This is a genomic window from Pseudonocardia sp. DSM 110487 (genome assembly GCF_019468565.1).
In the GTDB taxonomy this organism is placed as follows: domain Bacteria; phylum Actinomycetota; class Actinomycetes; order Mycobacteriales; family Pseudonocardiaceae; genus Pseudonocardia.
In genome coordinates, this window is sequence record NZ_CP080521.1 from 1,242,738 (window position 1) to 1,300,408 (window position 57,671).

Genomic DNA, 57,671 nt, shown 5'->3' on the forward strand with positions numbered 1-57,671 from the left:
CAGGGATGACCCGTGAGCCTCTGCGACCCCTCCGGGCAAACCACGCGGGCAGGCCCAAGGGCCTGCCCGGATTGCGCGCGGCGCCACCGGAGGCGGTCCGACGGGCATGATCAAGGCGTTGGCGCGAAACCGGCCACATACGGCCGGCCACGCACCCAACCGATGATCATGGGCGCCAGCCTGCCCGCCGCGAACACGAAGATCACCAGATGGGTGCCCCCACGGCCATATGTGGCCGGCCAGGCACCGATCCGATGATCACGCCGACGATGCGGCCGCCGGGCCCTCAAGATCGGCGGTCCGGTGCACCCACAGCTGCCTGACCCGCAGCCAGCGCACCGAACCGGCGATCTTGCGCCGGGCGAGGCCGACAACGGCGGCGACGGCAGGCCTGATCGCCACGAAAACGCCGGTGCACCCCGACCCGGCCCACGCCACCCATCGACCGGTCGCGTCGGCGGAGAAGGGGTGCGTGAGTGGTGGGTCGTGGCTGTCGTGTCGGGGCGGCGTGGTTGCATCGGCCCGTGCTCCGTTCCGACGCCCGCCCCGACAGCTCCGCGCTGGCGCCAGGGCTCGTGCGCAGGCAGCGCGCGGCGCCGAGCGAGCCGGAATGGGACGTCGCGGCCCGGCGGGTGCTGGAGCACCGGAGCGGGCCGCTGCGGGTGGTCGGGGGGCCGGGCACGGGCAAGACCACGGTCCTGCTGGCCGCCGTGGCCGGGCGCATCAGGGCGGGGGACGACCCGGAGCGCACCCTCGTGCTGGTCGGCAGCAGGCGGGCGGCTGCGGAGCTGCGCGAGCGGATCGTCGACCTGGCTCACGACCCGAACGGCGAGCGCACCACCCGCGAGCCGCTGGTGCGCACCGTGCACTCCTACGCGTTCGGGGTGCTGCGGCTGCACGCCGCGCGCAACGGCGACCCGCCGCCGCGGCTGCTCGCCAGCGCGGAGCAGGACGCCGTGGTCCGCGACCTGCTCGGCGGTGAGCTGGCCGGGCCGGAGGGCGGCGGCGTGCCCGACTCGGGCTGGGGCGAGCGGCTGCGTCCCGCGCTCGGGCTGCCCGGGTTCGCCGCCGAGCTGCGCGAGCTGCTGCTGCGCGCGGCGGAGCGCGGGCTCGGGCCCGGCGAACTGGCCGAGCTGGGTCGACGCCACGACGTGCCGGAGTGGGTGGCGTCGGGGCGGTTCTTCCGCACGTACGAGCACGTCATCCTGTTGCGCGGTGCCGCGGGCCGGGGGGCGCCGCAGGCCACCGCACCGGCGCTGGACGCCGCCGAGCTCGTGGCCGCGGCTCTCGACGCGCTCGCCGCCGACCGGGACCTGCTCGCGGCCGAGCGCGAGCGGGTGCGGCACCTCGTCGTCGACGACGCGCAGGACCTCGACCCGCAGCAGATGGAGCTCGTCGGGGTGCTCGGCGCCACGGCGCAGACCGTTCTGCTCGCGGGCGACCCCGACCAGGCGGTCCTGAACTTCAGGGGGGCCGACCCCGAGGGGCTGCGGGCCGTGGAGGCGCCCACGGTCGTGCTGCCCGTCGACCACAGGGGCGCGCCCGCGGTCCGCGAGGCCGTCGGCCGCCTCGCCGCCCGGCTGCCCGGCACCGGCCCCGGCCGGGAGCGCGTTGCGCCGCCCGGTGAGCCGGAGATCGCCGGCGACGTGCAGGTGAAGGTGTTCGGCTCCGCGGCGCAGGAGGCCGGTTGGATCGCCGACCAGCTGCGGCGCGCCCACCTCGAGCGGGGCGTGCCGTGGTCGCGGATGGCGGTGCTGGCCCGCTCCACCCGCCGCACGCTGCCCACGCTCCGGCGGGCCCTGCTGGCCGCGGGCGTGCCCATCGCGGCCCCGCCCGACGAGCTGCCGCTCGCCCGGCAGCCCGCTGTCGTCCCGCTGCTGCTCGTGCTGCGCTGCGCCACAAGGCCCGACGAGATCGATGCCGACGCCGCGAACGCGCTGCTGACGTCGCCACTGGGATCGGCCGATCCGATGCGCATGCGGCGGCTGCGCCGCGGGCTGCTGCGGCTGCACGCAGGCACCCGCGCGGCCGGTCAGCCGGAGGACGCCGAGCGGGCGGGCAGCGACCCGCTGCTGGTCGAGGTGCTGCGGGCGGCAGCGCTCGGCCGTCCCGACCCACTCGTCGCGCTGCCCCCGAACGAGACGGCGCCGCTGCGGCGGGTGAGCACGCTGCTCGCCATCGCCGGCGACGCCGCCCGCGACGGTGAGAGCGCGGAGGAGGTGCTCTGGCGGGTGTGGCAGGCCAGCGGGCTCGGGCCACGGCTGCGCGACGGGAGCGGGCGCGGTGGCCCGGTCGGCGCCGCTGCCGACCGGGACCTCGACGCCGTGCTCGCGCTGTTCGACGCGGCTGCCCGCTACGCCGACCGGCTGCCCGGCGCTGCCGTCGCGAGCTTCATCGAGTACCTCGCCGACCAGCAGCTGCCCGGCGACTCGCTCGCGCCGCGCGCCCCGCGGGGCGATGCCGTCTCGCTGCTCACGGCGCACGCGGCGCGGGGGCGCGAGTGGGACGTCGTGGCGGTGCCCGCCGTGCAGGAGGGCAGCTGGCCGGACCTGCGACTGCGCGGAAGCCTGCTGGGCAACGAGCGGCTCGTCGACCTCGTCGCGGGGGTGTCGGAGCCCACGGTGTCGCGGGTGGCGCCGCTGCTCGCGGAGGAGCGGCGCCTGTTCTACGTGGCGTGCTCCCGGGCACGGCACACCCTGCTGGTGAGCGCCGTGCAGGGCGAGGACGAGCAACCGTCCCGGTTCCTCGACGAGCTCGACCCCGTGCCCGCCACCAGCGCCGACCGCCCGGTCCACCGGCCGGGCCGCTCGCTCGTGCTCGCCGAGCTGGTCGGGGAGCTGCGGCGGGCGGTGTGCGGTCCCGCTGACGACCCGGCGGCCGAGGAGAGCAGACGGCGAGCCGCGGCGCAGCTGGCGCGGCTGGCCGAGGCCGGCGTGCCGGGCGCCCACCCCGACGACTGGTACGGGCTCGCTCCCGTCTCCACCGACACGCCGCTGCGGGAGCCGGGCGAGGTCGTGCCGGTCTCGCCGTCGGACGTGGAGAAGATCGTCCGCTGCCCGCTGCGCTGGGTGCTGGAGCGTCACGGCGGCGTCGAGGTGGGCGCGCTGGCGGCCGTCACCGGCTCGCTGGTGCACGCCCTGGTGCAGGCCAGCGCCGCGGGTGCCGACCAGTCGGAGCTGGAGGGGGCGCTGCGCTCCGCGTGGTCACGGCTCGACGCAGGCGCGCCGTGGTATGGCCGCCGCGAGCTGGAACGGGTGCGGGGCATGCTGGCCGCGTTCGAGGGCTGGGTGCGCAGCAGCCGGGCCGACGGGCTGCGGCTGGTGGCGGTCGAGCAGCCCGTGCAACTGGACCTGGCGGGTGACGAACCGGGCGACCTGGCGGAGCGCGCAGGCCGCTCCGGCGGCCCCTGGCTCCGTGTGCGTGGGCGCGTCGACCGGCTGGAGGTCGACGCCGAGGGCCGACCCGTCGTGATCGACGTCAAGACCGGGAAGACCGCGATCAGCGCCCGTGCGGCGGCCGAGCACCCGCAGCTGGCCGTCTACCAGCTCGCGGCGGCACTCGGAGCGTTCGGCACGCTCCTGGAACCCGGCGCGAAGCCCGGTGGCGCCCGGCTGGTGTACGTGGCCGACCAGAAGTCGGGCGGCCAGGCGAAGGAGCCGGCACAGCCCCCGCTCGACGACGCCGAGCTGGCTGCGTGGGAGAAGGTCGTGCGGCAGTGCGCGGAGGACACCTCCGACGCCCAGTTCATCGCAAGGGTCGGACCAGACTGCGACCGGTGCCCGGTGCGCACCAGCTGCCCGTTGAGCGCGTCGGGGCGGCCGGTCACGGATGCGTGACGCTGTGCGCGGCCGTTCGCCGGATCGGGTGAGCCCGTCCCCGAGAGGACGTTCTGCCCGACTCTGAGTACGCGGTACCGTGATCCCCGTACACCGGCGCTCCCCAAGCAGCTCCCCACCGGTGTGCAGGTCGAGGAGGCGGAGATGTCCCGGAGTCCGGGGCGGCTGCGATCGCTGCTGGTCTGCGCCGCGCTGTTGCTGTCCGCGGGCTGCGCGGGGGCGGCCGGTTCGACGGCCGAGCCGGACCTCTTGCAGGCGTTGCCCGCGCCGTCAGCCCCACCTACTGCGGTGCCCAACCCGCTGTCCGGCGTGAGCAACACCGGCCGCGACGCCTCGGGTGTCAGCTGGAGGCCGGTCTCGAGCTTCGACTTCGACGGGTCGCTCGACCCCAACGTCTGGAACCGCTACAACAGCGTCGGCGGCTTCGGCAACGGGTTCCGCAGGCCCTCCGCGATCACCGTCGAGAACGGCATGCTGCGGATCACCGCTCGCGGCAACGTGTCCGGCGGTATGGGGCACGAGGTCGACCAGCTGTACGGCCGTTGGGAGTTCCGGGCCCGCACCGAGAAGGGGCGCGGCCGCGGCGCGGCCGTCCTGCTCTGGCCCAAGACCGAGAACAAGGACGACGGCGAGCTGGACATGATGGAGGTGCCGAGGGAGGACCGCAACGAGGCCCACTTCGTGATCCACTTCTCGCCCCAGAACAAGCAGGCGGGCAGCAAGGTCAGCGGCGATTTCAGCCAGTGGCACACGTTCGCCATGGACTGGCTGCCCAACCGGATCACCTGGTACGTCGACGGCGTCAAGCAGTTCGAGACCGTCGACAAGAACGTGATCCCCAAGGTGCCGATGCACATGACGATCCAGCTCGACATGGGCCCCTTCGAGGAGTGGATCCCGGCCCCGGACGCCACCACGCCCGCCGAGGTCAGCCTGTGGGTCGACTGGGTGAAGATCTTCGCCGCGCCACGGGAGGCGCGGCGCTGATCCGCACGCGGATCGGGTAGGAACGTCGACGTGGAGCTCACCCCCGCGGCGCTGGCCACCGCTCTCGGCCTGCCGCGGCCCACCGACGAGCAGGCCGAGGTGATCGCCGCGCCGCCGGGGCCCGCGCTCGTCGTGGCAGGGGCGGGGGCGGGCAAGACCGAGACGATGGCCGCGCGCGTCGTGTGGCTCGTCGCCACCGGACAGGTGCTTCCCGAGCAGGTGCTCGGCCTGACGTTCACGCGCAAGGCCGCCCAGCAGCTCGGGGCCCGCGTCCGGGCGCGGCTGCGCCGCCTGGCCGGCACGCGCCTGCTCGACGATCTGGACCCGAGCGGCCGCCGCCGCGTCGAGGTGCTCGCCGGCGAGCCCACGATCGCGACCTACCACGCCTACGCCGGGCGCCTCGTCGGCGAGCACGCGCTGCGGCTGCCGGCCGAGCCGGCGGCGCGGCTCCTCGGCCAGACGGCGTCGTGGCAGCTCGCGCACCGCGTCGTCACCACATGGGCCCACGACCTGGACGTCGACCTCGTGCCGGCCACGGTCACGGAGCGGCTGCTCGGGCTGGCAGGCGAGCTGGGTGAGCACCTCGTCGAACCCGAAGCGGTGCGCCGCCACGCTGACGCGCTGGTCGCCGCGCTCGCCGCGGCCCCTCCGGGCAAGCGGCAGCGCGCGGAACCGTCGCAGACCTACAAGCGGTGGATGGACGCCCAGCGTCAGCGGCAGGCGCTGCTGCCGCTCGTCGAGGCGTTCGCGGCACGCAAGCGGGCGGAGCGGGCCGTCGACTTCGGTGACCAGCTGGCGATCGCCGCCCGGGTGGCCGCCGAGCACCCCGAGGTCGGTGCCACCGAACGCGCCACGTACCGGGCGGTGCTGCTCGACGAGTACCAGGACACGGGGCACGCGCAGCGGGTACTGCTGCGGTCGCTCTTCGGCACGCCGCCAGGGGAACCGGTGCGGCCCGACGACCCCACCGTCACCGCGGTGGGCGACCCGAACCAGTCGATCTACGGCTGGCGCGGCGCGAGCGCCGGAAACCTTGCCCGCTTCCGCACCGACTTCCCCTCACCCGACGGCGGCCCTGCGCCGGAGTACGGGCTGCTCACGAGCTTCCGCAACCCCTCTGAGGTCCTGGCGCTCGCCAACGCGGCGTCGGCCCCGTTGCGCAGCGTGCCCGGGGCGGTCGGTGTCGGCGAGCTGAAGGCAGGACCGGGCACCCGCGCCGGGGACGTGCGCGTCGCGCTGCTGCCGGACGTCGCCACCGAGATCGCGTGGATGGCGGACGCGATCGCGGAGCGGTGGAACGCGGCCGACGAGCCGCCGACGTCGGCCGTGCTGGTGCGCCGCCGCGCCGACATGGATCCGATCGCCACCGCGCTGCGGGCACGGGGCCTGCCGGTCGAGGTCGTCGGGCTCGGCGGCCTGCTCGACACCCCGGAGGTGCGCGACCTCGTCAGCGCGCTGCGTCTGGTGGCCGACCCCCTCGCGGGCCCGGCCGCCGTCCGGCTGCTCACCGGAGCGCGCTGGCGGCTCGGTGTCGCCGACCTCGCCGCGCTGTGGCAGCGCGCCCGCGAGATCGTGCCCGGCCTGCCGCCGCGCTCGGGGCCGCTGTCCCCCGCGGAGCTGGCCCACGGCGCGCTACCCGGTGAGCAGGCCGAGCAGGCAGGCCTCGTCGACGCCCTCGACGACCCCGGCGAGCCTGCGCGCTACTCGTCGCAGGGGTACGCGCGCATCACGCGGCTGGCTAGGGAGCTGGGGTGGCTGCGCTCGCGCGCCTCGGCGCCGCTCACCGATCTGGTGGCCGACGCGGAGCGCGTGCTGCTGCTGGACGCCGAGACCGCGGCCCGTCCCGGTCCGGTCGGACGGGCTCACCTGGACGCGTTCGCCGACGTGGTGGCCGACTTCGCCATGGGCGCAGAGGTGGCGACTCTCCCGGCGCTGCTGGACTTCCTCGAGACGGCCGAGCGGGCCGAGGACGGGCTCACGCCCGGCGAGGTCGAGGTGGCGCCCGACCGGGTGCAGGTGCTCACCGTGCACGCCGCGAAGGGCCTCGAATGGGAGGTCGTGGCCGTCCCGCACCTGGTGGCGCAGGTCTTCCCCGGCCGCAAGCTCAGCGGCACATGGCTCACCAACGCCGCCGAGCTGCCCGTCGCGCTGCGCGGTGACGCCGACGACCTGCCCGCCCTCGTCCTGCCGTCGGACTCACCCGACCGCAAACAGCTCGAAGACGCGGTCAAGGCCCACTCCGAGGCCCTCGACGAGCGGCGGCTCGCCGAGGAACGCAGGCTGTTCTACGTGGCGCTCACCCGCGCCGAGCACGTCCTGCTCGCGTCCGGGCACCGCTGGGGACCCGCGGGGGAGCGGCCCAAGCTGCCCTCGGACTTCCTCGTCGAGATCGCGGCCGTGCACGGCGCCGAGCAGTGGGCGGAGGAACCGGGCCCCGACGACGTGAACCCGGCGCTGCTGGACCAGCCGACCACGCTGTGGCCGGTCGATCCGCTCGGCGAGCGATCCGAGCACGTGCGTGCCGGTGCCGAGCTCGTCAGGGCGGCGCTGCGCGACCTCTCCGAGCGGCGTGCGGTGCAGGCGGAGGCCGCCGCGGCGCCGGGTGGCCAGATGGAGCTGCTGGCGCCCGAACCCCCCGAGGATCCGGAGGTCGACGACCCGGAGGGGTGGGTCGCCGATGTCGACGTCCTGCTCGCCGAGCGGGCCGCAGCCAGGGCGCGGCCCGCGGTGGCGCTGCCGGCGCAGCTGTCGGTGAGCCAGCTCGTGGAGCTCGCGGCCGACCCCGCGGCGCTCGCCACCCGGCTGCGCCGCCCGCTCCCGCTGCCGCCCAACCCGCACGCCCGCCGCGGCACGGCGTTCCACGCATGGCTCGAGCAGCGATTCGGCGCCGCTCAGCTGCTCGACCTCGACGAGCTGCCGGGCGCCGCCGACGAGGGCGCCGCGTCCGACGACGCCCTCGAGGAGCTGCAGGCGGCGTTCCTCGCGAGCGAGTGGGCCGACCGGCGCCCCGTCGAGGTCGAGGTGCCGTTCGAGACGGTGATCGCCGGGGTGGGCGTGCGCGGGCGGATGGACGCCGTGTTCGCCGATCCGGACGGCGGGTGGACCGTGGTCGACTGGAAGACCGGAGCCCTTCCCGAGGACGAGCGGATCCCGGCGCTCACGGTGCAGCTCGCGGCCTACCGGCTGGCATGGGCGGCGCTGGCCGGCTGCGAGCCGGGGCGCGTGCGGGCCGCGTTCCACTTCGTGCGCCAGGACGTCACCCTGCGCCCCGCCGACCTGCTCGACGCCGCGGGCCTGCGCGCCCTGCTGGCCTCGGTGCCGCTCGCCGATTGATCCGGAGGTCCTGCTCTCCGGGGCACGATCAGATCAGCTCGCCGAGCTTCGTGATCGTGTTCCAGTTCCGCGCCGTGACGTCGATGCGCAGGTGCTGCTTGATGTACGGGCCGATGTCCGGCGCGGCCATCAGGCCGTCCGGGCACCACTGGTAGACCGCCCGGTCGCCCACGCGGGCGCGCTCCGGGTCCTGCGGCACCGGCGGATGTCCGGCCACCAGCGCGGGGTCGACCGGCCGCACGTAGACGTACGCCATCATCCGCGAGCCGTTGTCGGCGACGGCGGCGAACGGGTGGCCCTCGACCACCGCCCGCAGCTCGTCAGCGGTGAGGACGGCGCAGCGGACCTGGATGCCCAGCCGCTCGCGGATGGCGTTCTCGATCCGCTCGGCATGCTCGGCGGGGTCGGCGTCCTCGCCGGTCAGCACCACGTTGCCGCTGTTCAGGTGCGTGCGCACCGTCGAGTAGCCCGCGTCCTCCAGCAGCGCGCGCAGGTCGGCCATGGCGACGCGCTTCGCGCGACCGACGTTGATCCCGCGCAGCAGCACGGCATACCGAGGCACGCGGCGGAGCGTACGCGCGCCCGAGCGCGCAACGCGCCGCGCTGAAACGCGAGACTCGCCCCGCCGGAGTGCGAGCCTCGCCCGGCGGAACGCGGGACTCGCGTCCCGCGGGTGAGTCCCACGTTCGCGTGGGGTGAGTCCCGCGTTCGGACACCGTGTGTCCCGCGTTCGGCGCCTCATGCCTCGCGGACCCAGCCCCGTCTCGTGCGGGTGAGCTCGCGGAAGCCCATCGCCGTCAGGAACGGCAGCTCGCCGTCGTCCTCGTCGGGCACGGCGTAGGCGAGCAGGCGGTCCGCGCGGGCCAGCCGCAGCCGGTCCGCGGCGTGCCCGACCAGCCAGGTGCCGATGCCGCGGCGCCGGTGGGCCGCATCGACGTGCAGCTCCCAGACGTCCGCCCAGCCGGCGAGCCGGGAGCGCGTGCCGCCGGCGGTGAGGTCGGCCTGCACCTCGTGGATGCCCACCACGGCCCCGTCGAGCACCGCGCTGAACCGGGTACCTCGGCCTCCGAGTGAGATGCGCAGCTCCAGGCCCGGTGTGGGCGGGTCGCCGGGGTGCGGGAGATCGGCGACGTCCGCGACGAGGACCGCCTCGACCCGCTCGCCCGGCGCGAACCCGGCGCGTTCGAGCGCCCGGGCGACGTGCGGCCACACGTCCGGGACGCCGTAGGTGGCGGGCGCCGGGAGCGAGCCGTCCCCGTGGATCCGCCCGGCACCCGCCCGCTCCAGCGCGGCGACCCCGGCGGCCGCGAGCGCGTCGGCGGCATCCGCGCTGTCCGGCCAGGAGAGCAGCCAGAGGAACTCGCCCGCGCCGCGGTGGTCGGGCGCGACCCGCTCCTCGTCGGCGAACGTCCGAAGGTGCGCGGCCGCGACGAGCCGATCGCGCTGGATCGCAACGAGCGTGTGCCGCGTGACCACCCAGGGGTCCACGACGATCTCGTCGGGCTCGCGTTCCAGCTGGCTCAGCACGGCGTTGGGGGAGACGGACACCCCGGGCAGCACAGCCTCGATGTGGGCGTTGACCAGGTCGGTGAGCTGGTCGCGGTCGCTGCGGCGAAAGGGGCGGATCTCGATCGGAGGCACGGCGCATCCCGGGGGGTGGAGAGGAAAGGGACGCCGCCACCGGTGCGGTACGCGGGCCACGCTACCCGATCACGGCATAGGGTCGCCGCCATGGGCGCACGGATCGTGCTGTTCGGGGCCACGGGATACACCGGCGCCCGCACCGCGGAGGCCATGGTGGGCAGGGGACTGCGGCCGGTGCTCGCGGGGCGCGACCCGGAGCGGCTGGCCGCGCTCGCGCAGCGCATGGGCGGCCTGGACACCGCGGTGGCACAGGTCACGGACAAGGCGTCGGTGGCAGCGCTCGTCGGTCGCGGCGACGTGCTGGTCAGCACGGTCGGGCCGTTCACCGCGCTCGGGGCGCCGGCGGTCCAGGCAGCGGCCGAGGTGGGCGCGGTCTACCTGGACTCCACCGGCGAGCCCCCGTTCATTCGTGAGGTGTACGAGCGCTGGGGCCCCGTGGCCGAGCGGTCCGGCGCGGCGCTGCTCCCGGCGTTCGGCAACGACTACGTGCCCGGCACCTTGGCCGGGGCGCTCGCCCTGCGCGCCGCGGGGGAGGGTGCCGACCGCGTGGACGTCGGCTACTTCATCACTGGGCTCGGCAAGGGTCAGCCGTTCTCCCGGGGCACCCTGCGCTCGCTGGCCGGGACCGCCACCCAGCAGCTCTACGCCTGGCGCGACGGCGCCCTGCGCACCGAGCCTGCCGGGGCGCGGATGCGCACGTTCGACGTGGCGGGGCGGCCGCGCCCCGGCGTCACGATCGGAGCGTGCGAGCAGTTCGCGCTGCCGCGGATCGCGCCGGGCCTGCGCACCGTGGACGTGTACCTCGGCTGGTTCGGCCGGGCCAGCGCGGCCGTCCACGCGGGCGCGCGGGTCGCCCCGCTGCTGTCCCGCGTGCCGTCGCGGGGGATGGCGACCGTGGCCGACGTGCTCACCCGCCGCGTCCCGACCGACCCGGCCGGTGCCGCGCTCGCGGGGGCGCGGTCACACTTCGTCGCCGAAGTGTTCGACGTCACCGGCACCCTGCTCGCCCGCACCAGGCTCACGTCCCCCGAGCCGTACGCGATCACGGCCGACCTGCTCGCGTGGGGTGCGTGGCGTGCCGCGGAGCACGGCGTCCGTGGCGGCGGGGCGCTCGACGCGGTGGCGGCGTTCGGCCTCGACGAACTGGTGGCCGGCGCGGCCGAGGCGCGGATCGTCGAAGAAGAGCGATGATCTTCGGCCAGGTCGGCGCGCGGGTCGCGGGCTCGACGGATACTCTCCGCGCGTGGTGACGGATCTGCGTCGGACGAATCATCGCCGGCCGTTCGCCGACCCGTCGCTGGTCGGTCTCATCCGCATGCCCGAGACGGGCGGGAGCCCGGCGGTGGCACTGCTGCGCCGTGTGATCGTCGCGCTGTCCGCGCTGGTCGCCGCCGCGCTCGTCGTCTACTTCGGCGGCGACGGGTACGTCGACAACAACAGCGACACGCCGATCTCGCTTGGCGACGCGTTCTACTACGCCACGGTGTCGCTCTCCACCACCGGCTACGGCGACATCGTGCCCGTCACCCCCGAGGCGCGGTTGCTGACGACGGTCATCATCACGCCGCTTCGGCTGCTGTTCCTCATCGTGCTGGTCGGCACCACGGTGGAGCTGCTCACGGAGCGCTCCCGGCAGGCTGTTCGCATCGAGCGCTGGAGGTCCCGCGTGCGCAACCACACCGTCGTCGTCGGCTACGGCACGAAGGGTCGTGCCGCCGTCGAGACGCTTCTCGGCGACGGTGCCGAACCCTCCGACATCGTCGTGGTCGACACCGACCGCGCCCAGCTGGACGCCGCCTCCGCGCTCGGCCTCGTGACGGTCACGGGCAACGCCACCCGCTCCAGCGTGTTGCGGATCGCCGGGCTGCAGCAGGCCTCCGCGATCATCGTGGCCACCAACCGCGACGACACCGCCGTGCTCGTCACGCTGACCGCCCGCGAGCTCGCCCCGGAGGTCCGGATCGTGGCGTCGGTGCGCGAGTCGGAGAACGTGCACCTGCTGCGCCAGTCGGGGGCCAACTCGGTGATCGTCTCCGCGGAGACGGCCGGCCGCCTGCTCGGCATGGCCACCACCACGCCGAACATCGTCGAGGTGGTGGAGGACCTGCTCACGCCCGAGGCTGGTTTCGCGATCAGCGAGCGGCCGGTCGAGGAGTCCGAGGTGGGTGGCTCGCCGCGGCATCTCGCCGACATCGTGCTCGGCGTCGTGCGCGGCGACGACCTGTACCGCGTGGACGCCTCCGCCGTCGACGCTCTCGAGCTCGGCGACCGGCTGCTCTACATCCGCAAGGTCACGCTGCCCGACGAAGACTGAGCTCGACGGCTGCGCCGCGCCCCGATGGCGGGTCGACGCAGCGCAGGTCACCGCCGTGGGCGCGCGCGATGCCCCGCGCGATCGCAAGGCCGAGCCCTGCCCCGCCGTCCTCGCCGCGGGCCTCGTCCAGCCGGACGAGCCGGTCGAAGATCCGCTCCCGGTCGACGGGTGGGACGCCCGGTCCGTCGTCGGTGACGAGGACGGTCGCCGGGTACCCGCCGGAGACCGTCACGGTCACCGCGCCGGGGCCCGCGTGACGGCGGGCGTTGTCGAGCAGATTGGCCAGCACCTGGGCGAGCCGGGAGGCGTCGCCGGTCACGGTCACGGGCTCGCCGTGAACCTCGACCTGCTGGTCGGGCGCGACGAGCTGCGCCCGCTCGGCCTCGGTGCGGGCGAGCTCCAGCAGGTCGACCGGCTCGTGGCGCAGCTCGAGGCCCGCGTCGAGGCGGGCGAGCACCAGCATGTCGTCGACGAGCCTGCCGGCGCGGCGGCTCTCGCGCAGCAGCAGCAGGTGCAGCCGCTCGCGTTCCTCGGGATCCATGCCCGGCGCGAGCGTCACCTCCGCGACGGCCTGCACGCCGGCGATCGGGGTGCGCAGCTCGTGCGCGGCGTCGGCGACGAACCGCCGCGTCCTTGCCTCGGACGCCCGCGCGGCCGCCTCCGCGCCCTCCAGCTCGTCGAGCATCGCGTCGAATGCCGCTGCGGTGCGGCCGAGCTCGGTGTGGGTGCGCGTGGGGGCGAGGCGCCTGCCGCGGTCACCGCTGGTGATCGAGCGCGCCAGCGCCGTCATCGTGTCGAGCGGTGCCAGCGCGACCCGGGTGGTGAGGAGCATGACGATGCCGGCAACGGCAAGCGCCGCGAGGCTGAGCACGATCAGCGTGCGCCGCAGCAGCGACTGCGCCCCGCTCACCGGCCCGCCGCTCGCCACGAGCGTGAGCCGGGAGCCGTCGGCGAGCGGCTGTTCGAGGACCTGCGGATCGCCCCAGTTGCCGTCGTCGTCCCACCAGCCGCCGTGGTCGGCTCCTTGCGGCCCGCCGCGCCACGGCGGCGACGGCCGCCACGGCCGGTCCTCGTCGGGATCGCCCGCGTACACGCGGCCGTCCGATGCGACGACCGAGGCCCTGATGCCGGGCGTCTCCACCCGGCGCGCCACCTCCCCGGCGGGCAGGCCCTGCGTCACGAGCTGGCCGGCGAGCGCGGCGCGTACGTCCAGCTGCTGGCGCAGCTCGGAGCGGATCTGGGCGGTGAAGAAGACGTCGGTCAGGACGCCGACCACCAGCAGCACGGCGGCGAGCACGGTGAGGCTGAGCACCGTGACCCGGCGGCGCAGTGACACCGTGCGAAGCCGGGACACCGTGTGGAGCGGTGTCATGTCCGTCATGTCGCGGCCTCCTCGCCGTCGGCCCGCAGGACGTAGCCGAGCCCGCGCACGGTGTGCACGAGCCGCGGTTCGCCGAGCTTGCGGCGCAGCGCCGAGACGTGCACCTCGACGAGGTTGGGGTCGTAGTCGGTGTATCCCCACACCCGGGTGAGGATCTGGCCCTTGCTGACGACGCGGCCGCGCTGCGCGGCGAGGTAGTCCAGTAGCCGAAGCTCGGTGGCGGTGAGCTCCACCGGCGCGCCATGGCGCAGGACGGTGCCTGCGGCGGCGTCGATCACGAGGTCGCCCACCTCCACCGTGGTGGGCGTGCGGCCCATCCGGCGCAGCACCGCCGTGACCCGCGCGATCAGCTCGGCCAGCGCGAACGGCTTCATCACGTAGTCGTCGGCGCCGCCGTGCAGGCCGCGCAACCGGTCGTCGACGGCGTCGCGCGCGGTCAGCATCACCACGCCCGCGTCGCTGTGGCGGCGCACGACGTCGAGCAGGGCGAAGCCGTCGCGGCCGGGCAGCATGATGTCGAGCACCACGAGGTCGGGCCGGAACGTCGCAAGGTCGTCTTCGAGGCTGCGCCCGTCCGGGCGCCCGGTGGCGCCGAAACCGGCCTCGCCGAGACCGGCGACCACGGCCGTGCGGATCGCCTCGGCGTCCTCCACCACCAGCACGCGCGCGGTCACCGCTCCATTCTCCCCGGCCCACCGCCGCAGCCGGCCTGAAGATCGGCTGAAGGTGTGGGCGGGCTTCAGGTCGCCTTCAGGAACGGGCGGCAGCGTCGGTGGGGAAATCAGCAACATCCCGAGGGGAGCATGCAGATGAGCACCACCGAACCACCCACGACCGAGGTCCCTCCGCCCGCGGAACCGAAGCCGCCCCACCGTTCCTGGCGATCCCGGCTGCGCAGCCGCGGCGTCGTGATCACCGCGGCGATCGCGGCGCTGGTCGTGATCGGCGGCGTCACCGCCGCCCTCCTGCTGCCCGACAGGGACCACGGCCGCTTCGGTCCCGGATTCGACCGGGCGGGCTGGTCGGGCGCGCCCCCGTGGGCGGACGAGCGGCACGGCCCGATGGGCATGGGCGACGACGGTCCCGGCGACGAGCGGTTCGGCGGCCCCGGCCCGCGCGGCTTCGGCGACGAGCCGGTGATCACGGGCACCGTCGCGTCGGTGGCCAACGGTTCGATCGTCGTGAACGTCGACAGCGCGGGCCAGCGCACCATCCGCACCGACGGCGACACCCGCGTGCGCGGGGCCGGCAACAGCGGCCTCGGCGACCTGCAGGTCGGCGAGCGCGTCGTGGTCGGGGTCGAGGGCACCGGCGATGCCGCCACCGCGGAGGCGATCTGGGTTCCGCAGGCGCGCGTCACCGGCACGGTCACCGCGGTCAGCGGTGACACCGCCAGCGTGACGTCCGTCGACGGGCTCGCCGTCACCGTCAACACCGCGGCGCTGTCGCAGAAGCCCGCCGTCGGCGATGTCGTGGTGCTCACCGGCACCGCCGATGCCGGCACGATCCGCGCCGACGGCATCCGCGTGCTGCCCAAGGCTTCCTGACCGGCCTCACGGCCCGGCCCCGCGCACGGTCGCCGGACGTGGCGCGCCCCCCTCCGCCACGTCCGGCGGTCGTGCCAGGGGCCGGGCCGTGATCACCTCTCCCGGATCGGCGAGCACGGCCTGCACCATCGCGGTGGCGGCTCCACGCAGAGCCGCGTCCTGCCCGAGCGTGGAGAACCGGACGTCGATGCCGGCCCGCGAGAAGACCCTGGCGGCGAGCTCGGCGCGCACGGCGCCGAGCAGCGGGGCACCGCAGCGGGGGTAGCCACCACCGAGCACGACGGCGGGCACGTCGAGCAGGTGCACCGCGCCGGTGAGCGCGATGCCGAGCGCCCGGCCGGCCGCGCGAACGGCGTCCGGGCGGGCGAGCGCTTCAAGGCTGGCGAGGGTCTCGAGGCAGCCACGGCCGCCGCAATGGCATTCCAGCCCGTCCGGCTCGACGACGACGTGGCCGATCTCGCCGGCGCGGCCGCCGGCCCCTGCGAAGAGGCCGCCGTCCAGGAGGATCCCGGCGCCCACGCCGATCCCGCCGGAGACGACGATCGCGTCGGTCGGACCGCCTGCCCACCGCTCGGCGAGGGCGGCGAGGTCTGCCTCGTTGCCTGCGCGGACCGGCAGGCCACGGAGCCGCGTGCTCAGCGCATCGCCGACGGCGACGTCGACCCAGCGGGGGAGGTTCGGCGCGCGTTCCAGCACCCCGTTCGGACCGACGACGCCGGGCAGGGCCACGGTCGCGCCGGCGATCGGGAGCCCGGCCTCGGCCACGACGTCGGTGGCGAGGGCGGCGAGCCGAGCGAGCGCGGCGTCCGGCACGTCGTCGCGGTGGTCCGACGCCACCGTCCGCTGCACCCGCACCGCGCCCGTGAGGTCGACGACGCACGCGCGCACCGAGTCGACCCCGACCTCCAGCCCGAGCCCGCCGGGTCCGCGCGGATCCAGCCGCAGTGGGCTCGCCGGGCGTCCCGGCCCGCCGCGCGCGGCCGCGAGCTCCGTGACGAGGCCGGCCGCGATCAGCTCCTCCACCAGCGACGACACTGTTCCGCGCGTGAGCCCGGTACGCGCCGCCACCCCGGCGCGGGACAGCGGCTCCGGCCCGGCGACCTCCCCCAGCACGAGCGCGAGGTTGTGCCGCCGGACCGTGTGCTGCCCCGCGGGCACGCTCACCCCGACACGCCCGCCCTCAGACCGCGACTCGCGTGCACGGAGACCGCGACTCGCGGACGTGAGTTTGCGCCACGTCCCGCGAGTCGCGCTCTGGGTGCGCCCGTGTCGGGGTCTCCCACGGGTTCACGCACCCAGGCGCGGGGCCGTCAGCTCGCGGACCTGCGCGTACCGCTCCCGGACCGCGGGGGTGGCGTCGGCCTCGAACGACTCCGTGTCGGCGGCCTCCCACACGGGAGGGGTGTCGCCGCCGGCGAGCACCCATGCCGCCTGCCGGGCCGCGCCGTCGGCCACGTACTCGCCCGGCGTGGGCCGCAGCACGGGCCGCCCGAGCACCGCGGGCGCGATGCGGGCGAGTGCCTCGGAGCGGGCGCCGCCGCCCACGAGGAACGCTCGTTCCAGCGGAACGTCGGCCGCGAGGAACGCGTCGAGCGCGTCGGCGAGCCCGCACAGCAGACCTTCCACGGCCGCGCGGGCGAGGTGCGCCGGCGTGGAGCTGGACAGGGTGAGCCCGTGCATGGCGCCCGTGGCGTCCGGGCGGTTCGGCGTGCGCTCGCCCTCCAGGTACGGCACGAGCACGAGCCCGTCGGACCCGGCTGGCGCCGACAGCGCGAGGCGGGACAGCCCGTCGTGGTCGACGCCGAGCATGCGCGCCGCCGCGTCGAGCACCCGTGCGGCGTTGAGGGTGCACACCAGCGGGAGGTGCTCGCCGGACGCGGACGCGAAGCCGGCGATGATGCCGGTCTCGTCCGCGGTCGGGGTGGGGCTGATCGCGCACACCACCCCGGACGTGCCGATCGAGATCACCACGTCCCCGACGGCGGCGCCGAGCCCGAGCGCGGCGCCCGCGTTGTCGCCCGCCCCCGGCCCGACGAGCACCCCACCCGCGGAGCGGCCTGCCGCATCGGCCGGGCCGAGAACCCGCGGCAGCCGCACGTCGGACCGCCCGAACGCGCGCTCGAGCAGGTCGAGCCGGTACTCCCCGGTGACGCCGGAGAAGTAGCCCGTGCCGCTGGCATCCGAGCGATCGGTGACGAGGTCGTCCAGCGAACCCGTGCCGAGCAGCTTCCAGGTGAGCCAGTCGTGCGGCAGGCACACCGCAGCGGTGGCGGCGGCGTGCTCGGGCTCGTGCTCGGCGAGCCACCGCAGCTTCGTGGCCGTGAACGACGCGACCGGGACGCTACCGGTCGCCTCGGCCCACTCCTTCGCCCCCAGCTCGGCGACGAGGTCGGCGGCCGCGCCCGCTGAGCGGGTGTCGTTCCACAGCAGCGCCGGCCGGACGACCTCGCCCGCCTCGTCGAGGCAGACCATCCCGTGCTGCTGGCCCGCCACGGCGATCGCCTCGACGCCGTCGAGCCCGCCCGCCTCGCCGATCGCGGCCTGCAGCGCGTCCCACCAGGCGGAGGGGTGCACCTCGGTGCCGTCGGGGTGCTTCGCGTTGCCCGAGCGGACCAGGGCGCCGGTCTCCGCGTCCCGGATCACCACGGTGCACGACTGGGTCGACGAGTCGACCCCGGCCACGAGAGTCATCGGGCGCCCATCAGGTGCTCCACCGCCAGTTGGTTGAGCCGGACGTAGCCGTAGCCGCGCTCACCCGCCTTCACGGCGTCGTAGTCCTCGAACGCGGAGCGGTCGGCCTTGAGGTCGGCCACGGACTCGCCGGGGTTCAGCGTCGGCTTCGCCAGCTCGGCCACGCCGGACACCGCGAGCGCCTCGGCAACCTCCGGGTCGGCCCGGAACGCCGCGGCCCGCTCCTTGAGCAGCAGGTAGGTGCTCATGTTCGCCGCCGCGGACGCCCAGACGCCGTCGAGGTCCTCGGTGCGCAGCGGCTTGTAGTCGAAGTGCAGGGGGCCGTCGTACTTCGGCCCGCCGCCGGGCGCGCCGTTCTCCAGCAGGTCGACGGTGGCGAACGCGCTGAGCAGGTCGCCGTGACCGAACACGAGGTCCTGGTCGTACTTGATGCCGCGCTGCCCGTTCAGGTCGATGTGGAAGAGCTTGCCCGCCCACAGCGCCTGGGCGATGCCCGCGGTGTAGTTGAGCCCGGCCATCTGCTCGTGACCGACCTCGGGGTTGACGCCGACGATGTCACCGTGCTCCAGCTCGGCGATGAACGCGAGCGCGTGCCCGAGGGTGGGCAGCAGGATGTCGCCGCGGGGCTCGTTCGGCTTCGGCTCGATCGCGAAGCGGATGTCGTAGCCCTGCTCCTTGACGTAGGCGGCGAGCAGGTCGATGCCCTCGCGGTAGCGGTCGAGGGCTGCGGCGATGTCCTTGCCGGAGTCGACCTCGGCGCCCTCCCGGCCACCCCAGAAGACGTACACCTTCGCGCCCAGCTCGGCGGCCAGGTCGAGGTTGCGGATGACCTTGCGCAGCGCAAACCGGCGCACGCCCCGGTCGTTGCTGGTGAACGCCCCGTCCTTGAAGACGGGGTGGGTGAACAGGTTGGTGGTCATCGTCGTCACCACCGTCCCGGTCTCGGCAAGGGCCGCCTTGAACCGGGCGATGATCCGGTCGCGCTCGGCGCCGTCGGTGCCGAACGGGATGAGGTCGTCGTCGTGGAAGTTCACGCCCCACGCGCCGAGCTCGGCGAGCCGGTGCACTGACTCGACGGGGTCGATCGCCGGCCGCGTCGCGTCCCCGAACGGGTCGCGGGCGGGCCAGCCGACCGTCCAGAGCCCGAAGCTGAAGCGGTCCTCGCGGGTGGGCTGCGGCATCGTCAAACCCCTTTGTTCGGTCATCGTACAAACCCTGGGCAACGGTAGCGTGCTGTGGGTGCGTCTGGCTACGTGGAACGTGAACTCGGCCCTCATCCGCCTGCCCCGGCTGCTGCCGTGGCTGGACGAGCGCGCGCCCGATGTCGTGTGCCTGCAGGAGACCAAGCTGTCCGACGAGGCGTTCGCGGAGGCGTTCGACGATCCACTGGCCGAGCGCGGCTACGCCGTCGCCCATTTCGGCGAGGGCCGCTGGAACGGGGTGGCGCTGCTGTCGCGCGTCGGGCTCGACGACGTGGTGCACGGGCTGCCAGGGGAGCCGCGGTTCCCGGCCCCCGACTCGCCCGCCGAGGCGCGGGCGATCACGGCGACGTGTGGCGGGTTGCGCGTTACGTCCGTCTACGTGCCCAACGGCCGCACCCCCGACGACCCGCACTACGCGTACAAGCTGGACTGGCTCGCCGCGCTGCGGGAGTCGATCACCGACCCGGCCGCGGCCGTGGTCGCGGGCGACATGAACATCGCCCCCACCGACGACGACCTGTGGGACCCGGCGCTCTTCGTGAACTCGACCCACGTCACGCCTGCCGAGCGCAAGGCGCTGGCCGAGATCAAGGGCCTCGGGCTGCACGACGTGGTGCGCGACCGGTGGCCGACCGAACGGGTCTTCACGTACTGGGACTACCGGGCCGGGCGGTTCCACCAGGACCTCGGCATGCGCATCGATCTCGTGCTCGCGGGAGCCGACGCCGCCGCGCGCGTGCAGGCCGCGTGGGTGGACCGCAAGGCCCGCAAGGGCAGCGGTCCGAGCGACCACGCCCCGGTGATCGTCGACCTCGACACGGCACCCGACGGCGACGCGGGCCCGGTGGTGCCGCCGCCGTCGACCCCGAAGAAGCTGCCGCACCGTTCCTGATCCGGCACGAGGCTGGATGCCGAGGACGCGGGCCTGCGACAGTGATCTCATGACGGCGGGATACGGACATCCGCAGTACGGCCCACCACCGGCGCCGGTCGCGGTCGCGCGGGTGGTCGCCGCGGGGCTCTTCGTCATGGCCGCGGCGCTGGCGCTGGCCGGAAGCTTCGCCGCGTTCAGCGTCTACCGATTCGAGTCGGAGCTGTCTCCCGCGTCGACCACCACGACCACCGGCTGGGGTTCGTTCGAGGATCCCGTTCCCACCGAGCCGTTGCCCACGCCGAAGATCCTCTACGGGATCCCGATCACCGCCGCCGCCGTGCTTGCGCTCGTCGTCGCGCTCCTGCTGGTGCTGTCGGCCCGCAGGACGCAGGAACCGGCCGCCGTCCGATCGCTCGGGGTCGGCATCGGTGGGCTGTTGGTCGGCGTCGTCTCGGTGATCTGGCTGCAGCTCGTCACGATCGCGCAGAACGTCGCCGACGCAGCCCAGCCGGGGGACGAGGACGCAGGAATCCGCACCAGCTACCAGGTCGGTGTCGGCGGGTACCTGATCCTCGTGGCCGCGCTCCTCGCGCTCGCGGCGGCGGTGCTGCTGCTGGTCCCACGGCGCGCGTCGCACACCCCGACGGCGGTCCCGCCCGGCACGGGCCTGTTCCCGCCGCTCGGGCCGGGAGGGCAGCCGCAGTGGCAGCCCGCGTCCCCGTACTGGCCGCAACCGGCTCCGGCGCCCGGATGGGGCCCGACCCCGCCCCCACACGGGTGATCCAAGTCGGGGCGGGTACTGCTTCTCGGTGACCCTGATGGAGAACCGTGAGCTGACCGTCCTCGATCCGCGTACCGACGAGGTCGTCGGGCGCGTCCCGATCGCCTCACCCGAGCGATGTGACGAGGCCGTCGCGGCCGCTCGGCGGGCCGCGCCCGGCTGGGCCCGCGCGCCGGCGGCGGAGCGCGGGGCGGCCCTGCACGCGGCGGCCGCCGCCGTCCGGGCGGCCGCCGACGAGCTCGCCGCCCTGAACGCCCACGAGACCGGCAAGCCTGCCGAGGACGCCCGCGGCGGCGTGGACGCGGGCGTGGGCACGCTCGTGCAATACGCGGAGCTCGGGCCGGTGCACCGCGGCCGCAGCCTGCACGGGAGCTGGGACGCCACCGACCTGATGGTTCCCGAGCCGCGCGGCGTCGTGGCCGTGCTGACGCCGTGGAACGACCCGATCGCCGTCGCGGCGGGCCTGATCGGGGCCGCGCACGTCACGGGGAACGCCGTCGTGCACAAGCCGAGCGAACGCAGCCCGCAGACGGGACGCCGGTTCGCCGAGCTCGTGGCGGCAGCCCTGCCGCCGGGCGTCCTCGAGATCGTCGACGGCGACGGTGCGGTGGGTGCTCGGCTCGCCGAGGCGCCCGTCGACGTCGTCGCGCACGTGGGCAGCTCCGCCACCGGCCGGGCGATCGGACAGGCCTGCGCCCGCACCGGGGCCCGCGCGCTGCTGGAGAACGGCGGCAACGATCCGCTGATCGTCGACGCCGATGTCGACCCCCGGTGGGCCGCGGGACAGGCCGCGCTCGGGGCGTTCGCGAACGCGGGGCAGATCTGCGTGTCCGTCGAGCGGATCTACGTCCACGCATGCGTTGCCGACGCGTTCCTCGAGGCGTTCACCGAGGAGACGGCGCGCTGGACGGACCGGATCGGCCCGCTGGTCGACCGGGCACACCGCCGGCACGTGCACGGGCACGTGGAGGAGGCGCTCGGCGCAGGTGCCCGAGCCCTGACCGGCGGCGCGATCCCTGAGGGCCCCGGCGCCTTCTACCCGCCCACCGTGCTGATCGGGTGCGTCCCGGACATGGCGGTCATGAGCGACGAGACGTTCGGCCCGGTCGCCCCGGTGCGCGTCGTCCCCGACTTCGCCGGGGCGCTGCGAGAGGCGAGCGCCGACCGCTACGGCCTCGCGGCCGCCGTGCTCACCTCCGACATGGAGCACGCCCAGCGGGCGTGGCGCGAGCTGCCGGTCGGCACGGTGAAGGTCAACGACGTGTTCGGCGGCGCGCCGGGTGGGGCGTCCCAGCCGCGGGGGATCAGCGGCTCCGGCTTCGGGTTCGGGCCCGAGCTGCTCGACGAGATGACGGCCGTGAAGGTCGTGCACCTCGCCCCCGCCCCCGCCTGAGGGACACACCTTGGGGCGGACTTCGCCGGTTTCGCCAGCGACCCGGCCCGGATGCGGCAAATGTGCGCGGTGTCACCGATGAAGGAGGAGCCGTGCGCACCCGTCCCATCAGGCAGGTCGTCATGAACGCGGTCGCCGTGGTCGCGGTCATCGGCATCGTGTTCGGCGCCGTGACCGCCTGCGGTTCGCCCGACCAGGCCCAGCTGCCAGCTCCGGGACAGCCGGGGACGCCGGGCGGTCTGGACGCCGCTTTCGGAATGGGCGCGGGCGGCGCGCTCGGGGAGGCGGGTTCGGCCGCGTCGGCGATCGCGGCGCTCGGCGGTCTCGGTCAGGCGCAGGGCACCGCCCAGGACGTCCGCCTTCTCGGTACGCAGTACTCCACCGACGGGCAGGCACTCCTCGATCAGCTGAGGGCCAGTGGGGGCGGCATGCTCCCCACCGAGCCGACCGCGGAGCAACAGGCCACCCTCGCCGATCTGCGCGCCCGCAGCGGTGAGCAGTTCGACCAGGCGTGGCTGCGGGCCGCGGGCCAGTTCCAGCAGCAGGTCCGGGACGCGGCGAACGCCGTGCTCGCCGACGAGAACGCCTCCGCGGACGCAAAGGCCGCGGCGCAGGAGGCGCTGAACCGCCTCGACTCGCTCGCCGAGGGGCTCCGGCAGGCCTCGGCTCCGGCCGGGGCGGCGACGCCCAACGCGGTCGACGCCGGCAGCGGCGGACAGGCCGCGGGCGACGTGACGCCGGTGGCGATCGGTCTTGTCGGGTTCGGGGCCCTGCTGCTCGTCGGCGCCGGTGCGCTGTGGTGGCGGCGCCGGGCCGCCTGACACCGGGCGCATCCGCCTTCGGTCTCGTCGAGCGGGCCGGCCCGGCCACCCATCAGCAACTGGGACGCCATCGCGCCCCGGCAGGGGACCACCCGCCCGACGTCGACCGCGGTGCCCGCGTCACCCGCGCTCTCGTGGCCGCGGGCGGTGTGTGCCTGGTGTGCGGCGCCGCGATGCTCGGTCCGGGCCCTGTCCCGGACGCGGCGCCCCTCGACGCCCCGGTGGTCGTCGAGGGCGTGGGGCCGAGCCCGTTCGCACCGACGCCCGCCATCGACGGCGTGCTCGCCCGGCTGCTCGCCGGTAAGGCTCCCGCACCGGCGCCGGTCCGGGCGGGCACGCAACCCATGGAGCTCACCCTCCCCACGCGGGACCTGCGCGCTCCCGTCGTCGCCGTGACGACCGGACCGGAAGGCGCGCTCGTGCTGCCAGAGCCACCGTCCACGGTGGGCTGGTGGTCGCCCAGCGCGCTCGCGGGCGGGGCGGGCGGGACGACGGTGCTCGCCGGGCACGTCGACTCGCTCGCGGGCGGGCTCGGCGCGCTTGCCGTCCTGCGGCACGTCGCGGAGGGCGAGGAGATCGTCCTGCTCGGGGCCGACGGCCGCTCCGTCGGTTACCGCGTGACCGCCCGCCGCCAGTACGCCAAGGCGGAGCTGCCGCCCGAGGTGTTCGCCGTGGGCGGGCCGCCCCGCCTCGTGCTGATCACGTGCGGCGGCGCGTTCGACCGCCGCACCCGGCACTACTCCGACAACGTGGTCGTGTTCGCCAACCCGGTCTGACCCGCCGCGCGCGGCGCGCCGAGCGCGCCGATCAGCCCGAGCGCCACGAGCACCGCGATCAGCACCGGCAGCGCAGCGGCCGGCGTGCCGAGCAGCGCGAGCACGGCACCACCCGCGCCGATCAGGGTGGCGGTGCCGAGCTGGTCGGCGATCTGCGCGGCCGAGGTGTGGAAGCCGGTCTCGTGCGTCGCGGACTGCTGCAGCAGCAGGAACGACACCGACGAGAAGCCCAGACCCATCCCGAGCCCCGCGATCCCCCAGAACGGCACGGCCAGCCACGGAAGGCCCCATGCGGGGGCGACCAGCAGCATGCCCGCTGCGCCGATCGTGACCGCGCAGAACCCGACGCGCAGCAGCATCGCGCGCGGCAGGTCCGGGTGCCTGCCCTGCCACGCCGACGCCGCCGACCACGCCAGCGCGCCGACGATCAGCGGGATACCGGCCGCGGAGAGCGACCAGCCGTGTGTCGCTTCGAGCATGAGCGGCAGGTACGAGTTGATCGTGAAGAACACGCCGGCGAGCAGCCCGCGCGAGGCGACGATCGTGGGGATGCCGCGCTTCAGCCGGAACACACCGCGCGGGAACAGCCGCACGAGCGCGGGGACGAGCGCGGCGACGGACGCAACGGCCACGACGGCGGCGAGAGCCGACACGTGCTGCGAGGCCCAGCTCAGCGCCGCAACCCCGCCGGAGGCGGCGAACGCGGCGACCACCACGCCGCGCCTGCCCGCGTCGGCCCGTGGCTCCGGTGCCGGCAGCGTGCGCACCGCAGGCACCACGAGCGAGGTGGCGACCAGCACGAACGGGATCAGCCCGAGGAACACCCAGTGCCAGGACAGCGCGTCGGTGACCAGCCCGGACACGGGCGGCCCCAGCAGCGCGGGCAACACCCACGCCGAGGAGATCAGGCCGAAGACGGCGGGCCGGGCTCGCCCCGGGTACACCGCGGCGATCAGCACGAAGATCGCCACGCTGACCATCCCCGCGCCCGCGCCCTGCAGCACCCGGCCCACGAGGAGCTGGGTCATGGTCGTGGCCGTCCCGGCCACCAGCAGACCCACGCCGAACATCAGTGGCGACACAACCAGCGGCACCCGCGGGCCCGCCCGGTCGCACCACCGGCCGCCGAGCACCGTGGCGAACACCGACGCGGCCATGAACGACACGAAGGGCCACGCGTAGAGCTCGACACCGCCCAGGTCGGCGACGAGCGCCGGCATCGCGGTGTTCACCCCCATCGCCTCGAAGGCAACGAGGCTCACCAGCAGGACGATGCCGATCGTCGTCGCACGCCGGCTCGGTCCGAACAGTTCCTCGCGCACGGCGGGAGGGGTCTGGGCTGCGGTCACGATGACGATCGTGCAACCTGAACACGGGTCCAGGTCAAACTCGTTTGCGGCGGGAGGCCCGCATGCCGGTCATGGCGACGCACACCGGGAGCTTGCCACGCCCCTCCGACCTGCTCAGTGCCATCGCGGAACGCGAGCGCGGCGGGCCGGAGCTCGACCCGGCCGCCGTGCGCGAGGCCGTTGCCGAATGCGTGCGGCGACAGGTGGAGACGGGTCTGGACGTCGTCAACGACGGTGAGCTCGGCAAGATCAGCTACGTCACGTACGTGCGCTCGCGGCTCACCGGGCTGGAGGCCGTCGAGCGTGGGCCGCGCCCCAATCCGGCCCTCGACGGCTTCCCGGAGTACGCCGAGCGGCTCGCCCTTCGGGCCGCGAACCGCGACTTCGTCATCCCCGTCTGCCGGGGCGCGGTCGGCTACCCGGACACCGCGGCCGTCGAGGCCGACATCGCGGTGCTGCGCTCAGCGGCCGGATCGCACGAGGCGTTCCTCACCGCCGCGTCGCCCGGGGTGATCGCGATGTTCGTCGACGACGAGCACTACGGCGACCGCACCGCGTACCTCGACGCGCTCGCCGGGGCGATGAAGACGGAATACGACGCGATCGTCGGCGCAGGCCTCCTGCTGCAGGTCGACTGCCCCGACCTCGCGGCTGGTCGCGTCGCCTTCCCCGACGGCGAGGACGGCCTGCGCGCCCACCGCGAGCGGATGGCGGAGAACATCGCCGCGCTGAACACGGCGCTGCGCGACGTCCCCCGCGAGCGCGTGCGGCTGCACGTCTGCTGGGGCAACTACGAGGGCCCGCACCACCGCGACGTCCCGCTGCGCGACATCCTCGACGTCCTGCTCACCGCGCGCGTCGGCACGCTGTCCTTCGAGGGCGCGAACCCGCGGCACGGCCACGAGTGGACGGTGTTCGCCGACGCCGACCTGCCCGACGACCTCGTCCTCATGCCCGGCGTGATCGGCAGCACCACCAACTACGTGGAGCACCCCGAGCTGGTGGCCCAGCGGATCGAGCACTACGCGCGGATCGTCGGCCCGGACCGCGTGCTGGCCTCCACCGACTGCGGCATGGCCACACTCGCCGTGAGCGAGGACGGCGTCGACCCGAGGATCGCGTGGGCGAAACTCCACTCCCTCGCGGAAGGCGCGGCCTTGGCCAAGTCCTGACCGGGCGCCTCGGGGCGGAGCCGGTGGGCCGCGTGGCAACCTTTCCCCGTGAGCACCAGCACCGCTGCCCCGACCGAGTCCCCCGAGGCCACCGCCGTGCGCGAGGCCGCCCAGCGTGCGGCGGCCGCGGCACCGGGGGTGCGGGCCGCGGGCGGCGCGGCCGTCGACGCCGCGCTGCGCACCGCGGCGGTGCTGCTGCGGGAGCGCGCGGCCGAGCTGCTGGCCGCGAACGCCGCGGACGTGACGGCCGCGGAGCAGGGCGGAATGGCCCCTGGCCTGCTGGACCGGCTCCGGCTCACCTCGGAGCGGCTCGCGGACATGGCCACCCAGCTCGAGGTGCTCGCCGACACCCCCGAACCCCCGGCGCAGCGCGAGGTGCGCACGCTGCCCACCGGGGAACGCGTCTACGAGCGGCGGGTCCCGGTCGGCGTGATCGGCGCGGTGTTCGAGGCCCGCCCCAACGTCACAGTCGATGTGGCATCCCAGGTGCTGAAGGCGCGCAGCGCCGCCGTGCTGCGCACCGGCTCGGCCGCGCTGGGCTCCGCCCGCGCGCTCGTCGAGCTCGTGATCGCGCCAGCGCTGGAACGCCACGGCGTGCCGGCGGGCGCCGTGCAGCTCGTCCCCACCCCCGGCCACGCGGGCGCCGAGGCGCTGGTCGGGCTGCCCGGCCTCGTCCCGCTCGTCGTGGTGCGCGGCAGTGGCGAGGTCACGCGCAAGCTGTCCGCGCTCGGCGCAACGGCAGGCACCCGGGTACTCGCCCACGCCGACGGCGGCGGCGTCCTGTACCTCGACGCGAGCGCCGATCCGGCCGACGTCACCCGGTTGGTCACCGAGAGCACCGACCGGCTCGGCGTCTGCAACCGGCTCAACCTGCTGCTGATCGACCGCCCCGCGTACGACCGGCTGTGGCCGGTGGCCGAGGAGGCACTGCGCGCCCGGCAGATCACGCCCAGCCTGCCCCCGCACGACCACCCGCTCGGCCACGAGTGGGCCCTCGACTCGGGCGCGGAGGCTCACGTCACGGTCGCGGCCGTCGACGGGCCGGTGGAGGCCGCAACGACCGCGATCCGGGAGACGTCCGGGTTGGCGGCCACCGTCTGCGCCACCGAGGAGAAGGCAGCGACCGCGTTCATCGACGCCTACACCGGCACCGGGGTCTTCTGGAACACCACCACGCGGCTGCTCGACGGCTACAAGCTCCTCGGCCTGCCCGAGACCGGGATCAACGTCGACCGCACCCCCGGCCCCCGCGGCCCGGTGACCTACCTCGACCTGTCGCTGCGCCAGTTCGTGGTGCTCCCCGCCTGACGCACCTCGCGTGCGGTGCGGCCGAACCGCGCCTTGAACGCCCGGCTGAAATGCGACGCGTCGACGAAGCCCCACGCGAAGGCGATGTCGCTGATCGTGCGGTGGCGCAGGGCGGGGTCGCACAGGTCTGCCCGCACCGCGTCGAGGCGCCGCGCCCAGATCCACTCCGCGATCGAGGAGGGCTCGCCCGCGAACGCGCGGTGGAGCGTGCTCACCGACGTGTGCAACGCGGCGGCGATCGCGGGCACGGTGAGACCCGGGTCGCGTAGCCGGGCGCGGGCACACGCCTTGATCTGCTCCCGGCGCGCGGCCAGCTCCGGTTCCGGCACGGTCGCTCTCGGAACGAGCGAGCTGAGCCCGGCCACGACGATGTGCTCCACGCTCTGCGCCACGGCCGCCGCCGCGGCCGGTTCCAGCACGCCGATGTCGTCGGCGAGCGTGCGGATCATCTCGATCATCAGGTGCCCGGCCCCTCGGGAGCCGTGCACACCGCGCGCGGTGAGCTCCGGCGCTCGCCGCAGCTGTGAGCGCAGCGTCGGGCCGGGGAGCATCAGCACGTACTGCTGGAACGCATCGTCGAAATGCAGCTCGTACGGGCGGGTCGAGTCGTAGAGGGCGAAGTCCCCCGGCGCCAGCACCGCGGTGCGCCCGTCCTGCGCCACGGCGCCCGCGCCACTCGTCTGGATGCTCACGAGGAAGTAGTCCTCGGCCGCCGCCGCGATCAACGACGGCGTCCGCCGGACGTGCTGCGCCGTCGCCGTGACGCGGGAGAGCTCCAGCGTGGCGAGTGAGTCGGCCCGGATCTCGCCCACGACGTCGCTGCCCGGCGCCGTGGTGTCGAGCCGCACGTAGGTGTCGGACACGGCCTCGTTCCAGAACTCCAGCCGCTCGCGCGCGTCCACCGCGTCGGTGCTGAGCAGGCGCGCCATGGGGAGACGGTAGGGAGGCGCCTGCCACCAGGCAAGACGCTGCGTCGCAGAGTCAACACAACCGACACGCATGGACCAGCGCCGCAATGCTGAGGACGTCACGCTCTCCGGGCATGAGCACCGAGCACCCCCGCTTCCGCGCCGCGGCCGTCCAGGCCGCTCCCGCGTTCCTCGACCTCGAGGCCGGCGTCGACAAGTCGATCGCTCTGATCGAGGAGGCCGCCGCGAACGGCGCGCGGCTCATCGGCTTCCCGGAGACCTTCCTGCCGGGCTACCCGTGGTTCATCTGGCTGGACGCGCCCGCGTGGGGCCTGCAGTTCTTCCCCGGCTACCACGACAACTCGCTGGTCTACGGCTCGCCGCAGGCCGACCGGCTCGCCGCCACGGCGCGCGAGCACGAAATCACGGTCGTCATGGGGCTGTCCGAGCGGCAGGGCGGCAGCCTGTACATCGCGCAGTGGATCATCGGCCCGGACGGGGAGACGATCGCGCGGCGTCGGAAGCTCAAGCCCACCCACGTCGAGCGCACGGTGTTCGGCGAGGGCGACGGCAGCGACCTGTCGGTGTTCGACACCCCGCTCGGGCGGCTCGGCGGGCTGTGTTGCTGGGAGCACCTGCAGCCGCTGTCGAAGTACGCGATGTACGCGCAGAACGAGCAGGTGCACGTCGCCGCGTGGCCGAGCTTCTCGCTCTACCCTGGCGCCGCCCACGCCCTCGGTCCCGAGGTCAACACGTCGGCGAGCCGGATCTACGCCGTCGAGGGCGGCTGCTTCGTCGTGGCCCCGTGCGCCACGGTCTCGCCCGAGATGGTCGAGCTGCTGTGCACGGACGACACCAAGCGCGCCCTGCTCCAGCCCGGCGGTGGCTACGCCAGGATCTTCGGCCCGGACGGGAGCCTCATGCACGAGCCCCTCGCGCCCGACGCCGAGGGCATCGTCTACGCCGACCTCGACCTCGGCTTGATCTCCCTCGCCAAGGCCGCCGCCGACCCGGCGGGCCACTACGCCCGTCCCGACGTCACCCGGCTGCTGCTCAACAAGACCCCTGGCGACCGCGTCGTGCCGTTCACCACACCCGGCGTCGAGATCGAGGGCGAGCTGCCGTCCGCGGCGACCCGCATCCCCGCGGACGTGTGACGTGGAGTCGGCCATCCCGGCACACCTCGCCGTTCCCCGCACCCACCCCGGCCGGATGAGGGACGGGTACACCCCGCCGTACCCGTCCTTCGTCGCGCGCATGGAGCCCGCCGTGCGCCAGGTCGTCATGGCGTACTTCGGACTCCAGTTCCGCGGTGAGCCGCCAGCAGGCGCGCTCGACGCCCTCGACACCGCCTTCGCCGCGGCCGACGGCCCGGGACACCACGACCGGGCGCAGTCGATCGCGCCGGACGGGACGACCGACATCGTCTCGATCTCCTATTGGGACGACCCGGCCTCGTTCGACCGTTGGTCCGCCGCCCACCGCGAGTCCTGGCTCGACGCGGGGGACGGGTGCGGGCGCTGGATCGAGGTCCTGCGGCCGACCGTCGAGTCGCACGAGACGCTGTTCTCGTCTCTCGGCCGCCCGGAGGGCGTCGCCGCGCTGGCGGGCGCCTGGAGCGGCGAGGTCGCCGAGCACGGCTACTGGGGCGGGATGCGCGACCGCATCCCGCTGTCACAGACCGACCCGCTCGCGCCCGCGGGCACACCGACCGTCGAGCGCGACGGGACCCGGGTGCGGATCCGGCCACACGGCGGCATCTGCCTGATCCGCTCCGGTCAGGACTGGACCGACACCGACGACGCCGAGCGCGCCATGTACGTGAACGACGTCGAACCGGTGCTGCGGGCCGGGATGGAGTTCCTGAGCAGCGAGGGGCGCGGCGTCGGCTGCTACTCCAACCGCTACCTCGCCGTCGTCGAGGGCGGGCGGCCGGTGGAGCGCACGTTCGGCCTCGGCTGGTGGCGCAGCCTCGCCGACCTGGAGCGCTGGGCCGAGTCCCATCCGACGCACCTCGCGATCTTCGGGGCCGCGATGCGATACCTGTCGGCACTGGGCCCGGCGGCCCGGTTGCGCCTCTACCACGAGGTGTCGGTGGTCGCGGAAGGCGACGCGTTCTTCGAGTACGTCGACTGCATGCCGGGCACCGGCCTGCTCGGCACGCTGACGGGGTAGGCGGCAAGTCCTCGCCACGGGATACATTCGGCGGCGTGCCTGTGCCAGAACTGCATCGGACGACCTTGCCCAACGGGCTGCGGGTCCTCGTCGTCCCGGACCCCGTCACCCCCGTCGTCGGCGTCGCCGTGCACGTCGACGTGGGCTTCCGCTCCGAGCCGGAAGGCCGCACCGGGTTCGCGCACCTGTTCGAGCACCTGATGTTCCAGGGCAGCGAGAGCCTGGAGAAGCTCGCGCACTTCCGGCACGTCCAGGGCTCGGGCGGGGTGTTCAACGGCTCGACGCACCAGGACTACACCGACTACTTCCAGGTGCTCCCGGCCGCGGCCCTCGAACGGGCGCTGTTCCTCGAGGCCGACCGCCTCCGCGCGCCGAAGCTCACGCAGGAGAACCTGCGCAACCAGGTGGACGTGGTGAAGGAGGAGATCCGGCTCAACGTCCTCAACCGGCCGTACGGCGGGTTCCCCTGGATCCTGCTGCCGCCGGTGCTCTACGACACCTTCCCCAACGCGCACAACGGCTACGGCGACTTCTCCGAGCTCGAGCAGGCATCGCTCGACGACGCCGCTGCCTTCTTCGACACCTACTACTCGCCGGCCAACGCGCAGGTCACCGTGGCCGGCTACCTCGACGTCGAGGAGACGCTGCGCCTGGTCGAGAAGCACTTCGGCGACATACCGGCCCGGCCGGCGCCGCAGCGCCCGTCGTTCGGTGAGCCGCTGCCCAGCGGCGAGCGGCGCCAGTCGGTCATCGACGCGCACGCCCCGCTGCCCGCGATCGCGCTGGGCTACCGGCTGCCCGACCCCGGCGCCGACCTCGACGGCTACCTCGGTCACGCGCTGCTCGGATCGGTGCTCGGCGACGGCGAGGCGGCGCGCCTCCAGCGCAGGCTCGTGCACACCGACGGGCTCGTCACCGACATCTCCGCGAGCGCCGGGCTGATGGGCCCGCTCGACGCGCGCGACCCCGACACGTTCACGATCACCGCCGTGCACCCGGGCGCGGTCGACCCGGACCGCGTGCTCGCCGCCGTCGACGAGGAGCTCGACAAGCTCGCGGCGGAAGGCCCGAGCACCGAGGAGCTGGCCAGGCAGGTGGCGCGCTGGTCGGCAGGCCTGCACCAGGAGAACGACCGCGTCATGTACCGCATGCTCGGCCTCGGCGCCCGCGAGCTGCTCTACGGCCGCGCCGAGATCAGCGCAGAGCTGCCCGACCGGCTCGCCGCCGTCACCCCCGAGCAGGTGCGCGCCGCCGCGGCCGCGCTGCGCTCCGGCGGGCGCGGCGTGCTGCTGGTGGAGCCCAAGGAGAGCGAATGACCGTCACGAGCCACCGCAGCGCCGACGAGATCGGCAGCACCGCGCTGGGGCCGCGCCCGCTGCCGCCGCTCGGACCCACCCGTGCCGTGCCGCTGCCCGACGTCGAGGAGCGCGTCCTCCCGAACGGGCTGCGGGTGCTCGCCGCACACCGGCCGGGCGTGCCGATGGTCGAACTGCGGCTGCGTGTGCCGTTCGCCGGTGAGGAGCCGGAGCACCCGGCCGTCGCGGAGCTGCTCTCGTCCACGCTGCTGACCGGCACGGCCACCCGCGACCGGGTCGGCATCGACGACGAGCTGGCCGCCGTCGGCGCCGACCTCGGGGTGAACGTCGACCCCGAGCGGCTCCAGATCGGCGGCTCCGGCCTTGCCGACGGCCTGCCCGACCTGCTGGCCGTGCTCGCCGACGTGCTCACATCGGCCACCCACCCCGACGGCGAGGTGGCCCGCGAACGCGACCGGCTCGTCGAGCGGATCAGTGTGGCCCGCGCGCAGCCCCGCACGATCGCAAGGGAGGCGCTGCAACGCAAGCGGTTCGGCGACCACCCGATCACCCGGGAGATGCCCACCGGCGACGACGTCGCGGCCGTCACCGTCGAGCAGGTGCGGGCCCTGCACGGCGCGGCGCTCGTGCCCGGCGGGTCCATCCTCGTCCTCGTCGGCGACATCGACCCGCCCACCGCGATCGCGCAGGTCGAGAAGGCGGTCACCGGGTGGACGGCCGACGCGCCCGCGCGTGAGCTGTCGTCGCCGCCGCCGATCACGCCATCGGACCTGCAGCTGGTGCACCGGGCAGGCTCGGTGCAGTCGCAGCTGCGGCTCTCCGCGCCCGCGCTGCGCCGCCACGACGAGCGCTACGCCGCGCTGCAGCTGGCCAACCTCGTGTTCGGTGGCTACTTCTCCTCCCGCTGGATGGAGAACGTCCGCGAGGACAAGGGCTACACCTACGGCGCCCACTCGGGTGTCGAGTTCGTGCCCGGTGGCGCGGTTCTCGGCGTCGAGACCGACGTGGCGAGCGACGTCACCGCCGCCGCGCTGTTGGAGACCCGCTACGAGCTGGGCCGGCTGACCGCCGTCCCGCCCACGGCCGCCGAGGTCGACGCCGCCCGCGCCTATGCCGTCGGCTCGCTGCTGATCTCGCTGGACAACCAGGGCGGCCTCGCGTCCACCCTCTCGGCCCTCGCCGCCGACGGCCTCGGGATCGAATGGCTGCGCACCCACCCCGGCCGCCTCGAATCGGTCACGGTCGAGCAGGTGGCCGAGGCGGCGCTGGAGTTCTTCGCGCCCACCGCGTTCACCGGCGTCGTCGTGGGGGACGCGGACGTGATCGGCGCCCGGGTCCGCGCGCTGGGCGGGATCACCGGCCCGTGACCTTCCCCCTGCTCGCCCCGCCCGTCCTCTCCCGCTCCGTGGTCATGCGGGACGAGCCGATCCGCAGCGACCGCGAGCGCCAGCTCGCCTGCTGGCCGAAGGCCCGGCTCGTCGTGCTCGACGAGGGGGGCCGCACCCCCGTCGACTGGGGAGCCGTCCGCAGGCCCCGTGACCGCTGGGACATGATCTCCGGCTCCGGCGCCCGGCTGATCACCCGGCCGACAACGGGCGACGAGCCGCCGCCCGACGCGGTGTTGCTCGGCGAGCACGAGGACACCGCCTACTGGGCGGTGCGCGGCGATGTCGACCTCGTCGCAGGCGAGGACCCGACCGACTGGGCCGACCTGCGCACGGTGGGTGCCGCTCTCGACGCCCTCGGTGCTGGCCTGCTCACGGGCGCGGTGGCGCTGCTGAACTGGCACGCCGCTGCCCGGTTCTGCACGCGCGACGGCTCGCCGATGCACCCGCGCAACGCCGGCTGGCACCGGGTGTGCGAGGCGAACGGTCACGAGGAGTACCCGCGCACCGATCCTGCCGTGATCTGCCTGGTGCACGACGGCGCCGATCAGGTTCTCCTCGCGCGTCAGCCCGTCTGGCCGGAGGGTCGGTACTCCGTGCTCGCCGGGTTCGTGGAGGCGGGGGAGTCTCTCGAAGCGTGCGTCATGCGGGAGATCCACGAGGAGGTGGGCGTCCGGGTCCACGACGTGTCGTACCTGGGCAGCCAGGCGTGGCCGTTCCCGCGCTCGCTCATGATCGGCTTCTCCGCCCTTGCCGACCCGGCGGATCAGCTCGTCCTGGCCGACGGCGAGATAGCAGAGGCGATGTGGGTGACCCGCGCCGGGCTGCGCGGGGCCCTCGACGCAGGCGACTGGGCCGGACGGTCGGACGGGGACCCCTCCCTGCTGCTCCCCGGCAAGGTGAGCATCGCGAGATCGATGCTGGAGAGCTGGGCGGCCCTGTAAGGGAGCCCGGAGTCGGGGGAACCTGGGCATGCACGACGGGCCCAACACGAAAGACGTCCTGGTCGCTGAGCGGTACCGCCTGCGGGAAGCGACCCAAGCAGACGCCGACACGGTCCGGCGAGCCGTCGACGAGACGGTGGGCCGCACCGTCGTCCTCGAGAAGCTCCCGCTCGACGTGCTGCCGCAGACGCGGATCGCGGCCACGGTGCACCACCCGCACCTCGTGTCGATCCTCGATGTCGTGGAGGAGCCGGACGCGCTGTGGCTCGTGCGCGAGGACCTGGAGCCCCCCGCCACGCGCAGCCTCGCCCAGCTCGTCGGCGATCACGGCCCGATGGCGCTCCCGGCGACGGCCCTGATCGGCGCGCAGGTCGCGGCCGGGCTGGCGGCCGGTCATGCCGCGGGCGTCGCACACGGCGCGCTCACCCCGGACCGGATCCTGGTGACGGACACCGCGACCGGACCGATCGCGAAGATCAGCGGTCTGGGTAGCTCGTCGGCGACCGACGCCCGCACCGACGTCCGCTCCCTCGGCGCCGCGCTGTCCGTCGCCGTCGGCGGCAACGTCGTCGAGCCCATGGCAGCACTGATCCGGCAGCTCACCGACGACGATCCGGCCGCCCGTCCCACCGCCGCACAGGCGCAGGTCGAGCTCGCCCGGATCGCCGCAGGCGCTGCCGGCCCGGCGAGGATCGAACCCCTCCCGCCGCCGCGCGGCCGTGGTCGACTGCGCTTCGTGGGCGCGATCGCGGCCGCCGGCGTGGCCGTGATCGCGGTCGTCCTCGCCGTCGCGATGCTCGCCACGAGCGCTTCTCCCGCGCTGACGCCGACCGCTTCGGTTCCGCCGGTGGCCCTGGCGGACGAGCGCACCCTCGACCCCTGCTCGCTGATCGACGTCGCCCCGCTCGCCCCGGTGTGGCACGCGACGATCAGCCCTGGCTACGGCGTGTTCGCCGCATGCACTGCCGTCATCCCCGGAGCCGACGTGGACGTCCACGTGGACGTCGAGCTCCTGAACGACCCCATCGCAGCCCTCCAGGTCGACGTCGGTCTCAGGAACCCGATCGCCCCCCGTATCGTTCCCGGTCCGCAGGAGGACGGGTACTGCCGGAGGTTCGTGTTGCTCCCGGGCTCCCACACCGTCGCGATCTCCGCCGTGCGGTACGGCGACGGCCTGACCGATCGCACCGACTACTGCTCGGTGGCCGACATCGCGACCGAAGCCGTGGTGGCCCGGTTCGTCGGTGGCGGCATCGCCCGTCGCGGCTCCGCAGCGGACCGCTCCGCCCTCGCGGGGATCACGGCGTGCGATCTCCTGTCCCGATCATCGGTCGCGGACGCGACGACCGCCGCCGGGGGCGAACCAGCAGATGAACCGGTGAACGGCTATGCCGGTTGGTCCTGCGACTGGGGTGCTGTCTGGGTGGACTACATCCGTGAGTCGACACCGGGCTCGCCGGTGTACTACGGGGAGCCAGTGACGATCGCTGGGCGGCCCGGGATGACCCGCGCGGAGGACGCCTCGAGCTGCCGCGCTTATGTCCCCCAGCGGTTCTTCACCACGGAGGAGGGCGGTATGCGCGCCGAGTACGTCCGCATCATCGTCGAGGGCACCTCGGACAACGCCACGATCTGCCGCGCCGCGGTCGGGCTCGCGGAGCGGGTCGCGACGCGGCTGCCCGCGTTCGGCTGAGCCACAAGATCGATACTGGAGCTGGGCCGCCCTCTGATCTGAAGACGCCACACATCGAGTGGGGGCGGCACAGAGGCCCCGGCGTCTGTGCCGTCCCCACTCGTGTTGTGCCGTGGTCAGAATTGGCGGAAGCGGGCGCGTAGGCGGGCAGCGACCGGGGCGAAGCGCGGCAGGTCCGACCAGAGCCAGCGGACCACTCCCAGGTCCTCGGCGCGCAGGGCGTCCTCCCGGCGCTTTTCGGCAACCAGGACCTCGACCGGGTCCTGGTCCGGCTGCAGGGTGCGGCCGAACTTGACGAGTCCGTCGAACTCACCCACCGTGCGCAGCTCCGGCCAGCCGAAGTCGACCCGGCCGATGAAGGCACCCGTGCCGGCCGCGTTGACCTCCCACTGGAGCACCGGCGGTGGCAGGCCTGCCGCGGCGATCGCGGCCCGGCTGCGCGACTCACCGACGCTCTCGCTCAGGCCGTTTGCGAACGCCAATACCCGCCGGGCCGCCGGGCTCCCCGGCCAGCGCGGCGCCCGCTCGAGAGCATCCGCCAGCTCGGTCCGGTCGATGCGATCCGCGCGCCTGTAGAACATGGCGGCGTCGGCGAGCACGACGGCCTGTTCGAACGGCACCGATCGCGCGAGATCGGCGACTGTGCGCGCGAGCGAGGTGACCGGCAGCCCGCCGACCACGACGACTTCCGCCGGGTCGAGGGGCGCGGTGTGCACGTGGACGAAGGTTCCGCAGCGGCCGCCGTTGCGGCGGGGTCGCGTGACATGGACGCGGCTCAGTGGCACGGCCCAGATGCGCAGGCCGTGCAGGACGGCCGCCGACACGTGGCTCACGACAGCGTCATCGACGAGCCCCCGGAGCGCGGCCTTGACCTGTAGCACGTGCCGGGGGAGGGCGTCGTCCGGGAGCGGGCCTTGGACGTAGACCCCGCGGCGCAGCGGACTGAGCCGACCCTCCCGCACGAAGCGACGCACCTCGTCGTCGGAGAACCCGGCCGTGAGTAGCTGCGACCGCACACTGAGCTCAACCACCCCCGGATGGTGACCGGACGCGGCCCCCCCGCGGGCCGGAACGGCAAAATCTGGCAACGGCACACGTCCAGTTGGGACGGCACACAAGCCGGGAGATCTGTGCCGTCCCTACTGAAGTTGTGCCGTCACGCCGCCAGGTCGGCTACCTTCTCCGCCACCACCGCGAACGGGGGGTTCGTCAGCGCTGTGCCGTCCGCGAAGCGGACCGTGGGGACCGTCTGGTTGCCGCCGTTCACGTTCTCCACGTATGCGGCGGCCTCGGGGTCGCGCTCGATGTCGATTTCCTCGTACGCGATTCCGGCCTGGTCCAGCTGCAGCTTGAGCCGCCGGCAGTAGCCGCACCACGTCGTCGAGTACATCGTCACCTGAGACATGCACTGCTCAACCACCGCCGCGGGCACTGTCTTCCCCGGCTGTCAGGATGGGCCGGTGACTGCGCCCACCCTCGAAGCCGGACTGGACGACGAGCAGCTCGCCGCGGTCACCGCGCCGCGGGGGCCGGTGTGCGTGCTGGCCGGGGCTGGCACCGGCAAGACCCGCACGATCACCAGGCGCATCGCCCACCTCGTCGGCACCGGCCACGTCGCGCCGGGCCAGGTCCTCGCCGTCACGTTCACGGCGCGGGCGGCAGGGGAGATGCGCACCCGGCTGCGGGCGCTCGGGGTCTCGGGGGTGCAGGCGCGCACGTTCCACGCGGCGTCGCTGCGTCAGCTGCGGTACTTCTGGCCGCGGGTGGTCGGCGGTCCGCAGTGGCAGCTGCTCGAGGGAAAGCTGCGCATCGTCGGGCAGGCGGCCGCCCGCGTGAAGGCCGGCACCGACGCGGCCGCGCTGCGCGACTTCGCCGGGGAGATCGAGTGGGCGAAGGCCACCCTCGTCACGCCGGACGAGTACCCGGCAGCCGTCGCGAAGCTCCGCAGGGAGACGCCGGGGCCCGCCGAGCAGGTGGCCGCCGTGTACGCCGGGTACGAGGCGCTCAAGAACCGCGCCGAGATGCTCGACTTCGACGACCTGCTGCTGCACACGGCCGCGGCGATGGAGGAGCACGCCGGCGTCGCGGAGGAGTTCCGCGACCGCTACCGCTGCTTCGTGGTCGACGAGTACCAGGACGTCACGCCGCTGCAGCAGCGCGTGCTCGACGCGTGGCTCGGCGAGCGCGACGACCTCACCGTGGTCGGCGACGCCAACCAGACGATCTACACGTTCGCCGGCGCCAGCCCCCGGTACCTGCTCGAGTTCGCGCGCCGGTTCCCGGAGGCCGTGGTCGTGCGGCTGCAGCGCGACTACCGGTCCACCCCGCAGGTCGTCGCCGCGGCGAACACGCTGATCGGCTCGGCGCGCGGCCGGGTGGCCGGCAGCAGGCTGCGCCTGATCGGTCAGCTGCCGCCGGGGCCGGATCCCGATTTCGCCGAGCACGACGACGAGCCCACCGAGGCCGCCGCCGCCGCGAAGCGGATCGCCCGCCTGATCGCCGACGGCACGCCGGCCAGCGAGATCGCGGTGCTGTTCCGGATCAACGCGCAGTCCGAGGTGTACGAGCAGGCGCTCACCGAGGTCGGAGTGCCGTACCAGGTGCGTGGCGGCGAGCGGTTCTTCAACCGGCCGGAGGTCCGCCGCGCGATGATCGCCGTCCGGGCCGCCGGTGACGTCGACGCCCCGCTGGTCGATGCGGTGCGCGCGGTGCTGGCGCCGGTCGGGCTCACTCCCGACCCGCCCACCGGTGCGCAGCAGCGCGCCCAGTGGGAGTCGTTGCTCGCGATCGTCGAGCTGGCCGAGGAGCTGGTGGCCGTCGAGCCCGACGCCGGCCTGCCGCGGTTCGCGGTCGAGCTGGAAACCCGCGCAGACGCCGCACACCCGCCCACCGTGCAGGGCGTCACGCTCGCGTCCCTGCACGCCGCGAAGGGCCTGGAGTGGGACGTCGTGTTCCTCGTCGGGCTGGTCGAGGGCACGCTGCCCATCCAGCACGCGGAGGGAGACGACGAGGCGATCGAGGAGGAACGGCGGCTGCTCTACGTCGGCCTCACCCGCGCGCGGCGGCGGCTCTCGCTGTCCTGGGCGCTCTCGCGCCAGCCGGGCGGTCCGCGTCGGCGCAGGCGCAGCCGGTTCCTCTACGGCCTGATCCCCGACGAGCACCCCGCTTCGCGCGTGGCGAACGGCGGCGGCGGTCGCGGGGTGCCAAAGCCGCGCTGCCGGGTCTGCGGCTCGCCGTTGATCGGGGCCGACTCGATGAAGCTGCGCAGGTGCGCCGACTGCCCGTCCGATGTGGACGTCGAGCTGCTCGACCGGCTTCGGGTCTGGCGGGCGGAGCAGGCCAAGGAACAGCAGGTACCGGCCTATGTGATCTTCACGGACGCCACGCTCACCGCCATCGCAGAGCACCGCCCCGCCGACACCGCCGCCCTCGTGCGGATCCCGGGGATCGGCGCCCGCAAGCTCGACCGGTACGGCGAGGCCGTGCTGGGCCTGGTGGCCGAGTCGAGTGGTTGATCCGAGAAACTTCCCGTAAATCAGTTGTGCGGCCGAGTCCTTGGTCGCTAACGTCATCGCTCGACGGACCTCACCAGCCCGTCATCTGCCACGACCTCACCCGTGAAGGGGGTGCCCCACGATGAACACGATGACCAACCCCGTCGCCACCATCCACGGCGCCCTGCCGCGTGTGGAGTCCGTGGTGCCGGCATACGCGCGTGCGTGGAAGCAGCGCCCGTCCGGCGTCATCCTCGGTGGCTTCGGGACCGATAACAGCACAGGTGTGTCCGCAGAGGAGCGTCGTCATCTATAGACGCCTTCAGAGCCCCAGGCCAGAAGACCGAGGCCGCGGACCCCACCAGGGATCCGCGGCCTTTTTGTTTGTCCTGCACGACCACTCACCGCAGGAGGTTGAAGTGCTAGTCCGATCAGTTCCGTTGGACGGCGGAACGATCACTCCGGAGCAGTTCGGCGGCGACTCCGCCACCGGGCTGGGGACCCTGCTCGACGCGGCACCCCGCGCCGGGCTGGATCTGCCGTGTCGCTCCGGCGACGCGGACCTGTGGTTCGCCGAGGCTCCCGTGGAGCTGGAGCGGGCCAAGGCGCTCTGCGCGGCCTGCCCGATCAAGGCCGAGTGCCTCGAAGGCGCGCTGCAGCGCGCCGAGCCGTGGGGCGTCTGGGGCGGCGAGATCTTCGAGCGCGGAACGGTGATCCCGCGCAAGAGGCCTCGCGGCCGCCCGAGCAAGGCCGACCTCGCCCGGGACCGCGCATACGCCGCGGCCATGTCCGCCTGATCGCACCGCCCCACCCGTAGGTCCTTCGAGGACCAACCCAAGGAGACCGATACCGATGACCGACTTCATGACACTGCAGACCGCCGCCGAGACGCGACCAGTCGTGCGCGACCGCGAGGGGAACGAGATGTTGCTCCACGAAGCACTGGCGAGATCCCGACACCAAGAGGCCCTCGTGGCCGCACGGCAGCACGCCCTCGTCCGGCAGCTCACGGCCGGACGCCGGTGGTCCGCACTGGCCCGCTACGCCGCCCGGCGTGCCCAGCGGGCCAGGGCCGCGGCCGGTGCCGCGGTGAGGGACGCATAACCACCGCGCGGACCGGCCCTCCCGCGGCCGGTCCGCCCCGACGGCGTCCTCTCCGCGGCGCCGTGATGTTCGGACGGCGCCCCGGATCTTCGTGATCCGGGGCGCCGTCCCTACTCGACCACCGGGGGTGGCGGAGTCAGGCGTGGCGGCTCGCCGTCTCGTCCTCGGCGTCGAAGATCCACGGCTGCCAGTGCTGGACGACGCTGCGCAGCGGCACGTCGGCGTCGAGCTGGCAGAGCACGCCGAGGGTGCCCATCGTGACGCGGTGCACCAGCAGGTACTGCGGGGGGAGGTTGAGCTCCCGCCCGGTGTGGAACTCGGGACGCCGCAGATCGCCCACGCGCTCGGCCTGCCGCTGCAGCCAGCGACGGTTGAAGCGGAACGACTCGGTGCGCAACGGCTCGGTGAACGGGGCCAGGTATTCGAGCGCTTCCTCGCCGCCGAGCCGGGAGCCGGCCCGCACGAAGCCGCTGTCGCGGAGCAGTTGGAGGAGCTCACCAGGCTTGTCCTCGAGCGCAAGCCGCACCATGATCGACAGCGGGCGGGGGAGCCCGTCGGGGAGCCGGGCGACGGCGCCGAAGTCGAGCACCATGAGACGGCCGTCGTCGAGGATCTGGAAGTTGCCCGGATGCGGGTCCGCGTGCAGCAGCCCGACCCGCGCGGGCGCCGAGTAGTGGAACTCCGCGAGCAGGGCGGCGGCCCCGTCGCGCTCGGACTGCGTACCGCTGCGGATCACGTCCGACAGCCGCCTGCCGGTGACCCACTCCGTGACCATCGCGCGCGGCGCGGACGCCACGACGCGGGGCACCTTGACCTTGTCGTCGCCGTCGTAAGCGGCGGCGAAGATCCGCTGGTTGGCCGCCTCGTCGCGGTAGTCGAGCTCCTCCTCCATGCGGTCGCGCAGCTCGGCGATCAGCGGCTTGATCTCCAGGCCGGGCACGAGCGGCTGGATGAGCCGGCTCATCCGGGAGAGTTGGCGCAGATCCGACCGCAGCGCCTCCCCTGCGCCCGGGTACTGGACCTTGACCGCGACCTCGCGTCCGTCTCGCCAGACCGCGCGGTGGACCTGGCCGATGCTCGCCGCGGCGGCGGGCGTCTCGTCGAACTCGCGGAAGCGCTCGCGCCAGCCGCGCCCGAACTGCTCGGCGAGCATGCGGTGCACCTCGGAGGCCCGCATCGGGGGCGCAGCGGACTGCAGCTTCACCAGCGACTCGCGGAACGGCGCCGCGAACTCGTCGGGGATGGCCGCCTCGAACACGCTGAGGGCCTGGCCGAACTTCATCGCGCCGCCCTTGAGCTCGCCGAGCACGGCGAACAGCTGCTCGGCGCTCTTGGCCATGAGCTGCGCGGAGATCTCATCGCCGTCGCCGCCCGCCAGCCGCCTGCCCCATCCGGCGGCAGCACGTCCGGCGACGCCGAGTGGGAGGCTCGCCAGCTTGGCGGTGCGAGCTGCCGTGCGACGTGGGATGTCGGTCACGTCGTCACCTCGGCAGGGGTGCCGGTGGGGCACGGGAATCCGTCCACTCCTTGATTGTCTCCCGAGCAAGACCGTCCGCGCATATCACCAGCTCGCGGCCGGGTGACTTGCGTTACGCACCGCACCGGCAGTCCGGGTGCGGCACCCAGGTCCGCCGGACGAGCGTGCCCGCGTCCGCGTCGAGTTCGAGGGTGGCGTCCAGTACGGGCGGGCCTGCCGCGCTGTCGGGACCGTCGAGCGCGACGAGGACCTGCGCGGTGGCCAGGCCCGCCGTCGCCGCGACGCAGGCCGGGGCGGCGCGACCAGGGACACCGACGAGCTGGGCGCCCGCGGCCGTCCACGCCGGCTCGCGGGCGCACCGTTCGATCTCCATGCAGCCGAGGCAGGTGCTGCGGCCTGGCAGCACGAGCGGGCCGACGACACCGACACCGTCGCGGACGCGGACCACCAGGTGCGCGGTGCCCGTCACGTGCAGCCGCGCGACGAGCACCGGATCGGGTGTACCCGCGTCGGCGAGCACGACGAGGTCGGGCACCGTCCGTTGTCGCGGTGGGCCCGTCGTGGCCTGGGGATGCAGCCGGGCCAGCGCGGCCGCGGTCGCGCAGGCGCGATCCGAGCCGCGGTCGGCGTCGACGAGACCGGTGCCGAGATCGCCCTCGAGCACCGCGCCGGACGTGACGACGTGCACCGCGCCGACCCTGGCCGTGGCGAGGCCCAGCACCAGCCCGACCGCGAGCGGTCCACAGCCGTGCACCACCACCGTGCTGGTGGCGCGGCGGCGCTCCCGCCGTTGCACGTCGGAGGCGTCGACCACAGCGCCGGTGGCGACGAGCTCGGCGAGCAGCAGCTCTGCCGCCGTCCGATCGGCACCGCGCCCCACCGCCCGATCGACGAGCTCGGCCGTCGGCACGGGCCCGGAGAGCTCGTCCAGCATCTCGGCGAGCGGGGGAGGGACGTCCTCGACGGCCATCGCGGTGGCCGGGTCGAGGCCGAGCATCCGTGCCCCTGGCCCCAACGCCAGCACCGAGCGGTGCGGCGGCAGCCGGAGCTCTGTGGGCAGCTGCGGTGCGGTCATGGCTCGATGGTGCGCCTGTCCGACCCCGCCCGCGACGGTTGTCCACAGGGGTGTGGACAACTCGATGTGCGGGTCGTCCCGTGGGCCGGGTTGGGGTTGCCGGGGCACTAGGCTGGCCTGATGGCGCAGCCCGCGGTCGTGGAGGTCCGGCGCAGTGACCGCCGCCGACGCATGGTCAGTGCTCGACGCGAGGGCGACACCGTCATCGTCTTCATCCCCGGTTGGATGAGCGACGCCGAGGAGCGTCGCTGGGTGGACGAGATGGTGCGCAGGCTGGAGCGCAGCGAGGCCCGCCGCCGGTCCCCCGGCCGCAAGGGTGACGACGCGTTGCGGCGGCGATCGGTGGAGCTCTCGCGGCGTTTCCTGGAAGGCAGGGCGCGGCCCACCAGCGTCCGGTGGGTGCCGCCCATGCGCACCCGCTGGGCATCCTGCACGCCGGCCGACGGCACCATCCGGATCAGCGAGCGGCTGCGTGACGCGCCCGGCTGGGTGGTCGACTACGTGCTGGTGCACGAGCTCACCCACCTGCTCGAACCCGGCCATGACGCCCGCTTCTGGGCGTGGGTCCACCGCTACCCGCGCACCGAGCGCGCGATGGGCTACCTGGAGGGCCTGTCCGCGGCCGCCGGGCTCGGGTTGGTGGGCATCGACGGCGAGGAGCCCGACACCGTCGAGCCCGAGGAACCGGTCTCGGCCACGGGCTGAGGCGCACGCCATCGGGTGGCCGAAGACCGGCGCGAGTCGCACGATGCCGCACTGCCAGGTGCGCTGTCGTACGTCTCACGGGGGATCAATCGGGGCGAGACGTACCGCGGCGCGCCGGTGTGCGCGTGGGTTCGATTATCAGGCAGGCGGCGGGCCGCTTTCGGGCTCGTCGTCGGAACCGCCATCCGCGTCGTCGTTCCTCTTGCCGCCGCTGTTCTCCTCCGGCGCCTTCTGGCCGGCCAGCTTCTCCAGCTCGGCGATCGGGTCGCCCATCTCGGTGCGCCCGACGAACGCGGCCGGGTCGTCCAGGTCGTCGGCCGTCGGGACGAGGTCGGGGTGGGCCCACAGGGCGTCACGGCCCGCGATGCCGCGCTGCTCACCGAGCAGCCGCCAGAGCTCCGCAGCGGCGCGCAGCCGGCGCGGGCGCAGCTCCAGCCCGACCACCGTGGCGAACGCCTGCTCGGCGGGGCCACCGGCGCCGCGGCGACGGCGCAGTGCCTCGCGCAGCGCATCGGCGCCCGGCAGCCGTGCGCCTACGGCGTCGGCGACGACGGCGTCCACCCAGCCCTCGACCAGCGCGAGGAGAGTCTCGAGCCGGGCGAGCGCGGTGTTCTGCTCCGGGGTGGTCTCGGGCTCGAACATGCCCGACCGCATGGCCTCCTCGATCGCGGCCGGGTTGGACGGGTCGATGCCGCGGGCCAGCTCCTCGATCCGGGAGGAGTCGACGCGGATGCCGCGCGCGTACTGCTCGACCGCTCCGAGCAGCCGCTCCTTCAACCACGGGACGTGGGAGAACAGGCGCTGGTGGGCGGCCTCCCGAGCGGCGAGGAAGATCATGACCTCGCTGGCGGGCCGGTCGAGGTCCTTCGTGAACTTCTCGATGTTCTCCGGCAGCAGAGCGGCGACCCGATCGGGTCCGACCGGAACCCCGATGTCGGTGGAGGAGACGACCTCGGCGGCGAGCTGCGCGAGTCCGTTGCCGAGCTGGCTGCCGAACGCGAGCCCGCCCATCTGACCGAGCATCGCGATCATCGGCCCCGCCGCGGAGCGGACCTCCTCGGGCATGGCCTCGACCCACGCGCTCGACACGCGCTGGGCCACGGGGTCGCACAGCCGCTTCCACGTGGGGAGGCTGGCGTCGACCCACTCGCTGGCCGACCACGCCTTGGTCTCGGTGGCGCCGGTGGGGAAGTCGGTGGCGGGGTCGAGCCACAGCTCGGCCAGCTTCACGGCGTCACTGACGGCCGCCCGCTGCGCCCCGGTGAGCGACGACGTGGTGGCGGCGAGCCGCTGGCGCGCCAGCTGCGCTGCGAGGTCGTAGTTGACCGGCCCACCGCCGCTCGACTGGGCCTGGCTGAGCATCTGGCCGAGCTGGGTGAGCATCTGGCCGAGCTGGCTGACGTCGAAGCCCTGCGCCCCGCCGGGGAAACCGCCTCCCGGCATGCCGGGGAAGCCGCCGAAACCGAGCGGGTCGTTCGCCCCCTCGCCGCGGCCCTCCAGGTCGCGGCGCCGGCGCTCGTCGTCCGGGTCGCGGTCGGCGGATCCGAAGCCGAACGGGATGTCACTCATGGTGTCCACGGTACGCGGGTACGGGCTGCTCAGCTGTTCGCGCTCGGCTGCATCGCCGATGGGATGGCCCCGCAGGTAGGCAGTCGTTACCCGTCGACGGACGCGCCGATCGCCGGATATCGGTTGCGGGCCGAGCGCGTTCTCGTGAGCGCACCGCGTGGGCCGCACCGTACGCGGATCGCACGCAGGCTCCGCTTAGGCTGTCCGGTCGTGACCCGCCGGACGTGGACCGTCGTCTCCGCGAGCCTGCTCGCGCTGGCGCTCGGGGTGCTCGGCGCCACGCTCCCGGTGCCACTGGTGTCGCTCGGGCCCGGCCCGACGTACGACACCCTCGGCACGGTCGACGGCGCCACGGTCGTCGAGGTCGACGGCCTGCCGGTCTACCCGACCACCGGACACCTGAACATGACCACCGTGTCGGTGACCGACCGGCTGACCATGTTCGACGCACTGGCGTTGTGGGCGTCACCCGACAGCCAGGTCGTGCCCCGCGAGCCGATCTACCCGTCCAGCATGACGCTGGACCAGATCCAGCAGCAGAACAGCGCACAGTTCACCTCGTCGGAGGCCAACGCAGAGGCGGCCGCTGTGGGTGAGCTGCAGCTCCCCGCGACCGTCATCGTCACCAGCCTGGTGTCCGACACTCCCGCGGCCGCCATCCTGCAGCCGGGCGACGAGCTGCTCGCCGTCGCGGGGCAGCCGATGGACTCGGTGCGGGAGGTCTCGGACGTGCTGGTGCCGACCCGTCCCGGCGACATGGTCGCCGTGCAGTACCGGCGGGCGGGCGAGGTGCGCGACGTCCAGATCCCCCTCGCGGCCCGCCCCGACCGCGATCAGGGCCTGCTCGGCGTGATCCTGGGTGCCAGGCTGCGCGACGGCGACATCCGCATCGGTCTCGAAGGGGTGGGCGGGCCATCCGCGGGCCTGATGTTCGCGCTGGCGGTCGTGGACAAGCTCACCCCGGACGATCTCGCGGGCGGCCGGTTCGTCGCCGGTACGGGCGCGATCGAGGCGACCGGGAACGTCACGCCGATCAACGGTGTGCCGTTCAAGATGCGCAAGGCGTTCGACGAGGGGGCCACCGTGTTCCTCGTCCCGGCGGGCAACTGCGAGGAGGCCGTCGCCACCAACCCCGGCCTGCAGCTCGTGCGCGTCGGCACGCTGCACGACGCCGTCACCGCGCTCGAGTCGCTCGAGTCCGGAGGGCCGGTCCCGGCCTGCTGATCGCCCCGGACGTGGAACCGGGAATCTCGGACATTCGAGGCCCCCACGGGAACTCCACACCCGGTCCGTAGAGTTGGGTGAGCAGGGCGCGCGTCCGGCCGTCGGCAAGTGATCTGAGCAGGTCTCCGCCGCACCGACCGGCACGGGCGCCTCGCGCCGACCCTCGATCTGCTGGAGCGTGCCCTGTGGCCATGCGGCCCCCGGTGGGAGCCCCGACGCTGACCCGCCGCACCCGGATCCTGCTCGTCGTCGCGGGGTTGCTGGTGCTGCTGCTGCTCGGTGGCTCCCGGTTGATCAACTTCTATGTCGACTGGCTGTGGTTCGGCGAGGTGGGGTACCGCGGCGTCTTCGCCACGGTGCTGTTCACGCAGATCGTGCAGTTCCTGGTGGGCGCGCTGCTGATCGGCGGGCTCGTCGCCCTGTCGCTGTGGATCGCCTACCGCACGCGACCGGTGTTCGTGCCCGTCAGCGGCCCGGAGGACCCGATCGCGCGGTACCGCACGGTGATCATCCAGCGGCTGCGGCTGTTCGGGATCGGCATCCCGGTCGCCATCGGCGTCATCGCGGGTCTCGCGGCGCAGGGCGACTGGCAGACCGTCCAGCAGTTCCTCAACTCCACGTCGTTCGGCATCGCCGACCCCGAGTTCGGCATCGACATCAGCTTCTACGCCTTCCAGCTGCCGTTCCTGCGCTACGTGCTGGACTGGATGTTCGTCGCCGTCGCCATCGCCTTCGTGGTCTCGCTGATCACCCACTACATCTTCGGCGGCATCCGGCTCACCGGCCGTGCCGGCCAGGTCTCGGGGGCGGCACGCGCCCAGCTCGCGATCCTCGCCGGGGTGTTCGTCCTGCTGAAGGCGGTGGCCTACTACCTCGACCGGTACGAGCTGCTGTTCAGCGATCGCAACCCGCTCTTCACCGGTGCCACCTACACCGACCTCAACGCGGTGATGCCGGCCAAGCTGATCCTGCTGTTCATCTCGATCATCTGTGCCGCGGCGTTCTTCGCGGCGGTGTTCCGGCGCAACCTGCAGCTGCCCGCCATCGCCACCGTGCTGCTCGTGCTGTCGAGTGTGCTGATCGGGGCGGCGTGGCCGCAGGTGCTGCAGCAGTTCTCGGTGGCACCGAACGCCCAGCAGCGCGAGGCGCTCTCGATCGAGCGGAACATCGCGGCCACCCGTGACGCGTACGGCCTGACCAACATCAACGAGGTCTCCTACAGCGGTCAGTCCTCCGCAACACCCGCACAGGTCCGCGCGGAGACCGCCACGATGTCCAACATCCGGCTGCTCGACCCGGCGAAGATCGAGCGGACGTTCACGCAGCGGCAGCAGCTGCGCGCGTTCTACGGCTTCCCGTCCCAGCTCGACATCGACCGCTACGAGGTCAACGGGCAGCTCCAGGACTTCGTCGTCGCCGTGCGTGAGCTCGACACGAGCGGCCTGTCCGGCAACCAGACCGAGTGGATCAACCAGCACCTCGTCTACACGCACGGCAACGGGATCGTCACCGCCCCCGCCAACGAGATCAACGCAGCCCTCGAGGACAGCAGCGGCCAGGGCGGCCTGCCGGTGTTCACCCAGGACAGCCCGGACATCCCGCCGAGCCTGCAGGTCCAGGAGCCGCGCACGTACTACGGCGAGCTGATCGACACGTACTCGATCGTCGGGGCACCGGGCGGCTCGCCGCCGGTGGAGTACGACACCGACACCGAGCGCTACACCTACAACGGACGCGGCGGTGTCCCGCTGGACAACATCGTCAACCGGATGGTCTTCGCGCTCTTCTACGGCGAGCGGAACATCCTGTTCAACAGCTCGATCAACGAGAATTCGAAGATCATGTACGTCCGGGACCCCGCGGCCCGCGTCCAGGCCGTTGCGCCGTGGCTCACGCTCGACGGCGACCCGTACCCGGCGGTCGTCGACGGCCGCATCACGTGGATCGTCGACGGCTACACCACGCTGGAGCGTTACCCGTACGCCGAGCGCACGCCGCTGGGTGAGTCCACCACCGACGCGCTGCAGCCCGGCCAGGGCGGGGTGCGCCCCGAGCTCGACCGGGACGTCAGCTACCTGCGCAACTCGGTGAAGGCCACCGTCGACGCCTACGACGGCACGGTCACGATGTACGCCTTCGACGAGCAGGACCCCGTCCTCCAGACGTGGATGAAGACCTTCCCCGGTTCGGTGCGTCCGGCATCCGAGATCAGCCCGAACCTGCGGTCGCACTTCCGGTACCCGGAGGACCAGTTCAAGGTGCAGCGCGAGCTGCTCACCCGCTACCACGTCGACACGCCGGGCGACTTCTTCAACAACGTGTCGTTCTGGAACGTGCCGTCCGACCCATCGCCGCAGGGCACAGGCGGTGCGAGCGCACTTCCCCAGCCGCCGTACTACATCCTGGCCGGGACACCAGCACAGCCGGGGTCGCCGGCGTCGTTCCAGCTCACGAGCGCGCTCGTGTTCCAGGAACGTGAGTTCCTATCGGCGTACCTGTCGGTCAGCTCCGATCCGGATACGTACGGCCAGATGACGCTGCTCCGACTACCCGACAACACGACCACCCAGGGCCCGCAGCTCGTGCAGAGCGCCCTCGTCAGCGATCCGGACGTGAGCCAGCAGATCGGGCTCCTGTCCAGAAACGGGCAGAGCACGGTCGACTACGGCAACCTGCTGACGTTGCCGGTGGCGGGCGGCCTGCTGTTCGTCGAACCGGTGTACATCGAGAGAGCGAACCAGGAAGTCAGCTATCCGCAGTTGGCGCGCGTCCTGGTGTTCTACAACGGCCGGGTCGGCTTCGATGCCACCTTGGCCGGTGCAATCGACCAGGTACTGCCCGGTGCCAGCGCCGTGGTGCCGAGCGTGCCGGGGCAGGCACCGGCGCAAGCACCGGCGCAGGCGGGCACACCGGCTCCCGCCGGGCCGCCGGGGACGTCCAACCCGCAAGTGGCCACGGCCGCAAGCGCGATCCAACAGGCCATCACCGACCTGAAGGCGGCGCAGCAGAACGGTGACTTCGCGGGTCAGGGGGAAGCGCTGCAACGGCTCGACCAGGCGGTGCAACAGTTCCAGCAGGCGAACGGCCAGACGCCCGCCCCTGCTGCGCCAGCTCCAGGGGGTTGAGCATCAGGTAGGAGGCCGGTCGCTTCTCGTCCGGCCTCCTACTGTAACTACGAGCTGCCCTCTGAGTAAATCTGCAGAATCACTCGTCTAATTCGGGAGACTCTTCTCCTGTGAATTCGCGATAGGCAGCGTAATCACGGAAGTACCTCGTGTACACTTCTGCGCCATCACCGAGCGGATCGATGATCTCCTTGATGTCGGAGATCTCTCTAAAGCGCCATCTGATGGTCTCGCCGTACTCATTTTCGTACTCAGTCTCTTGGCTTGATGCGGGATGGAACAGCGCTTACTGGCGACGCGGAGCTGTCTGCTATTCCGACAATGTATGGTGGTTCCGTCACGGGGTCAACCGTTGCGTTCACTATTGTGAATGTGCGCTCGGTGGGGCGGGCCCTGTGTCGTCAGGTTCCTGGCTTCCGCTTTCAACCTGTCGTCCCGCTGGAGGAGGCGGCGCGGATCGTGGAAGACGGCCGACGAGCGGTTGCGACGGTGGAGCCCGGCGGCAGCCGGGAGCGCATCCACGGCCACATGGTCGGCAAGGTCGACTCGGTCGGCGTGGTCAAGTGGACGCGTGGGCCCATCAGTGCGGTCCTGAGCAGCAGTGCAACCGCATCAGCACTCGGTGGGCTCGGAGAAGGTGATGACCAGCGAGCTGGTCGCTGTGGGTGAGGCTGGAGCGCTCAGGTCCGGTCCGGCACCCAAACCGCACCCCCCTGCAGGGGCGTTTCGGGCAGGTGTACAGTAGTACTCACAACAGCAACGCGGGGTGGAGCAGCTCGGTAGCTCGCTGGGCTCATAACCCAGAGGTCGTAGGTTCGAATCCTACCCCCGCTACCAAGGCCGAGAGGGCCCCTGACCAACATGGTCAGGGGCCCTCTCGCATGTTCGGCTGATCAGGCGAAGGGCGCGTCAGCCCTGCCGGTCGCGGCGGTGGCGACAGGCCAGCGCGTTGAGCGGGGGCGGTCATCGCCCGCGTTCCGGGCGGAGCAAGGCACTTGCCCGCCGCCGCACCGGCAGAGTGGAATGATCGGTGGGCGGACGCGGGCCACGCGAGCCCAGGAGTGGCGCTCCCTCACCTTGCGGCGGTGCTGATGTCGAGTGACGGCCCTCGGCGTCGGCTGCGTGGCAGGCGCATCGAGTGCCAGGCGCTGGATCGACTGGTAGCCGACACGAAGGCGGGGCAGAGCCAGGTTCTGGTCCTGCGCGGGGAGGCAGGGGTCGGTAAGTCCGCGTTGCTGGATTACCTGGTGGGGCGCGCCGCGGGATGTCGGATCGCGCGCGCCGCCGGTGTCGACTCCGAGATGGAGCTGGCGTTCGCTGGGCTGCACCAGCTGTGCGCGCCGATGATGGGGCATCTCGATCGACTTCCCCGGCCGCAGCGCGATGCGCTGTCCATCGCGTTCGGTCTGAGCACGGGGAGCGCGCCGGACCGCTTCCTGATCGGGTTGGCGGTGCTCAGCCTGCTGGCCGATCTGGCGGAGGAACAGCCCCTGGTCTGCGTGGTGGACGACGCCGGATGGCTCGATCGGGTCTCCGCGCAGATGCTGGCCTTCGTCGCGCGTCGGCTGCTGGCGGAGCGGGTGGCGGTGGTTTTCGCCGTTCGTGAGCCGGTGCCCGACGGGGGTGACCCGTTTGCGGGGCTGCCGGAGCTCCAGGTCCGGGGTCTGCGTGAGCGCGATGCGCGTGCGCTCCTGGAATCGGCGCTTCCCGGGCGACTCGACGACCGCGTCAGCGATCGAATCGTCGCCGAGACCGGCGGCAATCCGCTGGCCCTGCTCGAGTTGCCGAAGGGATTGACCCCGGCGGAGCTGGGCGGTGGGTTCGGGCGTCCCGACGCGAGGCCGCTGGCGAGTCAAATCGAGCACAGCTTCCTGCACCGCATAGGGTCGTTCCCGGCCGCGACCCGACGGCTGCTTCTCGCGGCGGCGGCCGAACCGCTGGGGGACGTGCAGCTGCTCAGGCAGGTGTCCGAACGGCTCGGGATCGGGACCCACGCGATGGCGCCGGCCGAGGCTGCTGGATTGATCGAGCTCGGGGCGCGGGTGCGGTTCCGGCATCCGCTCGCGCGCTCTGCCGCCTACCGGGCGGCGGACATGGCCGACCGCCGGGCCGTGCATCGGGCACTGGCCGAAGCGACCGACCCCGAGTCCGACCCCGATCGCCGAGCGTGGCATCGGGCACAGGCGGCGGTCGGACCGGATGAAGCGGTGGCCGGCGAGCTGGAGCGCTCAGCCGACCGGGCCCGGTCCCGTGGCGGACTCGCGGCGGCGGCCGCATTCCTGAAGCGTGCCACCGAGCTGACACCCGATCCGGACAGCCGCGGAACACGGGCCGTGGCCGCCGCACAGGCCAACTTCGAAGCCGGGGCCTCGGAGGCAGCGTCCGAGCTCGTCGCCGCGGCCGAACTGGGTCCGCTCGACGAACTGCAGCGCGCGCGGCTGGCCCGGCTCCGCGCCCAGATCGTCTTCGCCCGGCAGCGCGGCCGCGACGCGGTGCCGTTGCTGGTCGATGCGGCCGGCCGACTCGAGCGACTCGGCGACGCACAGGCCAGGGAGGCGCACCTCGAGTCGCTGGGGGCCGCGGTCTTCGCCGGTCGCCTGCTCGGTCAGAACGGGCTGCGGGATGTGGCCGAGGCCGTCAGGGCAGCGCCGCCGGTAGCGCGGCCGCCACGACTGATCGACCTGCTCCTGGATGGTCTGGTGGCGCGGTTCACCGAGGGCCACGTCGCGGGTGCGCCGCTTCTGAAGCGGGCGCTGCAGGCGTTCCGGCAGGACTCCGGACGCAACGAGGACGACTTCATGCGCTGGTACTGGCTGGCGTGGTTCGTCGCCGGTGACATGTGGGACGACGAGACGTCGCACGAGCTGACCAGCCGCGCGGTCCGGCTGGCTCGCGACGCCGGCGCGCTCAGCGTCTTACCACTGGCCCTGACCCACCGTGCTGCCGTCCACCTGCACGCCGGGGAGTTCACAGCGGCATCGGAACTGATCGTGGAGTGCGACGCGCTCCTGGAGACCACCGGCGCCGCGCCCATGAGGTTCTCGAAGCTGTCGCTCGTTGCCTGGCGCGGCGAGGCATTGGCTGCGCCGGTGCCGTTCCAGTCCGAGGTCCAGGACGGGATATCCAGGGGCGAGGGACGGGCCATCGGTGCGGCCGATTACGTGAGGGCGGTGCTGTACAACGGCCTCAGCCGCTACCAGGACGCCCTGGCCTGCGCAAAACGGGCATGCGAGTACGAGGATCTGGGGGTCTTCGGTTTCGCACTCGTCGAGCTCGTCGAGGCCGGCGTTCGAGGTGGTGCCCTCGAGGTGGCCGGTGCTGCCCTGCGGCGGCTCGAGGAGCGAACCGATGCCAGCGGCACGGACTGGGCTCTCGGCGTACGGGCCAGGTCGGCGGCGTTGCTGAGCGACGGCCGGTCCGCGGACTCGCTGTACCGCGAGGCGATCGAGTGCCTCGAACGCACCCGCGTCAACGTCCACCTCGCCCGCGCTCACCTGGTGTACGGGGAATGGCTGCGCCGGGAGAACCGGCGCGTCGACGCGCGTGCGCAGCTCCGAACCGCGTACGAGATGCTGCGGCGCTTCGGTGCGTCCGGGTTCGCCGAGCGCGCTCGTCGCGAGCTCCAGGCCACCGGTGAGACGGTGCGCCGACGCTCGGTCGACATGCGTGACGTGCTCACCGCGCAGGAGACCCAGATCGCCCGGCTGGCCGGCGACGGGATGACGAACTCCGAGATCGGGGCCGAGCTGTTCATCAGCCCTCGAACCGTCGAATGGCATCTGCGCAAGGTGTTCACCAAGCTCGACGTCACGTCGCGCAGCAAGCTCAGCGGGGCGTTGGCCAGCACTTGACGGGACGAGCTGGTCGGGGCCCGGAAGCTCAGGCATCAGACACCCGGCGGCCGGGTGGCCGCGTAGTCAGAGCCCGACCACGCCGTCGATCTGCTCCCGCAGCAGATCCGCGTGGCCGTTGTGCCGGGCGTACTCCTCCAGCATGTGCATCAGCACCCAGCGCAGGGCGACCGGACCCTCCCCAGGTTCGTTGCCGGTGATCTCGAGATCCGGCGCCTCGTCGACGAAACGGTTCGCGAACGCGACCTCCTCCTGCCACGCCTCGAACGCCTGGGCGACCGTCCGCGCGTTCGCGCCCGCCACATCGAACGCGCCGCCCGGAAATCGGAACAGCGGTGGGGCGTCCTCGCCCGCCATCACCTCCCGGAACCAGAAGCGCTCGGATTCCGCCGCGTGCCGCACGAGCCCGAGCAGCGACAACGCCGACCGGCCGACGGGCTGCCGCGCGAGCTGAGCAGGCTCGAGACCGGCACACTTGAGCCTCAGGGTCTCCCGATGCCAGCGCAGGAACGCCAGCGTCGTCGTGCGCTCGTCCGCTCGAGGGGGCCGTTTGCCGCGGGAGATGCCGGAGCCATCGACGAGCGAAGCTGCCGGCACGTCCTCGGCATTCACGACCGCGTTCCGGGGAACGCGCGTCAGCCACTTCCGCTCTACCTCTGCCTGGAGGTCGATGGAGTGGTGACTGGCGACGAGCAGCACGTGACACAGGACATCGGCGATCTCGGCGGCGAATTTCGCATCGTGTTCCGGGTGGGTCATGCCCTTGGACCGGGCCTGTCCCTCCCGCATGAGATGCGCCTGGGTCAGCTCCCCGACCTCCTCGTGCAGCTTGAGGATGTGCCAGTCGCTGGTCCGTGCAATCCCGAACCGCTCGGCATACCGGCGGGAGACGTCCGTTACCTGCGCAGTGAGCTCATGGAGATCCACAGGCGGAGCGTCGCAGACCGACAAGGCAAACGGCCCTCGGGACCGAGGTCCCGAGGGCCGTTCCGTCCTGCGTGCGGGTCAGACGAGGTCGTACCGGTCGAGCTGCATGACCTTGTCCCAGGCCGCCACGAAGTCGCGCACGAACTTCTCCTGCGCGTCGTCGCTGGCGTAGACCTCGGCGAGGGCGCGCAGCTCGGAGTTCGAGCCGAACACCAGGTCGACGCGGCTGGCGGTCCACGTGACCTTGCCGGTGGCGGCGTCAGCGCCCTCGAAGGTCTCCGCGGACTCGGAGGTCGGCTTCCACGTGGTGCCCAGGTCGAGCAGGTTCACGAAGAAGTCGTTGGTCAGGGCCTCCGGCCGGGAGGTGAACACGCCCAGCGGGGACTGCTCGTAGTTCGCGCCCAGCACCCGCAGGCCGCCGACCAGGACGGTCATCTCGGGGGCGCTGAGACCGAGCAGGTTCGCCTTGTCGACCAGCAGGTACTCGGACGGCAGGGGGTTGGCCTTGCCGCGGTAGTTGCGGAACCCGTCGGCCTTCGGCTCGAGCGGGGCGAAGGACTCCACGTCGGTCTGGTCCTGCGTCGCGTCGGTGCGGCCCGGCGTGAACGGCACCTGCACGTCGTGACCCGCGTTGCGCGCGGCCTGCTCCACGCCTGCGACCCCACCGAGCACGATCAGGTCGGCGAGCGAGACCTTCTTGGCCCCGGTCTGCGAGCTGTTGAACGACTCCTGGATGCCCTCGAGCGTGTTCAGCACGTGGGTCAGGGTGTCGGGGTCGTTGACCTCCCAGCCGCGCTGCGGCTGCAGCCGGATGCGGGCCCCGTTGGCGCCGCCGCGCTTGTCGCTGGAGCGGAATGTGGAGGCCGACGCCCACGCGGTGGAGACCAGCTGCGATACCGACAGCCCGGAGGCGAGGATCTGCTGCTTGAGCGCGGCGACGTCATCGGCGTCGACCAGCTCGTGGTCGACGGCGGGCAGCGGGTCCTGCCAGATCAGCGTCTCCTGCGGGACCAGCGGGCCGAGGTAGCGCTGGAGCGGCCCCATGTCGCGGTGGGTCAGCTTGAACCATGCCCGGGCGAACGCGTCGGCGAACTCGTCGGGGTTCTCGTAGAACCGCCGCGAGATCTGCTCGTAGATCGGGTCGAACCGCAGGGCGAGGTCGCTGGTGAGCATGCCCGGCGCGCGGTTGAGCTTGCCGTCCTCCGGGTCTGGCACGGTGTTCTTCGCTTTGCCGTTCTTCGGCGTCCACTGCTTCGCGCCGGCCGGGCTCTCGGTCAGCTCCCAGTCGTACTCGAACAGGTTGTGGAAGAACCAGTTGCTCCACTGGGCCGGGGTGGGCGTCCAGGTGACCTCGAGGCCGCTGCCGATCGCGTCGCGGCCCTTGCCGCTGCCGAAGCCGCTCTTCCAGCCGAGGCCCTGCTCCTCGAGCGGAGCGGCCTCGGGCTCGGGGCCCTTGTGGGACTCGGGGGCCGCACCGTGCGTCTTGCCGAAGGTGTGGCCGCCGGCGATCAGCGCGACGGTCTCCTCGTCGTTCATCGCCATGCGCCGGAACGTCTCGCGGATGTCCCGCGCCGACGCGAGCGGGTCGGGGTTGCCGTTCGGCCCCTCCGGGTTGACGTAGATGAGGCCCATCTGGACCGCGGCGAGCGGGCCCTCGAGCTCCCGGTCACCGCTGTAGCGCTCGTCGCCGAGCCAGGTGCGCTCCGGACCCCAGTAGACGTCCTCGTCGGGCTCCCAGACGTCCGCGCGGCCGCCTGCGAAGCCGAAGGTCGTGAAGCCCATGGTCTCGAGGGCCCGGTTGCCCGTGAAGATCATCAGGTCGGCCCACGAGATCTTGCGGCCGTACTTCTTCTTCACCGGCCACAGCAGGCGGCGCGCCTTGTCCAGGTTGACGTTGTCCGGCCAGCTGTTGAGCGGCGCGAAGCGCTGCATGCCCGCGCCGGCCCCGCCGCGGCCGTCCTCGATCCGGTACGTGCCCGCGCTGTGCCACGCCATTCGGATCATGAGTGGGCCGTAGTGGCCGAAGTCGGCAGGCCACCAGTCCTGAGACGTGGTCAGGACCTCGTCGACGTCGCGCGCGAGTGCGTCGAGGTCGAGGGTCTTGAACTCCGCGGCGTAGTCGAAGTCCTCGCCCATGGGGTTGGCCACGGCCTGGTGCTTACGCAGGATCTTGAGGTTGAGCTGGTTCGGCCACCAGTCACGGTTTCCGGCACCCTCGGTGGGGTGGTTGCGGCGCCCGGCCGAGACGGGGCACCCGCCGGCGGACTCGTCGTTGACCTCGGCGAGAACGGCGTCTGGACTGTCAGACACGGGAATCCTTTCGGGAATTCGGTGTGGTGGAGGAGCAGTCGGGGCACAGGCCCCGGAAGACCACCTCGGCCTCGTCGATCACGAAGCCGTGGTCGTCGGCCGGGGTCAGGCACGGCGCGGGCCCGACGGCGCAGTCGACGTCGGCGATGGCGCCGCACGACCGGCACACGATGTGGTGGTGGTTGTCGCCGACCCGCGCCTCGTAGCGCGCGACGGAGCCCGGCGGCTCGATGCACCGCACCAGATCGGCCGTGGTCAGCGCGCGGAGCACGTCGTAGACGGCCTGGTGGGACACCTCGCCGAGGTCCGCACGCACGGCTGCGATGATCGAGCCCGTGTCGGCGTGGGGGTGGTGGTGGACCGCGGACAGCACCGCTACCCGGGGACGTGTCACCCGCAGGGCGGCCCCGCGCAGCATGCGCTCGAAGTCGGCGGTCGTCGGCACCGGGCGAGTGTGTCCCGTTTTCTGGAATCAGTCAAGAATGCGTGAGTCGGCGTGTGCTGACCAGCAGCTATGCTGGGTCTCGGCGTGTCGTCCGACGTCGAGGAGCCCCGCGATCCACCGTCACATCCCGTGCGCGTCACGCTGATCGGGCCGGCCTTCCCGTGGCGGGGCGGCATCCCGCTGCTCACGAACGAGCTGGCCCACCGTCTCGCCGCCTGCGGCCACACCGTGCTCGTGCGGACCTGGACCCGGCAGGGCCCGGTCAGTCTCCTCCCGGCGGAGCTCCATCCGCTCGAGACGCCGGAGGCCGAGAGCTACCCGACCGTCCGGGAGCCGTTGTCGTGGCGCAACCCGCTGCACTGGGTACGCACGGGGCGGCGGGCCGCGGCGGCGTCGGACCTCGTCGTCCTGCTCTACTACGTGCCGTTCCAGGCCCCGGCGCTGGCCGCGATCGCCATGGCCGCGCGCCGGGGCGCACGGGTCGTCGTCATCTGCGCCAACGCGGTGCCCCACGAGCCGCGGCCGGGCGACCGGC

At 73.3% G+C, this 57,671-nt stretch carries 47 protein-coding genes and 1 tRNA gene (1 of these 48 only partly in view); 29 read left to right on the top strand and 19 right to left on the bottom strand.

Features of this window, described 5'->3' with window-relative positions:
• Window positions 1-258 precede the first annotated feature (258 nt).
• Complete coding sequence (locus tag K1T35_RS05920; protein ID WP_220259161.1) at window positions 259-402, bottom strand: hypothetical protein; 144 nt, start codon at window positions 400-402, stop codon at window positions 259-261.
• Between the two features lie 122 nt (window positions 403-524).
• On the opposite strand from K1T35_RS05920, the gene K1T35_RS05925 reads away from it, so the two are divergent.
• From K1T35_RS05925 to K1T35_RS05935, 3 genes are all read left to right on the top strand, one after another.
• The gene (locus K1T35_RS05925) at window positions 525-3,836 is read left to right on the top strand and encodes an ATP-dependent helicase (RefSeq protein ID WP_370645314.1); all 3,312 of its coding nucleotides are present in this window, start codon (window positions 525-527) and stop codon (window positions 3,834-3,836) included.
• Window positions 3,837-3,980: 144 nt separating this feature from the next.
• Window positions 3,981-4,823 carry a family 16 glycosylhydrolase gene (locus K1T35_RS05930; protein WP_220259162.1) on the top strand — a complete coding sequence of 281 codons (843 nt, stop codon included), beginning with the start codon at window positions 3,981-3,983 and terminating at the stop codon, window positions 4,821-4,823.
• A gap of 30 nt (window positions 4,824-4,853) precedes the next feature.
• Window positions 4,854-8,156 (top strand): ATP-dependent DNA helicase, encoded by a 3,303-nt coding sequence (locus K1T35_RS05935; protein ID WP_220259163.1) that lies wholly within the window; start codon window positions 4,854-4,856, stop codon window positions 8,154-8,156.
• A 28-nt stretch (window positions 8,157-8,184) separates the two neighbouring features.
• Here the strand turns inward: K1T35_RS05935 and K1T35_RS05940 are convergent, their stop codons facing one another.
• Complete coding sequence (locus K1T35_RS05940; protein WP_255621620.1) at window positions 8,185-8,718, bottom strand: DUF1697 domain-containing protein; 534 nt, start codon at window positions 8,716-8,718, stop codon at window positions 8,185-8,187.
• 176 nt (window positions 8,719-8,894) lie between these two features.
• A complete protein-coding gene (locus tag K1T35_RS05945) occupies window positions 8,895-9,797 on the bottom strand; it encodes a GNAT family N-acetyltransferase (protein ID WP_220259165.1) in 903 nt (300 codons plus the stop codon).
• A 90-nt stretch (window positions 9,798-9,887) separates the two neighbouring features.
• Here K1T35_RS05945 and K1T35_RS05950 point away from each other — a divergent pair, with 90 nt between their 5' ends.
• Together K1T35_RS05950 and K1T35_RS05955 are read left to right on the top strand one after the other, a co-directional pair.
• Window positions 9,888-10,991 carry a trans-acting enoyl reductase family protein gene (locus tag K1T35_RS05950; protein WP_220259166.1) on the top strand — a complete coding sequence of 368 codons (1,104 nt, stop codon included), beginning with the start codon at window positions 9,888-9,890 and terminating at the stop codon, window positions 10,989-10,991.
• 124 nt (window positions 10,992-11,115) lie between these two features.
• The gene (locus K1T35_RS05955; RefSeq protein WP_220262423.1) at window positions 11,116-12,114 is read left to right on the top strand and encodes a TrkA family potassium uptake protein; all 999 of its coding nucleotides are present in this window, start codon (window positions 11,116-11,118) and stop codon (window positions 12,112-12,114) included.
• On the opposite strand, the gene K1T35_RS05960 is transcribed toward K1T35_RS05955, so the two are convergent.
• Window positions 12,092-13,495 (bottom strand): ATP-binding protein, encoded by a 1,404-nt coding sequence (locus tag K1T35_RS05960; RefSeq protein ID WP_370645315.1) that lies wholly within the window; start codon window positions 13,493-13,495, stop codon window positions 12,092-12,094. The two genes, K1T35_RS05955 and K1T35_RS05960, sit on opposite strands and share 23 nt — an antisense overlap.
• Window positions 13,492-14,169: a response regulator transcription factor gene (locus K1T35_RS05965; protein WP_255621621.1), complete on the bottom strand. Its 678-nt coding sequence runs from the start codon at window positions 14,167-14,169 to the stop codon at window positions 13,492-13,494. The genes K1T35_RS05960 and K1T35_RS05965 overlap by 4 nt, the downstream gene beginning before the upstream one ends.
• A gap of 135 nt (window positions 14,170-14,304) precedes the next feature.
• Between K1T35_RS05965 and K1T35_RS05970 the strand changes: the two genes are divergently transcribed.
• The gene (locus tag K1T35_RS05970) at window positions 14,305-15,042 is read left to right on the top strand and encodes a hypothetical protein (protein ID WP_220259168.1); all 738 of its coding nucleotides are present in this window, start codon (window positions 14,305-14,307) and stop codon (window positions 15,040-15,042) included.
• A 6-nt stretch (window positions 15,043-15,048) separates the two neighbouring features.
• On the opposite strand, the gene K1T35_RS05975 is transcribed toward K1T35_RS05970, so the two are convergent.
• The 3 genes from K1T35_RS05975 to xylA all read right to left on the bottom strand — a co-directional run bounded on the left by K1T35_RS05975 (window position 15,049) and on the right by xylA (window position 18,914).
• On the bottom strand, window positions 15,049-16,206 hold the full coding sequence (locus K1T35_RS05975) for an ROK family transcriptional regulator (protein ID WP_220259169.1): 1,158 nt from the start codon (window positions 16,204-16,206) through the stop codon (window positions 15,049-15,051).
• Window positions 16,207-16,329: 123 nt separating this feature from the next.
• Complete coding sequence (gene xylB / locus K1T35_RS05980; RefSeq protein ID WP_220259170.1) at window positions 16,330-17,733, bottom strand: xylulokinase; 1,404 nt, start codon at window positions 17,731-17,733, stop codon at window positions 16,330-16,332.
• Entirely contained in the window at window positions 17,730-18,914 is a 1,185-nt protein-coding gene (gene xylA, locus K1T35_RS05985; protein ID WP_220259171.1) for a xylose isomerase, read from the bottom strand. The genes xylB and xylA overlap by 4 nt, the downstream gene beginning before the upstream one ends.
• A gap of 58 nt (window positions 18,915-18,972) precedes the next feature.
• Here xylA and K1T35_RS05990 point away from each other — a divergent pair, with 58 nt between their 5' ends.
• The 5 genes from K1T35_RS05990 to K1T35_RS06010 all read left to right on the top strand — a co-directional run bounded on the left by K1T35_RS05990 (window position 18,973) and on the right by K1T35_RS06010 (window position 23,580).
• Complete coding sequence (locus K1T35_RS05990; RefSeq protein WP_220259172.1) at window positions 18,973-19,827, top strand: exodeoxyribonuclease III; 855 nt, start codon at window positions 18,973-18,975, stop codon at window positions 19,825-19,827.
• Window positions 19,828-19,876: 49 nt separating this feature from the next.
• On the top strand, window positions 19,877-20,590 hold the full coding sequence (locus K1T35_RS05995) for a hypothetical protein (RefSeq protein WP_220259173.1): 714 nt from the start codon (window positions 19,877-19,879) through the stop codon (window positions 20,588-20,590).
• A gap of 37 nt (window positions 20,591-20,627) precedes the next feature.
• Entirely contained in the window at window positions 20,628-21,983 is a 1,356-nt protein-coding gene (locus K1T35_RS06000; protein WP_220262425.1) for an aldehyde dehydrogenase, read from the top strand.
• 92 nt (window positions 21,984-22,075) lie between these two features.
• Window positions 22,076-22,804, top strand: a complete 729-nt coding sequence (locus K1T35_RS06005) for a DUF4142 domain-containing protein (RefSeq protein WP_220259174.1) — start codon at window positions 22,076-22,078, stop codon at window positions 22,802-22,804.
• On the top strand, window positions 22,783-23,580 hold the full coding sequence (locus K1T35_RS06010) for a class F sortase (RefSeq protein WP_220259175.1): 798 nt from the start codon (window positions 22,783-22,785) through the stop codon (window positions 23,578-23,580). The genes K1T35_RS06005 and K1T35_RS06010 overlap by 22 nt, the downstream gene beginning before the upstream one ends.
• Here K1T35_RS06010 and K1T35_RS06015 read toward each other — a convergent pair.
• Window positions 23,541-24,929 (bottom strand): MFS transporter, encoded by a 1,389-nt coding sequence (locus tag K1T35_RS06015; RefSeq protein WP_255621622.1) that lies wholly within the window; start codon window positions 24,927-24,929, stop codon window positions 23,541-23,543. The genes K1T35_RS06010 and K1T35_RS06015 overlap by 40 nt on opposite strands.
• Before the next feature lie 62 nt (window positions 24,930-24,991).
• Between K1T35_RS06015 and K1T35_RS06020 the strand changes: the two genes are divergently transcribed.
• Together K1T35_RS06020 and K1T35_RS06025 are read left to right on the top strand one after the other, a co-directional pair.
• Window positions 24,992-26,101 carry a cobalamin-independent methionine synthase II family protein gene (locus K1T35_RS06020; protein WP_220259176.1) on the top strand — a complete coding sequence of 370 codons (1,110 nt, stop codon included), beginning with the start codon at window positions 24,992-24,994 and terminating at the stop codon, window positions 26,099-26,101.
• A gap of 48 nt (window positions 26,102-26,149) precedes the next feature.
• A complete protein-coding gene (locus tag K1T35_RS06025) occupies window positions 26,150-27,409 on the top strand; it encodes an aldehyde dehydrogenase family protein (protein ID WP_220259177.1) in 1,260 nt (419 codons plus the stop codon).
• Here K1T35_RS06025 and K1T35_RS06030 read toward each other — a convergent pair.
• Window positions 27,364-28,338, bottom strand: a complete 975-nt coding sequence (locus tag K1T35_RS06030) for a helix-turn-helix domain-containing protein (RefSeq protein ID WP_220259178.1) — start codon at window positions 28,336-28,338, stop codon at window positions 27,364-27,366. The genes K1T35_RS06025 and K1T35_RS06030 overlap by 46 nt on opposite strands.
• Before the next feature lie 113 nt (window positions 28,339-28,451).
• Here K1T35_RS06030 and K1T35_RS06035 point away from each other — a divergent pair, with 113 nt between their 5' ends.
• Genes K1T35_RS06035 through K1T35_RS06060 form a run of 6 tightly spaced genes read left to right on the top strand, consistent with a single transcriptional unit; the run spans window position 28,452 to window position 35,830 of the window.
• Window positions 28,452-29,474 carry a carbon-nitrogen hydrolase family protein gene (locus tag K1T35_RS06035; RefSeq protein WP_220259179.1) on the top strand — a complete coding sequence of 341 codons (1,023 nt, stop codon included), beginning with the start codon at window positions 28,452-28,454 and terminating at the stop codon, window positions 29,472-29,474.
• Between the two features lies 1 nt (window position 29,475).
• Window positions 29,476-30,492 (top strand): phenylacetaldoxime dehydratase family protein, encoded by a 1,017-nt coding sequence (locus K1T35_RS06040; protein ID WP_220259180.1) that lies wholly within the window; start codon window positions 29,476-29,478, stop codon window positions 30,490-30,492.
• Window positions 30,493-30,527: 35 nt separating this feature from the next.
• Window positions 30,528-31,808, top strand: coding sequence for a pitrilysin family protein (locus tag K1T35_RS06045; protein WP_220259181.1), 1,281 nt, complete (start codon window positions 30,528-30,530; stop codon window positions 31,806-31,808).
• Window positions 31,805-33,175 (top strand): pitrilysin family protein, encoded by a 1,371-nt coding sequence (locus tag K1T35_RS06050; RefSeq protein ID WP_220259182.1) that lies wholly within the window; start codon window positions 31,805-31,807, stop codon window positions 33,173-33,175. The genes K1T35_RS06045 and K1T35_RS06050 overlap by 4 nt, the downstream gene beginning before the upstream one ends.
• Window positions 33,172-34,137, top strand: a complete 966-nt coding sequence (gene nudC, locus K1T35_RS06055) for an NAD(+) diphosphatase (protein ID WP_255621623.1) — start codon at window positions 33,172-33,174, stop codon at window positions 34,135-34,137. The genes K1T35_RS06050 and nudC overlap by 4 nt, the downstream gene beginning before the upstream one ends.
• Before the next feature lie 28 nt (window positions 34,138-34,165).
• Entirely contained in the window at window positions 34,166-35,830 is a 1,665-nt protein-coding gene (locus K1T35_RS06060) for a hypothetical protein (RefSeq protein WP_220259183.1), read from the top strand.
• A 116-nt stretch (window positions 35,831-35,946) separates the two neighbouring features.
• Here K1T35_RS06060 and K1T35_RS06065 read toward each other — a convergent pair whose 3' ends face one another.
• Together K1T35_RS06065 and K1T35_RS06070 are read right to left on the bottom strand one after the other, a co-directional pair.
• A complete protein-coding gene (locus K1T35_RS06065) occupies window positions 35,947-36,861 on the bottom strand; it encodes a hypothetical protein (protein ID WP_220259184.1) in 915 nt (304 codons plus the stop codon).
• 125 nt (window positions 36,862-36,986) lie between these two features.
• Window positions 36,987-37,235, bottom strand: coding sequence for a mycoredoxin (locus K1T35_RS06070; RefSeq protein ID WP_220259185.1), 249 nt, complete (start codon window positions 37,233-37,235; stop codon window positions 36,987-36,989).
• Between K1T35_RS06070 and K1T35_RS06075 the strand changes: the two genes are divergently transcribed.
• The 4 genes from K1T35_RS06075 (at window position 37,234) to K1T35_RS06090 (ending at window position 40,428) form a co-directional block, all read left to right on the top strand.
• Window positions 37,234-39,345, top strand: a complete 2,112-nt coding sequence (locus tag K1T35_RS06075; RefSeq protein WP_220259186.1) for an ATP-dependent DNA helicase UvrD2 — start codon at window positions 37,234-37,236, stop codon at window positions 39,343-39,345. The genes K1T35_RS06070 and K1T35_RS06075 overlap by 2 nt on opposite strands.
• A 121-nt stretch (window positions 39,346-39,466) precedes the next feature.
• Window positions 39,467-39,640: a hypothetical protein gene (locus K1T35_RS06080; protein ID WP_220259187.1), complete on the top strand. Its 174-nt coding sequence runs from the start codon at window positions 39,467-39,469 to the stop codon at window positions 39,638-39,640.
• Window positions 39,641-39,743: 103 nt separating this feature from the next.
• A complete protein-coding gene (locus K1T35_RS06085; RefSeq protein ID WP_220259188.1) occupies window positions 39,744-40,121 on the top strand; it encodes a WhiB family transcriptional regulator in 378 nt (125 codons plus the stop codon).
• A gap of 55 nt (window positions 40,122-40,176) precedes the next feature.
• Complete coding sequence (locus tag K1T35_RS06090) at window positions 40,177-40,428, top strand: hypothetical protein (protein ID WP_220259189.1); 252 nt, start codon at window positions 40,177-40,179, stop codon at window positions 40,426-40,428.
• Between the two features lie 136 nt (window positions 40,429-40,564).
• On the opposite strand, the gene K1T35_RS06095 is transcribed toward K1T35_RS06090, so the two are convergent.
• Window positions 40,565-41,905 carry an AarF/ABC1/UbiB kinase family protein gene (locus tag K1T35_RS06095; RefSeq protein ID WP_220259190.1) on the bottom strand — a complete coding sequence of 447 codons (1,341 nt, stop codon included), beginning with the start codon at window positions 41,903-41,905 and terminating at the stop codon, window positions 40,565-40,567.
• Between the two features lie 112 nt (window positions 41,906-42,017).
• Window positions 42,018-42,980: a hypothetical protein gene (locus tag K1T35_RS06100; RefSeq protein ID WP_220259191.1), complete on the bottom strand. Its 963-nt coding sequence runs from the start codon at window positions 42,978-42,980 to the stop codon at window positions 42,018-42,020.
• A gap of 120 nt (window positions 42,981-43,100) precedes the next feature.
• Between K1T35_RS06100 and K1T35_RS06105 the strand changes: the two genes are divergently transcribed.
• Window positions 43,101-43,685 (top strand): M48 family metallopeptidase, encoded by a 585-nt coding sequence (locus K1T35_RS06105; protein ID WP_220259192.1) that lies wholly within the window; start codon window positions 43,101-43,103, stop codon window positions 43,683-43,685.
• Window positions 43,686-43,823: 138 nt separating this feature from the next.
• On the opposite strand, the gene K1T35_RS06110 is transcribed toward K1T35_RS06105, so the two are convergent.
• A complete protein-coding gene (locus K1T35_RS06110) occupies window positions 43,824-45,254 on the bottom strand; it encodes a zinc-dependent metalloprotease (RefSeq protein WP_220259193.1) in 1,431 nt (476 codons plus the stop codon).
• A 210-nt stretch (window positions 45,255-45,464) separates the two neighbouring features.
• Here K1T35_RS06110 and K1T35_RS06115 point away from each other — a divergent pair, with 210 nt between their 5' ends.
• Both K1T35_RS06115 and K1T35_RS06120 read left to right on the top strand, forming a co-directional pair.
• Entirely contained in the window at window positions 45,465-46,478 is a 1,014-nt protein-coding gene (locus K1T35_RS06115; RefSeq protein ID WP_255621625.1) for a PDZ domain-containing protein, read from the top strand.
• Between the two features lie 191 nt (window positions 46,479-46,669).
• Window positions 46,670-49,603 (top strand): UPF0182 family protein, encoded by a 2,934-nt coding sequence (locus K1T35_RS06120; protein WP_255621627.1) that lies wholly within the window; start codon window positions 46,670-46,672, stop codon window positions 49,601-49,603.
• Window positions 49,604-49,682: 79 nt separating this feature from the next.
• Here the strand turns inward: K1T35_RS06120 and K1T35_RS49705 are convergent, their stop codons facing one another.
• Window positions 49,683-49,886, bottom strand: coding sequence for a DUF4288 domain-containing protein (locus K1T35_RS49705; protein ID WP_220262428.1), 204 nt, complete (start codon window positions 49,884-49,886; stop codon window positions 49,683-49,685).
• A 477-nt stretch (window positions 49,887-50,363) separates the two neighbouring features.
• On the opposite strand from K1T35_RS49705, the gene K1T35_RS06130 reads away from it, so the two are divergent.
• Window positions 50,364-50,440 (top strand) — tRNA-Met (locus K1T35_RS06130).
• Window positions 50,441-50,694: 254 nt separating this feature from the next.
• Complete coding sequence (locus K1T35_RS06135; RefSeq protein ID WP_220262429.1) at window positions 50,695-53,454, top strand: LuxR family transcriptional regulator; 2,760 nt, start codon at window positions 50,695-50,697, stop codon at window positions 53,452-53,454.
• A 66-nt stretch (window positions 53,455-53,520) separates the two neighbouring features.
• Here K1T35_RS06135 and K1T35_RS49710 read toward each other — a convergent pair whose 3' ends face one another.
• Genes K1T35_RS49710 through K1T35_RS06150 form a run of 3 tightly spaced genes read right to left on the bottom strand, consistent with a single transcriptional unit; the run spans window position 53,521 to window position 57,136 of the window.
• Complete coding sequence (locus K1T35_RS49710; RefSeq protein ID WP_370645316.1) at window positions 53,521-54,405, bottom strand: DinB family protein; 885 nt, start codon at window positions 54,403-54,405, stop codon at window positions 53,521-53,523.
• Between the two features lie 54 nt (window positions 54,406-54,459).
• A complete protein-coding gene (gene katG / locus K1T35_RS06145; RefSeq protein ID WP_220259196.1) occupies window positions 54,460-56,691 on the bottom strand; it encodes a catalase/peroxidase HPI in 2,232 nt (743 codons plus the stop codon).
• The gene (locus tag K1T35_RS06150; protein WP_220259197.1) at window positions 56,684-57,136 is read right to left on the bottom strand and encodes a Fur family transcriptional regulator; all 453 of its coding nucleotides are present in this window, start codon (window positions 57,134-57,136) and stop codon (window positions 56,684-56,686) included. Before K1T35_RS06150 ends, katG begins: the two co-directional genes overlap by 8 nt.
• 84 nt (window positions 57,137-57,220) lie before the next feature.
• Between K1T35_RS06150 and K1T35_RS06155 the strand changes: the two genes are divergently transcribed.
• A protein-coding gene (locus tag K1T35_RS06155; RefSeq protein WP_220259198.1) for a glycosyltransferase family 4 protein crosses the window boundary here: on the top strand, window positions 57,221-57,671 show its start. Its footprint extends 716 nt past the window's final position; only the first 451 of its 1,167 coding nucleotides appear in the window; its start codon is at window positions 57,221-57,223; its stop codon lies beyond the right edge, outside the window.

What these genes read in the sequence shown, in the direction of transcription:
- K1T35_RS05950 (WP_220259166.1), top strand. Translation starts at nt 9,888, where the DNA reads ATGGGCGCACGGATCGTGCTGTTCGGGGCCACGGGATACACCGGCGCC.
- K1T35_RS06060 (WP_220259183.1), top strand. Translation starts at nt 34,166, where the DNA reads ATGCACGACGGGCCCAACACGAAAGACGTCCTGGTCGCTGAGCGGTAC.
- K1T35_RS06075 (WP_220259186.1), top strand. Translation starts at nt 37,234, where the DNA reads ATGCACTGCTCAACCACCGCCGCGGGCACTGTCTTCCCCGGCTGTCAG.
- K1T35_RS06105 (WP_220259192.1), top strand. Translation starts at nt 43,101, where the DNA reads ATGGCGCAGCCCGCGGTCGTGGAGGTCCGGCGCAGTGACCGCCGCCGA.
- K1T35_RS05955 (WP_220262423.1), top strand. Translation starts at nt 11,116, where the DNA reads ATGCCCGAGACGGGCGGGAGCCCGGCGGTGGCACTGCTGCGCCGTGTG.
- K1T35_RS06030 (WP_220259178.1), bottom strand. Translation starts at nt 28,338, where the DNA reads ATGGCGCGCCTGCTCAGCACCGACGCGGTGGACGCGCGCGAGCGGCTG.
- K1T35_RS05960 (WP_370645315.1), bottom strand. Translation starts at nt 13,495, where the DNA reads ATGACGGACATGACACCGCTCCACACGGTGTCCCGGCTTCGCACGGTG.
- K1T35_RS06120 (WP_255621627.1), top strand. Translation starts at nt 46,670, where the DNA reads ATGCGGCCCCCGGTGGGAGCCCCGACGCTGACCCGCCGCACCCGGATC.
- K1T35_RS06090 (WP_220259189.1), top strand. Translation starts at nt 40,177, where the DNA reads ATGACCGACTTCATGACACTGCAGACCGCCGCCGAGACGCGACCAGTC.
- K1T35_RS05930 (WP_220259162.1), top strand. Translation starts at nt 3,981, where the DNA reads ATGTCCCGGAGTCCGGGGCGGCTGCGATCGCTGCTGGTCTGCGCCGCG.
- K1T35_RS06135 (WP_220262429.1), top strand. Translation starts at nt 50,695, where the DNA reads ATGTCGAGTGACGGCCCTCGGCGTCGGCTGCGTGGCAGGCGCATCGAG.
- K1T35_RS06070 (WP_220259185.1), bottom strand. Translation starts at nt 37,235, where the DNA reads ATGTCTCAGGTGACGATGTACTCGACGACGTGGTGCGGCTACTGCCGG.
- K1T35_RS06020 (WP_220259176.1), top strand. Translation starts at nt 24,992, where the DNA reads ATGCCGGTCATGGCGACGCACACCGGGAGCTTGCCACGCCCCTCCGAC.
- K1T35_RS06100 (WP_220259191.1), bottom strand. Translation starts at nt 42,980, where the DNA reads ATGACCGCACCGCAGCTGCCCACAGAGCTCCGGCTGCCGCCGCACCGC.
- K1T35_RS06110 (WP_220259193.1), bottom strand. Translation starts at nt 45,254, where the DNA reads ATGAGTGACATCCCGTTCGGCTTCGGATCCGCCGACCGCGACCCGGAC.
- K1T35_RS06000 (WP_220262425.1), top strand. Translation starts at nt 20,628, where the DNA reads ATGGAGAACCGTGAGCTGACCGTCCTCGATCCGCGTACCGACGAGGTC.
- K1T35_RS05970 (WP_220259168.1), top strand. Translation starts at nt 14,305, where the DNA reads ATGAGCACCACCGAACCACCCACGACCGAGGTCCCTCCGCCCGCGGAA.
- K1T35_RS06080 (WP_220259187.1), top strand. Translation starts at nt 39,467, where the DNA reads ATGAACACGATGACCAACCCCGTCGCCACCATCCACGGCGCCCTGCCG.
- K1T35_RS05995 (WP_220259173.1), top strand. Translation starts at nt 19,877, where the DNA reads ATGACGGCGGGATACGGACATCCGCAGTACGGCCCACCACCGGCGCCG.
- K1T35_RS06050 (WP_220259182.1), top strand. Translation starts at nt 31,805, where the DNA reads ATGACCGTCACGAGCCACCGCAGCGCCGACGAGATCGGCAGCACCGCG.
- xylB (WP_220259170.1), bottom strand. Translation starts at nt 17,733, where the DNA reads ATGACTCTCGTGGCCGGGGTCGACTCGTCGACCCAGTCGTGCACCGTG.
- xylA (WP_220259171.1), bottom strand. Translation starts at nt 18,914, where the DNA reads ATGCCGCAGCCCACCCGCGAGGACCGCTTCAGCTTCGGGCTCTGGACG.
- K1T35_RS06035 (WP_220259179.1), top strand. Translation starts at nt 28,452, where the DNA reads ATGAGCACCGAGCACCCCCGCTTCCGCGCCGCGGCCGTCCAGGCCGCT.